This is a genomic window from Nostocoides veronense (genome assembly GCF_039531185.1).
Classification (GTDB): domain Bacteria; phylum Actinomycetota; class Actinomycetes; order Actinomycetales; family Dermatophilaceae; genus Nostocoides_A; species Nostocoides_A veronense.
Window position 1 is genome coordinate 154833 of sequence record NZ_BAAAPO010000042.1, and the last position, 53793, is coordinate 208625.

Annotated in this window: 60 protein-coding genes and 2 tRNA genes (1 of these 62 cut by a window edge); 17 read left to right on the top strand and 45 right to left on the bottom strand. The window is 68.1% G+C overall.

Going from position 1 to position 53793, the window contains the following annotated elements:
- Window positions 1–28 precede the first annotated feature (28 nt).
- Entirely contained in the window at window positions 29–1024 is a 996-nt protein-coding gene (gene thiL, locus ABD225_RS13715; protein ID WP_344086451.1) for a thiamine-phosphate kinase, read from the bottom strand.
- Between the two features lie 95 nt (window positions 1025–1119).
- On the opposite strand from thiL, the gene ABD225_RS13720 reads away from it, so the two are divergent.
- Both ABD225_RS13720 and ABD225_RS13725 read left to right on the top strand, forming a co-directional pair.
- Entirely contained in the window at window positions 1120–1353 is a 234-nt protein-coding gene (locus ABD225_RS13720) for an Lrp/AsnC family transcriptional regulator (RefSeq protein WP_344086454.1), read from the top strand.
- Between the two features lie 62 nt (window positions 1354–1415).
- Window positions 1416–1787 (top strand): DUF3515 family protein, encoded by a 372-nt coding sequence (locus ABD225_RS13725; protein WP_344086457.1) that lies wholly within the window; start codon window positions 1416–1418, stop codon window positions 1785–1787.
- Between the two features lie 6 nt (window positions 1788–1793).
- Here ABD225_RS13725 and ABD225_RS13730 read toward each other — a convergent pair whose 3' ends face one another.
- Window positions 1794–2924 (bottom strand): D-alanine--D-alanine ligase family protein, encoded by a 1131-nt coding sequence (locus ABD225_RS13730; RefSeq protein WP_344086460.1) that lies wholly within the window; start codon window positions 2922–2924, stop codon window positions 1794–1796.
- A gap of 73 nt (window positions 2925–2997) precedes the next feature.
- Between ABD225_RS13730 and ABD225_RS13735 the strand changes: the two genes are divergently transcribed.
- On the top strand, window positions 2998–4077 hold the full coding sequence (locus ABD225_RS13735; RefSeq protein WP_344086463.1) for a trans-sulfuration enzyme family protein: 1080 nt from the start codon (window positions 2998–3000) through the stop codon (window positions 4075–4077).
- Window positions 4078–4081: 4 nt separating this feature from the next.
- Here ABD225_RS13735 and ABD225_RS13740 read toward each other — a convergent pair whose 3' ends face one another.
- Complete coding sequence (locus ABD225_RS13740; RefSeq protein ID WP_344086466.1) at window positions 4082–4840, bottom strand: lysophospholipid acyltransferase family protein; 759 nt, start codon at window positions 4838–4840, stop codon at window positions 4082–4084.
- 67 nt (window positions 4841–4907) lie between these two features.
- Between ABD225_RS13740 and cofC the strand changes: the two genes are divergently transcribed.
- Window positions 4908–5528: a 2-phospho-L-lactate guanylyltransferase gene (gene cofC, locus ABD225_RS13745; RefSeq protein ID WP_344086469.1), complete on the top strand. Its 621-nt coding sequence runs from the start codon at window positions 4908–4910 to the stop codon at window positions 5526–5528.
- A gap of 5 nt (window positions 5529–5533) precedes the next feature.
- Window positions 5534–5755 (top strand): hypothetical protein, encoded by a 222-nt coding sequence (locus ABD225_RS13750; protein ID WP_344086472.1) that lies wholly within the window; start codon window positions 5534–5536, stop codon window positions 5753–5755.
- Between the two features lie 79 nt (window positions 5756–5834).
- Here the strand turns inward: ABD225_RS13750 and ABD225_RS13755 are convergent, their stop codons facing one another.
- From ABD225_RS13755 to leuC, 3 genes are all read right to left on the bottom strand, one after another.
- On the bottom strand, window positions 5835–6407 hold the full coding sequence (locus tag ABD225_RS13755) for an HU family DNA-binding protein (protein ID WP_344086475.1): 573 nt from the start codon (window positions 6405–6407) through the stop codon (window positions 5835–5837).
- A gap of 168 nt (window positions 6408–6575) precedes the next feature.
- Complete coding sequence (leuD, locus tag ABD225_RS13760) at window positions 6576–7169, bottom strand: 3-isopropylmalate dehydratase small subunit (protein ID WP_344086478.1); 594 nt, start codon at window positions 7167–7169, stop codon at window positions 6576–6578.
- 15 nt (window positions 7170–7184) lie between these two features.
- The gene (gene leuC / locus ABD225_RS13765; protein ID WP_344086481.1) at window positions 7185–8579 is read right to left on the bottom strand and encodes a 3-isopropylmalate dehydratase large subunit; all 1395 of its coding nucleotides are present in this window, start codon (window positions 8577–8579) and stop codon (window positions 7185–7187) included.
- A gap of 129 nt (window positions 8580–8708) precedes the next feature.
- On the opposite strand from leuC, the gene ABD225_RS13770 reads away from it, so the two are divergent.
- A complete protein-coding gene (locus ABD225_RS13770) occupies window positions 8709–9461 on the top strand; it encodes an IclR family transcriptional regulator (RefSeq protein ID WP_344086484.1) in 753 nt (250 codons plus the stop codon).
- A gap of 58 nt (window positions 9462–9519) precedes the next feature.
- Here ABD225_RS13770 and ABD225_RS13775 read toward each other — a convergent pair.
- The 6 genes from ABD225_RS13775 to ABD225_RS13800 all read right to left on the bottom strand — a co-directional run bounded on the left by ABD225_RS13775 (window position 9520) and on the right by ABD225_RS13800 (window position 13655).
- A tRNA-Glu gene (locus ABD225_RS13775) sits at window positions 9520–9592 on the bottom strand.
- A 69-nt stretch (window positions 9593–9661) separates the two neighbouring features.
- Window positions 9662–9733: transfer RNA gene (locus tag ABD225_RS13780), tRNA-Gln, on the bottom strand.
- Window positions 9734–9842: 109 nt separating this feature from the next.
- A complete protein-coding gene (locus tag ABD225_RS13785) occupies window positions 9843–10391 on the bottom strand; it encodes a Uma2 family endonuclease (protein ID WP_344086487.1) in 549 nt (182 codons plus the stop codon).
- A 92-nt stretch (window positions 10392–10483) separates the two neighbouring features.
- On the bottom strand, window positions 10484–12001 hold the full coding sequence (gene gltX, locus ABD225_RS13790; RefSeq protein ID WP_344086490.1) for a glutamate--tRNA ligase: 1518 nt from the start codon (window positions 11999–12001) through the stop codon (window positions 10484–10486).
- A gap of 24 nt (window positions 12002–12025) precedes the next feature.
- The gene (locus ABD225_RS13795; protein WP_344086493.1) at window positions 12026–12796 is read right to left on the bottom strand and encodes a fumarylacetoacetate hydrolase family protein; all 771 of its coding nucleotides are present in this window, start codon (window positions 12794–12796) and stop codon (window positions 12026–12028) included.
- A gap of 34 nt (window positions 12797–12830) precedes the next feature.
- Window positions 12831–13655, bottom strand: a complete 825-nt coding sequence (locus ABD225_RS13800) for a GDSL-type esterase/lipase family protein (RefSeq protein ID WP_344086496.1) — start codon at window positions 13653–13655, stop codon at window positions 12831–12833.
- 76 nt (window positions 13656–13731) lie between these two features.
- On the opposite strand from ABD225_RS13800, the gene ABD225_RS13805 reads away from it, so the two are divergent.
- Window positions 13732–14625 (top strand): 3-methyladenine DNA glycosylase, encoded by an 894-nt coding sequence (locus tag ABD225_RS13805; protein ID WP_344086500.1) that lies wholly within the window; start codon window positions 13732–13734, stop codon window positions 14623–14625.
- Window positions 14626–14679: 54 nt separating this feature from the next.
- Here the strand turns inward: ABD225_RS13805 and ABD225_RS13810 are convergent, their stop codons facing one another.
- The 5 genes from ABD225_RS13810 to ABD225_RS13830 all read right to left on the bottom strand — a co-directional run bounded on the left by ABD225_RS13810 (window position 14680) and on the right by ABD225_RS13830 (window position 20357).
- Window positions 14680–15849 carry an RtcB family protein gene (locus ABD225_RS13810; protein ID WP_344086503.1) on the bottom strand — a complete coding sequence of 390 codons (1170 nt, stop codon included), beginning with the start codon at window positions 15847–15849 and terminating at the stop codon, window positions 14680–14682.
- Between the two features lie 124 nt (window positions 15850–15973).
- Window positions 15974–17566, bottom strand: coding sequence for a citramalate synthase (cimA, locus tag ABD225_RS13815; protein ID WP_344086506.1), 1593 nt, complete (start codon window positions 17564–17566; stop codon window positions 15974–15976).
- Between the two features lie 215 nt (window positions 17567–17781).
- Entirely contained in the window at window positions 17782–18879 is a 1098-nt protein-coding gene (locus tag ABD225_RS13820; RefSeq protein ID WP_344086509.1) for a branched-chain amino acid aminotransferase, read from the bottom strand.
- Window positions 18880–18983: 104 nt separating this feature from the next.
- Window positions 18984–19118, bottom strand: coding sequence for a hypothetical protein (locus ABD225_RS13825; protein WP_344086512.1), 135 nt, complete (start codon window positions 19116–19118; stop codon window positions 18984–18986).
- Between the two features lie 189 nt (window positions 19119–19307).
- On the bottom strand, window positions 19308–20357 hold the full coding sequence (locus ABD225_RS13830; protein ID WP_344086515.1) for a 3-isopropylmalate dehydrogenase: 1050 nt from the start codon (window positions 20355–20357) through the stop codon (window positions 19308–19310).
- A gap of 177 nt (window positions 20358–20534) precedes the next feature.
- Between ABD225_RS13830 and ABD225_RS13835 the strand changes: the two genes are divergently transcribed.
- The 3 genes from ABD225_RS13835 to ABD225_RS13845 all read left to right on the top strand — a co-directional run bounded on the left by ABD225_RS13835 (window position 20535) and on the right by ABD225_RS13845 (window position 22574).
- Window positions 20535–20891, top strand: a complete 357-nt coding sequence (locus ABD225_RS13835) for a GntR family transcriptional regulator (protein WP_344086518.1) — start codon at window positions 20535–20537, stop codon at window positions 20889–20891.
- On the top strand, window positions 20888–21778 hold the full coding sequence (locus tag ABD225_RS13840; protein WP_344086521.1) for an ABC transporter ATP-binding protein: 891 nt from the start codon (window positions 20888–20890) through the stop codon (window positions 21776–21778). The genes ABD225_RS13835 and ABD225_RS13840 overlap by 4 nt, the downstream gene beginning before the upstream one ends.
- Before the next feature lie 79 nt (window positions 21779–21857).
- On the top strand, window positions 21858–22574 hold the full coding sequence (locus ABD225_RS13845; protein ID WP_344086524.1) for a hypothetical protein: 717 nt from the start codon (window positions 21858–21860) through the stop codon (window positions 22572–22574).
- A 71-nt stretch (window positions 22575–22645) separates the two neighbouring features.
- Here the strand turns inward: ABD225_RS13845 and serA are convergent, their stop codons facing one another.
- Both serA and ABD225_RS13855 read right to left on the bottom strand, forming a co-directional pair.
- Window positions 22646–24235 carry a phosphoglycerate dehydrogenase gene (gene serA / locus ABD225_RS13850; RefSeq protein ID WP_344086527.1) on the bottom strand — a complete coding sequence of 530 codons (1590 nt, stop codon included), beginning with the start codon at window positions 24233–24235 and terminating at the stop codon, window positions 22646–22648.
- Window positions 24236–24408: 173 nt separating this feature from the next.
- Complete coding sequence (locus ABD225_RS13855) at window positions 24409–24933, bottom strand: DedA family protein (protein ID WP_344086530.1); 525 nt, start codon at window positions 24931–24933, stop codon at window positions 24409–24411.
- Between the two features lie 9 nt (window positions 24934–24942).
- Between ABD225_RS13855 and ABD225_RS13860 the strand changes: the two genes are divergently transcribed.
- Window positions 24943–25713, top strand: coding sequence for an SDR family oxidoreductase (locus ABD225_RS13860; protein ID WP_344086533.1), 771 nt, complete (start codon window positions 24943–24945; stop codon window positions 25711–25713).
- A gap of 118 nt (window positions 25714–25831) precedes the next feature.
- Here ABD225_RS13860 and ABD225_RS13865 read toward each other — a convergent pair whose 3' ends face one another.
- From ABD225_RS13865 to ABD225_RS13880, 4 genes are all read right to left on the bottom strand, one after another.
- The gene (locus ABD225_RS13865; protein ID WP_344086536.1) at window positions 25832–27331 is read right to left on the bottom strand and encodes an alkaline phosphatase family protein; all 1500 of its coding nucleotides are present in this window, start codon (window positions 27329–27331) and stop codon (window positions 25832–25834) included.
- Window positions 27332–27393: 62 nt separating this feature from the next.
- Window positions 27394–27777 carry a WhiB family transcriptional regulator gene (locus ABD225_RS13870; RefSeq protein WP_425564436.1) on the bottom strand — a complete coding sequence of 128 codons (384 nt, stop codon included), beginning with the start codon at window positions 27775–27777 and terminating at the stop codon, window positions 27394–27396.
- Between the two features lie 101 nt (window positions 27778–27878).
- Window positions 27879–28049, bottom strand: coding sequence for a hypothetical protein (locus ABD225_RS13875; RefSeq protein ID WP_344086539.1), 171 nt, complete (start codon window positions 28047–28049; stop codon window positions 27879–27881).
- A gap of 93 nt (window positions 28050–28142) precedes the next feature.
- Window positions 28143–30278, bottom strand: a complete 2136-nt coding sequence (locus ABD225_RS13880) for an ATP-dependent DNA helicase UvrD2 (RefSeq protein ID WP_344086541.1) — start codon at window positions 30276–30278, stop codon at window positions 28143–28145.
- 66 nt (window positions 30279–30344) lie between these two features.
- Here ABD225_RS13880 and ABD225_RS13885 point away from each other — a divergent pair, with 66 nt between their 5' ends.
- The gene (locus tag ABD225_RS13885) at window positions 30345–30602 is read left to right on the top strand and encodes a mycoredoxin (RefSeq protein WP_344086544.1); all 258 of its coding nucleotides are present in this window, start codon (window positions 30345–30347) and stop codon (window positions 30600–30602) included.
- Window positions 30603–30615: 13 nt separating this feature from the next.
- Here the strand turns inward: ABD225_RS13885 and ABD225_RS13890 are convergent, their stop codons facing one another.
- Window positions 30616–31470 (bottom strand): phosphotransferase enzyme family protein, encoded by an 855-nt coding sequence (locus tag ABD225_RS13890; protein ID WP_344086547.1) that lies wholly within the window; start codon window positions 31468–31470, stop codon window positions 30616–30618.
- Between the two features lie 162 nt (window positions 31471–31632).
- Between ABD225_RS13890 and ABD225_RS13895 the strand changes: the two genes are divergently transcribed.
- On the top strand, window positions 31633–31854 hold the full coding sequence (locus ABD225_RS13895; protein ID WP_344086550.1) for a hypothetical protein: 222 nt from the start codon (window positions 31633–31635) through the stop codon (window positions 31852–31854).
- Between the two features lie 14 nt (window positions 31855–31868).
- Here ABD225_RS13895 and nudC read toward each other — a convergent pair whose 3' ends face one another.
- From nudC to ABD225_RS13920, 5 genes are all read right to left on the bottom strand, one after another.
- Window positions 31869–32798: an NAD(+) diphosphatase gene (nudC, locus tag ABD225_RS13900; protein ID WP_344086553.1), complete on the bottom strand. Its 930-nt coding sequence runs from the start codon at window positions 32796–32798 to the stop codon at window positions 31869–31871.
- 148 nt (window positions 32799–32946) lie between these two features.
- On the bottom strand, window positions 32947–34725 hold the full coding sequence (locus ABD225_RS13905) for a 3-hydroxyacyl-CoA dehydrogenase family protein (RefSeq protein WP_344086556.1): 1779 nt from the start codon (window positions 34723–34725) through the stop codon (window positions 32947–32949).
- A gap of 86 nt (window positions 34726–34811) precedes the next feature.
- Window positions 34812–35021, bottom strand: a complete 210-nt coding sequence (locus ABD225_RS13910; protein WP_344086559.1) for a hypothetical protein — start codon at window positions 35019–35021, stop codon at window positions 34812–34814.
- A gap of 81 nt (window positions 35022–35102) precedes the next feature.
- Complete coding sequence (locus ABD225_RS13915; protein ID WP_344086562.1) at window positions 35103–35903, bottom strand: ABC transporter permease; 801 nt, start codon at window positions 35901–35903, stop codon at window positions 35103–35105.
- An 11-nt stretch (window positions 35904–35914) separates the two neighbouring features.
- Window positions 35915–36811 (bottom strand): ABC transporter ATP-binding protein, encoded by an 897-nt coding sequence (locus tag ABD225_RS13920; RefSeq protein WP_344086565.1) that lies wholly within the window; start codon window positions 36809–36811, stop codon window positions 35915–35917.
- Window positions 36812–36954: 143 nt separating this feature from the next.
- Here ABD225_RS13920 and ABD225_RS13925 point away from each other — a divergent pair, with 143 nt between their 5' ends.
- The 3 genes from ABD225_RS13925 to nucS are packed head-to-tail and all read left to right on the top strand — an operon-like array spanning window position 36955 to window position 39628.
- Window positions 36955–38259: a sensor histidine kinase gene (locus tag ABD225_RS13925; protein ID WP_344086568.1), complete on the top strand. Its 1305-nt coding sequence runs from the start codon at window positions 36955–36957 to the stop codon at window positions 38257–38259.
- Entirely contained in the window at window positions 38232–38921 is a 690-nt protein-coding gene (locus ABD225_RS13930; protein ID WP_344086571.1) for a response regulator, read from the top strand. The genes ABD225_RS13925 and ABD225_RS13930 overlap by 28 nt, the downstream gene beginning before the upstream one ends.
- A gap of 11 nt (window positions 38922–38932) precedes the next feature.
- The gene (gene nucS, locus ABD225_RS13935; protein WP_344086574.1) at window positions 38933–39628 is read left to right on the top strand and encodes an endonuclease NucS; all 696 of its coding nucleotides are present in this window, start codon (window positions 38933–38935) and stop codon (window positions 39626–39628) included.
- Here nucS and ABD225_RS13940 read toward each other — a convergent pair.
- From ABD225_RS13940 to ABD225_RS13950, 3 genes are all read right to left on the bottom strand, one after another.
- Window positions 39625–40230 (bottom strand): histidine phosphatase family protein, encoded by a 606-nt coding sequence (locus ABD225_RS13940; protein WP_344086577.1) that lies wholly within the window; start codon window positions 40228–40230, stop codon window positions 39625–39627. The genes nucS and ABD225_RS13940 overlap by 4 nt on opposite strands.
- 37 nt (window positions 40231–40267) lie before the next feature.
- Entirely contained in the window at window positions 40268–42301 is a 2034-nt protein-coding gene (locus tag ABD225_RS13945; protein ID WP_425564438.1) for a protein meaA, read from the bottom strand.
- A 116-nt stretch (window positions 42302–42417) separates the two neighbouring features.
- Window positions 42418–42765 (bottom strand): STAS domain-containing protein, encoded by a 348-nt coding sequence (locus ABD225_RS13950; RefSeq protein WP_344086580.1) that lies wholly within the window; start codon window positions 42763–42765, stop codon window positions 42418–42420.
- 144 nt (window positions 42766–42909) lie between these two features.
- Here ABD225_RS13950 and ABD225_RS13955 point away from each other — a divergent pair, with 144 nt between their 5' ends.
- Complete coding sequence (locus ABD225_RS13955; protein WP_344086583.1) at window positions 42910–43572, top strand: cob(I)yrinic acid a,c-diamide adenosyltransferase; 663 nt, start codon at window positions 42910–42912, stop codon at window positions 43570–43572.
- A 7-nt stretch (window positions 43573–43579) separates the two neighbouring features.
- Here the strand turns inward: ABD225_RS13955 and ABD225_RS13960 are convergent, their stop codons facing one another.
- The 13 genes from ABD225_RS13960 to ABD225_RS14020 all read right to left on the bottom strand — a co-directional run.
- The gene (locus ABD225_RS13960) at window positions 43580–44011 is read right to left on the bottom strand and encodes a DUF2550 family protein (protein ID WP_344086586.1); all 432 of its coding nucleotides are present in this window, start codon (window positions 44009–44011) and stop codon (window positions 43580–43582) included.
- 27 nt (window positions 44012–44038) lie between these two features.
- The gene (locus tag ABD225_RS13965) at window positions 44039–44308 is read right to left on the bottom strand and encodes a F0F1 ATP synthase subunit epsilon (protein ID WP_344086589.1); all 270 of its coding nucleotides are present in this window, start codon (window positions 44306–44308) and stop codon (window positions 44039–44041) included.
- Between the two features lie 391 nt (window positions 44309–44699).
- Window positions 44700–46157, bottom strand: coding sequence for a F0F1 ATP synthase subunit beta (atpD, locus tag ABD225_RS13970; RefSeq protein WP_344086592.1), 1458 nt, complete (start codon window positions 46155–46157; stop codon window positions 44700–44702).
- Between the two features lie 11 nt (window positions 46158–46168).
- A complete protein-coding gene (locus ABD225_RS13975; protein WP_344086595.1) occupies window positions 46169–47071 on the bottom strand; it encodes a F0F1 ATP synthase subunit gamma in 903 nt (300 codons plus the stop codon).
- Between the two features lie 39 nt (window positions 47072–47110).
- Window positions 47111–48745, bottom strand: a complete 1635-nt coding sequence (gene atpA, locus ABD225_RS13980; RefSeq protein ID WP_344086598.1) for a F0F1 ATP synthase subunit alpha — start codon at window positions 48743–48745, stop codon at window positions 47111–47113.
- 99 nt (window positions 48746–48844) lie between these two features.
- Window positions 48845–49654: a F0F1 ATP synthase subunit delta gene (locus tag ABD225_RS13985; RefSeq protein ID WP_344086601.1), complete on the bottom strand. Its 810-nt coding sequence runs from the start codon at window positions 49652–49654 to the stop codon at window positions 48845–48847.
- Window positions 49654–50256: a F0F1 ATP synthase subunit B gene (locus tag ABD225_RS13990; protein ID WP_425564440.1), complete on the bottom strand. Its 603-nt coding sequence runs from the start codon at window positions 50254–50256 to the stop codon at window positions 49654–49656. The genes ABD225_RS13985 and ABD225_RS13990 overlap by 1 nt, the downstream gene beginning before the upstream one ends.
- A 53-nt stretch (window positions 50257–50309) precedes the next feature.
- Entirely contained in the window at window positions 50310–50516 is a 207-nt protein-coding gene (atpE, locus tag ABD225_RS13995; protein WP_344086604.1) for an ATP synthase F0 subunit C, read from the bottom strand.
- Between the two features lie 124 nt (window positions 50517–50640).
- Window positions 50641–51456, bottom strand: coding sequence for a F0F1 ATP synthase subunit A (atpB, locus tag ABD225_RS14000; RefSeq protein WP_344086607.1), 816 nt, complete (start codon window positions 51454–51456; stop codon window positions 50641–50643).
- 87 nt (window positions 51457–51543) lie between these two features.
- Complete coding sequence (locus tag ABD225_RS14005; RefSeq protein ID WP_344086610.1) at window positions 51544–51786, bottom strand: AtpZ/AtpI family protein; 243 nt, start codon at window positions 51784–51786, stop codon at window positions 51544–51546.
- Window positions 51783–52265 carry a Cg1360 family ATP-synthase-associated protein gene (locus ABD225_RS14010; RefSeq protein ID WP_344086613.1) on the bottom strand — a complete coding sequence of 161 codons (483 nt, stop codon included), beginning with the start codon at window positions 52263–52265 and terminating at the stop codon, window positions 51783–51785. The genes ABD225_RS14005 and ABD225_RS14010 overlap by 4 nt, the downstream gene beginning before the upstream one ends.
- Window positions 52266–52306: 41 nt before the next feature.
- Window positions 52307–53428, bottom strand: coding sequence for an MraY family glycosyltransferase (locus tag ABD225_RS14015; RefSeq protein WP_344086615.1), 1122 nt, complete (start codon window positions 53426–53428; stop codon window positions 52307–52309).
- Window positions 53429–53440: 12 nt separating this feature from the next.
- Window positions 53441–53793 carry the 3' portion of a serine hydroxymethyltransferase gene (locus ABD225_RS14020; protein WP_344086617.1) on the bottom strand. The gene runs 916 nt beyond the window's last position, so 353 of the gene's 1269 nt are visible here — the last part of the coding sequence; its start codon lies off the right edge, out of view; the stop codon is at window positions 53441–53443.

A 53793-nucleotide genomic window follows, 5' to 3' on the forward strand; every position in this document is an offset into this window, starting at 1 on the left:
CTCCGGCCGCCGTCATGTGCGCCCGCCCTCAGCGAGCCGGGTGGAAGTGATCCCAACCGGCCTCCGCCAGCGGCCGCTCGTCGAGGAAGACCTGCGGGTTCGCGCCGTCCGGCACCGTCTCGACCCGCCCGAGGACCCGCCAGTATGCCGGCACGCTCGCCGCATTGGGAAAGGTCGCCAACAGGCTGTGCTCCTCCCCGCCATTGAGGACGCAGGCCCGCGCCAGGTCCCGCGGGAGATAGGTCTCCGCCCAGTTCAAATCGGGCGCCAAGGCCGAACCGTCGATACGCAACACCACCCCGCTGGCTCGGGCAAGTCGCGCCGCATCCCGCGAGAGCCCGTCCGAGACGTCCAGCATCGCGCTCGCCCCCGCCGCGGCGGCGATCGGGCCCTGCCCCAGCGGTGAACTCGGCCGCAGATGGTGCGCGACACCAGCCGCCGGAAGCTCACCACCCACCGGGCCCCCCGCAGACGCGCCCTCCAGCAAGGCCAAACCGACCCCCGAGCGGCCTAGCGGCCCGGTCACGGCGAGCACGTGCCCCGGTCGCGCCCCCGAGCGCAGCACCGGATCACCCGGCAACTCGCCGAAGGCGGCGATGGTCACCATCGCGACGCCCGCGGGCGCGGATGAGAGGTCCCCGCCGGCGACGCTCACGGCATACCTCCTGCACTGCTCCCCCAACCCGCGGGCGAAGCGCAGCACCCAGTCCACGGGCGTCTGCGGGTCCAGGACCAGGGTGCACAGGATCGACGTCGGCACCGCGCCCATCGCCGCGACATCGGCGAGATTGGCGATCAGCACCTTGGCGGCGACATCCTCAGGGCTCGACCAGTCATCGCGCCAGTCCCGCCCCCGCACCATCGTGTCGGTCGTCGCGACGATCGCCCCAGCAGACTCGAGGATCGCCGCATCATCGCCGGGCCCGAGGCGGTCGCGGCGCGGGCCGGCGAGAAGGGGGAGCACCTCGGCGAGCAACTCATCCTCGGTGAGATCGGCCACGACACCCCGGGGAGACGACGACACGTCGTGCAGGGTAGCGTTCAGGCGAGATCCCAGTTGGGATTGCACCCATCGCATCGCATCCGGTGCGCGCTCGACCCGCCCGAAGGGGGACCAACGTGGTTCAGGCCTACATCCTCATCCAGACCGAGGTCGGCAAGTCCGCCTCGGTGACAGAGGCCGTTTCCGGCATCTCCGGCGTCACGCTCGCCGAGGATGTGACCGGCCCCTATGACTGCATCGCGCGCGTCGAGGCCCCCACGGTCGACGACCTCGGCAAGCTCGTCATCGCCCGGATTCAGGAAGTTCCCGGCATCACCCGGACGCTGACCTGCACCGTCGTCCACGTCTGATCGCGGCCGCGGGCCTGCTGGTCCTCGGTGGCGCGCTCGTCGGTTGCTCGAGCGCCGTCGAGGTGACGATCCCGCAGGCCTCCGGCGCCTCGTCGGTATGCCGTGAGCTCGCCTGGCCCGCCGCGCTCGGTGATCTCGCGGCCCGCGCGACCGATCCCTCGGATCCGGCGGTTGCCGCGTGGGGCGACCCGCCGGTGATCGCCCGCTGCGGCCTCGCGCCCCTCGAGCCGACGACCCTGGAATGCCTTGCGGTCAATGGGGTCGACTGGGTGGTGCGCCCACTGGATGACGGCGCGGCCTTCGCGACCTATGGCACCGATCCGGCGATCGAGGTGCTGGTGCCGTCCGCATACGCCCCGGAACCGATGCTGCTGACCGACTTCACGACGGTCGCCAAGAGCCTGCCGCGCACTGAGCGCCGCTGCATCGGCTGAGCGCCGTCAGCGCAGCCCCACCGGACGCTCCATCGCGAGCGCGATCAGTTCGTCGATGAGTTCCGGATAGCTCATCCCGCTGGCTTCCCACATCCGCGGATACATCGAACTCGGGGTGAAGCCCGGCATGGTGTTGATCTCGTTGATCAGCACATCCCCGGAGTGCGTATAGAAGCAGTCCACCCGTGCCAGCCCCTCGCATCCGAGCGCGAGAAAGGCTTGCGAGGCCAGTGCTTGAATGCGCTCCTGGATCTCGCCCGGCACTTCGGCGGGGCAATTCAACTCCACCGCATCGCCGTCGAGATACTTCGCCTCGAAGTCGTAGAACGCATGCCCATGGCCGGGCCGCACGACGATCTCACCGACCGAAGAGGTGCGCGGCAGAGCGCCGTCCCGCCCTTGCAACACAGCGCATTCGATCTCACGGCCGTCGATGCCCGCCTCGACGACGACCTTCAGGTCGTGCCGGCGCGCCTCCTCGATCGCCGCGTCGAGGTCATCCAGCGAATCGACCTTGGTGATGCCCATCGACGAACCGGCCCGGGCCGGCTTGACGAAGAGCGGCAGGCCGAGGCTGGCGCAGGCATCCCGGGCAGTCGCCGGGTCGTGCCGCCACTGCGCGTCGGTGATCACCGTATGCGGACCGATCGGCAGCCCCGCCCCCGCGAAAACGACCTTCATGAAGTGCTTGTCCATCCCCGCCGCCGACGCGAGCACCCCCGACCCGACATACCTCAGATCGGCGAGCTCCAGCAGCCCCTGCACGGTGCCGTCCTCGCCATATGGCCCATGCAGCAGCGGGAAAACCACATCGACCTCGCCGAGCTCGCGCGGCACCTGCCCGGCGTCGAGGGTGCGCAGGCCGCGGTCGCGGGTGCTCGTCGGCACCACGACCCCGGTCGCGGACTCGGGCACGGCAGGGGTATGCCCGCGGGTCAGCTCCAATACGGACGGATCGTCTTCCAGCAGAACCCATTTGCCATCCGGCGCGATACCGATCGGCAGCACGTCGTAGCGCTCCCGGTCGATGGCCCGCATCACGCCAGCCGCCGTGGCGCAGGACACGGCGTGCTCGGAGGAGCGCCCCCCGAAGAGCAGGGCGACGCGCAGTTTGCTGGATTCAGGCGAGGTGCTCATTGCTCCCGAGGTTACCTGCGGGCGCGTGGACGAGGCCCGAACCACGCCCCACGGACGTCGTATTGTCGCGGGTATGCCGCACCCCACCTCCCTGCGCCCCGCAAGCACCGTCGTCGCCGCCGGTCGTCCGCCGCGCGGCCCGGGAGCGGGAGTGGTTGTCCCGCCGCACTTCACCTCGACCTATGAGGTTGGTGCGCCGGTTGTCTATGCGCGCCAAGGCAATCCGACGTGGACGGCCTTCGAGGAGATCATCGGCGAACTCGAGGGCGGCCGGGCGCTGGCCTTCGCGTCCGGCATGGCGGCGGCCGATGCTGTGCTCTCCCTGGTGCCCCATGGCGCGGTGGTCGTCGCGGCCTCCGGGGTCTACAACGGCGTCGACGCAGTGCTGCGCGAGGGGGAGGCGAGCGGGCGCTGGAGCGTCCGGTGGGCCGATATCACCGATCCCGACGCGGTCGGCTTTGCAGTCGATGGGGCGGACCTGCTGTGGCTGGAGTCCCCGACCAATCCGCTGCTCGATGTCGCGGATCTCGGCGCGGCGTGTGCCGCTGCTCGGGCGGCTGGTGCGGTCAGCGTCGTCGACAACACCTTCGCCACCCCTTTGTTGCAGCAGCCGCTCTCGCTCGGGGCGGACATCGTCATGCACTCGGCGACGAAATACCTCTCGGGCCATTCCGATCTGCTGATGGGCGTCCTCGTGGTGGGAGCCGCCGATGAGGATCGGTATGCCGCTCTGCATCGCCGCCGGACCCTGGGGGGCGGCATCCCCGGACCCATGGAGGTCTTTCTCGCCACCCGCGGAATCCGCACTCTCGCAGTCCGTTTCGAGCGTGCCTGCGCCACCGCGGGAGAACTCGTCGCGCGTCTGCGCGCCGACGCGCGCGTCGAGAAGGTCCGCTATCCCGGCTTCGGGGCGATGGTCTCGATCGAGATCCGCGGTGGGGCCGCCGCCGCGGATGCCGTATGCCGTGCGGCCCACCTGATCAGCCACTCCACCTCGCTCGGCGGCGTGGAGTCGCAGTGGGAGCGCCGCCGGGCGATCCCCCTCGAGCCGGCGACTACGCCGGACAATCTGGTGCGTCTAAGTGTCGGCATCGAGGATGTCGAGGACCTCTGGGCCGATATCGACCAGGCGCTTGCCGCCGCCGGCGTGTGAGCTATCAGGAGGCTTTCGGCAGGTCTTTCGGGTGGCCGAACTCGCTCTGCCCGTGGTGGGCCGGGTCGTAGCGTTCGACCGGCGCGACCTCGCCGCGGATGGTCTCCAATTGGGACGTCAGCGCCGCCATGATCCGCCGCGTTGCCTCGGCGACGGCGGCCCGCTGGTCGGGCACGTCATACAGATCCGTCAGGTCCACCGGCGCTCCCGCCGTGATGCGCATTGTCTTGCGCGGCAAGAGCTTCGGCAGCTTCGCATAGGGCGCGAGCAACTCCTGGGGCCCCCACATGGCCACGGGGATGACGGGGCTGCGGGTCTCCAGCGCGATCCGCGCGGCTCCCGTCTTGCCGCGCATCGGCCAGATGTCGGGGTCACGCGTGAGAGAACCCTCGGGGTAGACACCGACTGGCCGTCCGGCGCGCACCGCCGCCACCGCCGCGCGATAGGCATCGGAGGCCTGGGACGTGCCGCGATAAACAGGGATCTGCTGGGCCTTGGTCACGATCCAGCCGATCACCGGGACGCGGAAGACGCTCTCCTTGCCGAGGAAGAAGATCGGTCGCCCACTGTCATACATGAAGTGCCCGAAGGTCAGCGGGTCGATATGCGAGAGGTGATTGGGGACGGCGACGAAGCCGCCGGTCGCCGGAATGTTCTCCATCCCACGCCAGTCCTGCTTGGTCAGCAGCCGCAGCAGCGGCCGGACCACTGACACGACGAATCGATACGCCAGGGGCAGGGATCGCTGGTCTGCGGTGCGCATACATCGCCTCGTCGGTGGGGGGGGTCGGTCGGGTGCAGCCTACGGCCGGCGTGACACGATCGGGGGCATGTCCGATGCGGCGCGCGGGTGGCGCGTGGTCGTCCCGGTCAAGGGCGCGCCCTTAGGCAAGTCCCGGCTCGCGGTCGCGTCGCGGGACCGGTTGGCCCGCGCCTTCGCGCTGGACAGCATCGACGCCGTCCTTGAGGCGATCGGCCCGGCCGGTCTCGTTGTGGTGACCGGCGATGAACAGGTAGGCCCATATGCCGAGGCGGCCGGCGCCCTCGTCCTCCCCGACCCGGGGACTGGCCTGAACGATGCGATTCGCGCTGGCCTCGCGGCGGATTCGCCGCCGCCGATGCGGGCGGCCCTGCTCGGCGATCTGCCGGCCCTCACCGCAGCGGATCTCCTCTCCGCTTTGGAGGTATGCGGTGGCCTCCCCCGCGCTGTCGTTCCGGACCACCAGGGTTTCGGGACAGTCCTGCTGACCGCGGTGGGCGCCGATCTCGCGCCGTCTTTCGGCGACGGCTCGGCGGCACGACACGAAGCGGCCGGGCATACCCGGCTCGATCTCGACCTGCCGCGACTGCGCACCGATGTCGACGTGCGCGACGACCTGGCGACGGTCCTCGCGCTGGGGTGCGGACGGCATACGGCGGCCGTGCTCGCCGACGCGACGGCGCTACTGTGAAGCCCATGCAGGGCAGCATCTTTCGCTATGTCGAGACGGACGCCTCCGGGGAGGTGATCCTCGACGGCGGCCGGGTGTTGCCGTTCACCGCTGACGCACTCGTGGGCAGCGGGTTGCTTGGGCTGCGGATCGGCCAGCGGGTCAGCCTGGCGCTCGGCGATGGGGAGCCCGCCAGCGTCGAGCGGCTGTGGATCGTCGGGATCGGCGAGGGCCAGGCCATCCACTGATTCCCAGAACGACTGGGAGAGCGCATGATTCAGGCCCGACGCGCGAGCTGCGCGACGGGCCTGAATCGATGAGCGGGGACTACTTCGCGGACTTGCGGGCCGTCGACTTCTTGGCGGTCGCGGCCTTGGTCGTGCTGGACTTCTTGGCGGCCGACTTCGCTGGCGCAGCCTTGGTCGTGGCGGCCTTCGCGGTCTTGCTGGCGGCCTTGGCCGGCGCCGACTTCGCGGCTGCCTTGGTGGTCGCGGCCTTGGTCGTCGCCTTCTTGGCGGCCGACTTCGCCGGCGCTGCCTTGGCGGTCTTCTTTGCCGCCGGAGCCGCGGCGGCGGTCGCGGCAGCGCTATTGGCGCGCGCGAGCGGGGCGCCCTTGGGCATCGACTTCGGGGCGGCGACATAGCCCTTGAACTTTGCGCTCGCGGTGAAGCGCGGGACGGCCGTCTTGCGGATGCGGACCGTTTCGCCGGTGCGTGGGTTGCGGCCGGTGCGCGCGGCGCGGGCGGCCTTCTCGAAGGTGCCGAAGCCGGTCAGAGCGACCTTGCCACCCTTGGACACCTCGGTGACGATCGCCTCGAGGATGGTTTCGACGGCCTCCGTGGCAGCCTTGCGACTGCCCAGCTTGCTTTCGATCGCCGCAACGAGATCTGCCTTGTTCACGTGGGAACCTTCTTCATCATGTCGATGCCGGAGGGGCCGGCGACCCTGCGAACCGGCAACTACGACAACCCGGTTCGCTCTCGACGGTAGGACCCCGAACCCCGTTAGTCCAGAAAGATGACGCGATGAGTTTCGCCGTGTCGCAACGACTTCGAGCGTTTTGCTCGCTTAGGCGTTGATGACCAGGGGCTTGAAAGTCGGCCGATTCTGTTCGTACTCAGTGATATTCGCTTCGTGACGCATTGTCAGACCGATGTCGTCGAGGCCTTCGAGCAGCCGCCAACGCGTGTATTCGTCAACCTCGAAAGGCGCGACGATCTCCCCAGCGGTGATCGTCCGCGAGCCCAGATCGACGGTGATCTCGGCACCCGGGCTGTTCTCGAGGTACTTCCAGATCAGCTCGATGTCGTCCTGCGATGCCACCGCGGTGAGCAATCCTTGTTTGCCGGAGTTGCCCCGGAAGATGTCGGCGAAGCGGCTCGAAATCACCACGCGGAAGCCATAATTCATCAGCGCCCACACCGCGTGCTCGCGCGACGAGCCGGTGCCGAAATCCGGACCGGCCACGAGGACCGAACCCTCGGCATATGGCCCCTGATTGAGGATGAAGCTCTCGTCCTTGCGCCAGGCCGCGAAGAGGCCGTCCTCGAAGCCCGTGCGCGTGACGCGCTTGAGGTATTCGGCGGGGATGATCTGGTCGGTGTCGACATTGCTGCGGCGCAGCGGAACCCCGATGCCGGTGTGGGAAGTGAAGGCCTGCATGGTTGTTGCCTTTCGTCAGTCCAGGTCGGCGGGCGAGGAGAGGGTGCCGCGGATGGCCGTCGCGGCCGCCACGAGCGGGCTGACCAAGTGGGTGCGTCCGCCCTTGCCCTGCCGACCTTCGAAATTGCGATTGGAGGTCGAGGCCGAGCGCTCACCGGGAGCCAACTGATCGGGATTCATGCCGAGGCACATCGAGCAGCCGGGCAGTCGCCATTCGGCGCCCGCGGCGCGGAAAACCTCGTCCAGACCTTCGGATTCGGCCTGCAGCCGCACCCGGGCCGAGCCGGGGACGACGAGCATACGCACGCTGTCGGCAACCTTGCGGCCCTTGACGATCGCGGCCGCCGCGCGCAGGTCCTCGATGCGACCATTGGTGCACGAGCCGACGAAGACGGTGTCAACGGCGATCTCTCGCAACGGAGTTCCTGCGGTGAGGCCCATGTATGCCAGTGCCGCCTCCGCCGCGCGCGCCTCGTTCTCGTCGGGAATCAGCGCCGGGTCCGGGACGCTCGCGTTCAGCGGCGCGCCCTGGCCGGGATTAGTGCCCCAGGTGACGAACGGGGTCAGGCTGTTGGCGTCGATCTCGACAACCTCATCGAAGGTGGCGTCATCGTCGGTGCGCAAGGTCGACCAATAGGCGACAGCGGCATCCCAGTCCGCGCCGGTGGGCGCATGGTCGCGGCCCTGGAGGTAGTCGAAGGTGATCTGGTCCGGCGCGATCAGACCAGCACGCGCGCCCGCCTCGATCGACATATTGCAGACCGTCATTCGGGCTTCCATGGAGAGCGCTTCGATGGCCGCGCCGCGGTATTCCAAGACATAACCCTGGCCACCGCCGGTCCCGATCTTGGCGACGACCGCGAGGATGATGTCCTTGGCGGTGACGCCCTCGGCGAGATGCCCCTCGACATTGATCGCCATCGTCTTGAAGGGCTTCAGCGGCAAGGTCTGGGTGGCGAGCACGTGCTCGACCTCGCTGGTGCCGATGCCGAAGGCGAGCGCCCCGAAGGCCCCGTGGGTGGAGGTATGGCTGTCCCCGCAGACGATCGTCATACCCGGCTGCGTCAGGCCCAATTGCGGGCCGACGACGTGCACGATTCCTTGCTCGGCGTCACCCATCGGATAGATCGTCACGCCGAACTCTGCGCAATTGGTGCGCAGCGTTTCGACCTGCGTCAGGCTGACCGGATCGGTGATCGGTCCGGGCGTCGTCGGGACGTTGTGGTCCTCCGTCGCAAGGGTCAGGTCGGGGCGACGCACCGGCCGGCCGGCGAGGCGCAGGCCGTCGAAGGCCTGCGGCGAGGTGACCTCGTGAATCAGGTGCAGGTCGATGTAGAGGATGTCCGGCTCGCCCTCGACGCTGCGCACCACATGGTCCGCCCAGATCTTCTCCGCGACTGTCCGGCCCATGCCGCCTGCCCTTCTTTCCCTCACGCCGCCCCGGCACTCGGGACGGCTTAACGCACTTCCTCGGAAGGTTTCCACGCGTAACCGGCCCTGGAACTTGCGTCTCAGGCAATGAGACGGCAATATCAAGACATGGACAACTCGAGTGGGGTCGGCGTTCTGGACAAGGCCGCCATCGTCTTGGGGGCTTTGGAATCCGGCCCCGCCACCTTGGCACAGCTCGTGACAGCGACCGGACTGGCGCGCCCGACAGCTCATCGCCTCGCGGTCGCCCTGGAGCACCACCGTCTGGTCTCGCGCGATCTGCAGGGCCGCTTCGTCCTTGGTCCGCGCCTCGGTGAGCTTGCCGCCTCCGCCGGTGAGGACCGGCTGTTGGCCGCCGCCGGCCCGGTGCTCGGCGCCTTGCGCGATCACACCAATGAGTCCGCGCAGCTCTTCCGGCGCCAGGGCGATCATCGCGTCTGCGTCTCCGCGGCCGAGCGCCCCGTGGGCCTGCGCGACTCCATACCCGTCGGCGCGACCTTGTCGATGCTCGCCGGCTCCGCGGCCCAGGTGCTGCTCGCCTGGGAGGAACCCGACCGGCTGCACCGCGGCCTGCATGGCGCGGCCTTCAATGCCACCACGCTCTCTGGGGTCCGCCGGCGCGGCTGGGCCCAGAGCGTCGGCGAACGCGAGCCCGGCGTCGCGTCGGTCTCCGCCCCGGTCCGCTCCCCCTCCGGCCGCGTCATCGCCGCGGTGTCCATCTCCGGCCCCATCGAGCGGCTCTCGCGCCAACCGGGGCGCCTGCACGCCGCGACCGTCATCGCCGGGGCGAACAAGCTGACCGAGGTGCTGGCCCGCCACGCGGCCGCCCAAGACGCCGCCGCCCGCGCCCAGGCCCACTGAAGCCGCTGCGCAGGGCATGCGAAAGGCCCCCTGCGGATGCAGGGGGCCTTTCATTACGTAGCCCCGACGGGGTTCGAACCCGCGCTACCGCCTTGAGAGGGCGGCGTGCTAGACCGCTACACAACGGGGCCGTGGAAGTAGTAACGATACTGGAGAAGTATCGCGACTACCGAATCCTGCAGCCGAGGCGGCTGCGGGAGCTGGGGTACCAGGACTCGAACCTAGAATGAGTGAACCAGAATCACTAGTGTTGCCAATTACACTATACCCCAAGGGGTATCCCCGCCCCTTCGTGCCAAGGCACGCGCGGGCGGTGAACCGAGGAACAATGCTACCGGCTCCCCTCGCCCGCCCAAAATCGGTTAGTCCGGCCGCGACGGCTCACGCCAGCAAATCGGCAGGGCGGAAGCCCACCACCAGTGGTGCCGTGACGGTGAACTCCTCGTCCCCGAGGGCGCGCACCGGGTCCGCATACTCACCGTCGACCAAGCGCCATGCCGTCATACTCGGCGCCTCCGGGTCGATCACCCAGTAGTGCTCGCAGCCGGCGGTCTCGTATGCCGCCCGCTTGGTTAGCAGGTCGAAACGACGGGTGCTGGACGAGAGAATCTCGATGGCCAGCAGCGGCGCGCACGGCAGATCCTTGTCCGTGAAGCGTGCCCGCTCGGCGAGCAGGAGGTCTGGCTGAAGGATCGTGGCGCCGTCCAGGGCGACATCCACCGGGGCCGCCAACAGATCGAGTCCGGCGGGCACGGCGGGGAGCAAGAGGGCGATCAGGCGCATTTGCACACGCTGATGCCTCGGCGATGGGGCGGGGGTCACGATCAGGGACCCGTCCAATAACTCGTGTCGGCGCCCATCATCGGGCAACCGATCGAGATCCGCGCGCGTGAACGCCCGGCCGGCCGACATGATCGTCACAGCACTCATCGTCCCTCACTCTCGCCGTGGCCGCCATGCCCTAAAGTCTGGTGGCCTTCCGAAGTGTGTCGACTTCGTTATCCACAGGACGGGTCGGCTTATTACAGACTCTCCCGGAGCGCGTGGAGGCGGGCCAGGGTCGAGGTCTTGCCGAGGATTTCCATCGACTCAAAGAGCGGCGGCGAGATGCGGGCGCCGGAGACGGCGACGCGCAGGGGGCCGAAGGCGAAGCGAGCCTTCTTGCCCAGACCGTCGACGAGCGTGGTGCGCAGCGTCTCCTCGAGCCGAGTGGCATTCCAATCGGTCCCGCCGACCAGCGAGGCGAGGTGGTCGTCAATATCGGACAGCGCCTCGATCGCCGCGTCCAGCACCTGCGCCGCATCCTCGCCGAGCGAAGCGCGCGCGTCGTCCTCGATGAGCAACTGGTCATCGGCGACGAAGAAGGGCAGCGCCAACGGAACGGCCTCCTTCAGCAGCGCGATCCGCGTTTGGATCAGCGCCGCGACATCCTTCAGCCGGCCGAGTTCGCCGAGGCTGGGGGCGCCGGACAGCACGCCCTCGCGCTCGAGATAGGGCAATAGCCGGGAGGTGAAATCGTTCAGCTCCAGGTCGCGGATGTAGACGCCATTGAGCCACTCGAGCTTTTTCAGATCGAAGATCGGACCGACCGGATTGATCTTCGACCAAGCGAACTCCCGCGAGAAGTCGGCGAAGGTGAACTTCTCGACGTCATTGCCCTCCGCGTCCTGAGCCGGCGGATAGGCAAGCAGCGCAAGGAAATTCACGAGCGCCTCGGGGAGGTAGCCCTCCTCGACGAACCACGTCAGCCGGGCCGCGGGATTCTTGCGCTTGGAGATCTTGGACTTGTCCGCATTGCGCAGCAGCGGCATATGCGCGAACTTCGGCGCGTCCACGCCCAGCCACTTGTAGAGCAACAGGTGCTTGGGCGTTGAGGAGATCCACTCCTCACCGCGCACGACATGCGTCACTTCCATCTCGTGGTCGTCGACGACAACGGCCAGGTGGTATGTCGGGAAGCCGTCGGCCTTGAGGATCACCTGATCGTCGGGTCGCGGCGCGCTGACTCGGCCGCGGATGAGGTCGTCGAAGTCCAGATCGACGTCATCCGGGATGAACATGCGCACGACCGGGTTCTCGCTGAACCCCGGCAGTTCGCGGCGCTCCTTCTCACTCTTGCCATGGCAGAGCCGGTCATAGCCGGTCGGCAACTTGTTCTTCTGCTGCTCCTCCCGCATCGCCGTCAGGCGCTCGGGGCTGCACCAGCAGTGATAGGCGTGCCCGGACTTCAGCAGCTTCTTGACATAGGGCGCATAGGTCTCGAGTCGCTCGGACTGCCGATATGGCCCGACCGGCCCGCCGATGTCGGGCCCTTCATCCCAGTTCAGGCCCAGCCAGTGCAGGGTGTCGAAGACCTGCTTCTCGCTGTCGGCGCGGAAGCGGGCCCGGTCGGTGTCCTCGATCCGCAGCAGGAACTGGCCGCCCTGCTGGCGCGCGAAGGCCAGATTGAAGAGCGACATATATGCCGTGCCGACGTGGGGATCACCGGTCGGCGAGGGGGCCACACGCAGGCGCACCGGACCGAGTTTGTACTTGCTCATAGTGACCCGATTCTAGGTTGGCGCTTAGCGGCGCACGAACGGATTGGCGAGCGTTCCGATGCCCTCGATCTCCACCTCGACCCGGCTGCCATGATCCACCGGCCCAACACCGGCGGGCGTGCCCGTCAAGATGACATCGCCGGGCAGCAGGGTGAAGGCCGCGGACAAGAATTCGATCAGCGTCGGCACATCGAAGACCAGATCGGCGGTGGAGGCCTCCTGAACGACCACACCATCGCGGCGCGTCACCAGCTGCAGGTCGGAGGGATCGAGATCCGTGGCGATCGCGGGGCCGAGCGGGGTGAAGGTGTCCATGCCCTTGGCCCGAGCCCACTGGCCGTCGCCGCGTTGCAGATCGCGGGCCGAGACGTCATTGGCGCAGGTGAACCCGAAGACCACCTCGCGCCACCGGGACTTCGGGACGTCCTTGGCGATGCGGCCGATGACGACCGCCAACTCGCCTTCGTAGTGCACCTCCTGCGTGAACGAGGGCAGGACCACCGGATCATCGGGCCCGATCACCGAGGTATTCGGCACGAGGAAGACCAGCGGTGACGAGGGGACCTCACCGCCCATCTCTTTCGCGTGATCGGCATAGTTGCGCCCGATCCCCAGGATCTTGCTGCGCGGGATCACCGGCGCGAGCAAGCGCACCTCATCGATCGCGAAGCGTTCGCCGGTGAACTGCACCCCGGCATAGATCGGATCGCCCATGATCTGCGCGACGGTGCTGCCGTCCGCCTCGAGCACGCCATATGCCGGGTCCTCCCCAGCGCTGAACCGCACAATCCGCATGGACCCCAACCCTACGCGGGCCGACCCGGCCCCCTCAGAGGCGACCGGCGACGGTGGCGGCAAGGACGGCATACCCCGCGTCATTCGCGTGGATGTCGGCCTTGGTGCACATCCAGGTCCAGGCACAGATGGTCGCGACATTGGTGGGGACCGAGGTGCCCGGCGCCGGCGACCAGTCAGTGCTGTGGAAGGCGGCTGCCACATCCGCGATGAGCGCGCCATTGGCTGCCGCGGCGCCCGCGATGACGCCATTGAGCATGGTCTGCAGGGTCGCGGAGAGTTGCGCGACCTGGATGCCAGACGGGCCGGTGAGCCAGGCCGCGAGGAAGGGGTTGTAGTAGTTGAGGACGACGATCTGCGCGTTAGGAGCGGCCGACCGCAGCTTGCCGAGAATCATTGGCAGGTCAGTCGCCACGGTGTTCAGGCCGTTCTGCACGCACGGCAGGTCGATGGCCAGGCCACGCACGCACCGCTGCACGTCATTGGCGCCGATGTCGATCGTCACCACGCGCGTGAACTGCCCGTGCGCGTGCAGGAAGTCGAGGGCCTGGTCGAACTGGCTGCCCGCCTCATAAGCGCAGCGGCCGCCGCTGACCATCGTCGCGACCGTCTCTCCAGAACACGCGAGGTTGACCAGCTTGGTCTTCGGCGATTGCGCGCGGACGGCATCAAGAACGCCACCGACATACCCACCGGTTTTGTCGTCACCCATCCCCGGCTGGTAGCCCGCGGCGAGCGAATCGCCCAGCGCCAGGTAGTAGCCGGTGGCCTTCTCGACGCCGCGCGGCGAGGGATCGGCGTGGGCGGCGGCGGGCAGGATCGCGAGGGCAGCGATGGTGGCCAGGACGGTGCGCTTCATCGCGAACCTCTATCTGATCGAGCGGGCTGAGCGTCTGGCAGCGTAACCCCGCAGCCTGCGAGATTACGGTTGGGCAGTGGACGCAATTCGGATTCCCCGCGCGGAATGGCGAGGCCGCGAGGCCGCGCATGCCGCGCGCGCCGACCGTCTCACCGCGGCCCACCTGGCGCGCCACGGCGCCAAGCATCCGGTCGAGGACTTCCTCTTCCGCTACTACAACTTCCCGCCGGGCAAGTTGCGCCGGTGGCACCCCGGTCCGGGGGTGATTCTCGACGATGCAGGGGGTATGCCGCGCGCCGCCTGGTCGGGCTATCTCACCCTCGCCGACGGCGGCGTCCTGCTCGACCATGCGGCTCTCGCAGCGAAGCGCGCGACAACGATCGCTTTCGTCCGCTCGCTGCTGGCGGCGACCCTTTCCCGGCCGGCGTTCACCGGCTGCTTCGGACTGCACGAGTGGGCGATGGTCTTTCGCTTGCCGGCGGGCGAGGTTCGCCATGAGGACTACCCGCTGCGCCTGTCCCCCACCGAGACCGATCGTGTCGTGGAGTCACATCCCTTGCGCTGCAGCCACTTTGACGCCTTCCGCTTCTTCACCCCGGATGCGGTGCCGCGCAACGCAACTCAACCCACGCGAGAGGGTCAGGTCATGCAGGAGCAACCCGGCTGCCTGCACGCGGGGATGGATGTTTACAAGTGGGCACACAAGCTCACCCCGCTGGTGCCGGGCGACGTCCTCCTCGATGCCTTCGAATTGGCGCGCGACATCCGCGTCCTCGACATGCAGGCCTCGCCCTACGACCTGGTCGACCTCGGCTACGCCCCCATCAAGATCGAGACCCCAGAGGGCAAGAGCGAGTATGCCGCCGCGCAACGCGCCTTCTCCGTGCGCTCCAACGATCTGCGCCGCCGCCTCCTCGCGGTCCTCGACGCCGTGACTGACGAAGTGACAGACGCCGTGACCGGCGAGTAGGTCTGAGCTTTGGCACCACATACAGTGCCAAAGCTCAGACCTTCTCCGTCGAGCTCAGTCGCCCTTGACGTTCACCAGCTGCCGGAGCGTATGCCGGATCTGCACCAGGTCGGCGGCGTCGGCCATCACCTGGTCGATGTCCTTGTATGCCGCCGGGATCTCGTCGATGAAGGCTGCGGTGTCGCGGAACTCGATGCCGGCCATCGACTCCCGCAACTGCTCCTGGGTGAAGGTCCGCCGCGCCGCGGACCGCGAGTGCACCCGGCCGGCGCCATGTGGCGCCGAGTTCAGCGCGAGCGGATTGCCCAGTCCCGCAACGACATACGACGCCGTCCCCATGGACCCGGGGATCAGCCCAGCCTCACCGACCCGAGCCGAGATGGCGCCCTTCCGGGAGAGCCAGACCTGCTTGCCGAAGTGCTTCTCCTGCTCGGTGTAGTTGTGGTGGCAGTTGATTTCCTCCAGCCGCTCCACCGGCACCCCGACCCAGTCCTGAACGCACGCGTGCAGCCGATCCATCATCTCTTCCCGGTTCAGCAACGCGTAGGTTTGCGCCCACCGCATCTGCCGGATGTAGGCCCAGAACTCGTCCGTCCCCTCCACGAGGTAGGCAAGATCCCTGTCCGGCAACGGAATCCACCACTGCTGGCACAGCTTCTGCGCGACGCCGATGTGGTGCTGAGCGATCTTGTTGCCGACGCCCCGCGACCCGCTGTGCAGGAAGAGCCAGACCGTGCCGGTCTCGTCCCGGGTGATCTCGATGAAGTGATTGCCCGAACCGAGGGTGCCCAGTTGCAGATCCCAGGCCCCGAGGTATGCCGCGGGGTCGAACCCCGCGTCCTCCGCGAGGGTCCGCAGCTTGTCCAGCCGAGCGATCGTGTGCTCCCGGCTGATCCGCTGGTTGCGCGCGCCAGCCGACAGCGGGATCGCCTTCTCGATGGCGACCCGGACGCTCGCCCGATCGGCGGGCAGGTCGGACTCCTGCAGGCCGGTGCGGACGGCGATCATGCCGCAGCCGATGTCGACGCCGACGGCGGCCGGCATGATCGCGCCGAGCGTGGGAATGACCGACCCGACCGTGGCGCCCTTGCCCAGGTGGGCGTCGGGCATCAGCGCGAGATGCGGGTGAATGAAGGGCATCGTCGACGCGGTCTTGGCCTGCGCGGCCGTGGCGTCGTCGAGGATGCTCGCCCAGTTGAACAACCTGGGAGCGAGCTTGTGCATTGGCGTGAACTTTCTCGTGCGCACCCGTGAGCGGGTGACCCGACGGGCGCCGGGCCTCGTCACGATAGCGACGAACAGCCTTGCCCTGCCGGTGATTTTCCGCCGTGCAAGGGCAGTCGACGCGTTAGCGGGGGGCGACGCCCGCCCGGATCAGGCCATAGGTCACCGACTCCAAGAGGGCATCCCAACTCGCCTCGAGGATGTTGGCGGCAACACCGATCGTGGACCAGGTCGTCGAGCCATCGGAGGTCTCGATGAGCACGCGCGTAATGGCGTCGGTGCCATGCTCGGTGTCGAGGATGCGCACCTTGTAGTCGACCAATTCCAGGTCGGCGAGTTCGGGATAGGCCGACGCGAGTGCCTGCCGCAGGGCGTGGTCGAGCGCATTGACCGGGCCATTGCCCTCGCCGGTCTGCACGACCCGCTTGCCCGCCGCGCTCACCTTCACCGTCGCCTCCGATAGCGCGTCCTGCTCGCCGCGGCTGTCGGTGATGACCCGCCAGGACTCGACGTCGAAGAAGTCGGGCAGCTTGCCATCGAGCTCCCGCCGCAGCAGCAACTCGAAGCTCGCGTCAGCCGCATCGAAGGTGTAGCCGCGCAACTCCAGGTCCTTGACGGTGGCCAACACCCGCGCCACCTTGGCCTTGTCCTCCTCTGAACCGGAGTCCAGGTCGAAGCCCAACTCGCGGCTCTTCAACTCGATCGAGGCGCGACCAGCCATGTCCGACACCAGCATTCGCATGTCATTGCCGACCGCCTTGGGATCGGTGTGCTGATACAGATCGGGGTCGACCTTGATCGCACTGGCGTGCAGGCCGGCCTTGTGGGCGAAGGCGCTGGAGCCGGTATAGGGCTGGCGACTGTAGGGCGCGACATTGGTGATCTCGCTGATCGCATGCGAGATTCGGGTCGCCTCGGCGAGGCGGTGCGGCTCGATGAGGTCGCGCTTCTGCTTGATTTGCAGGTTGGCGACGATGGTGACGAGATTGGCGTTGCCGGTGCGCTCGCCATACCCATTGATCGTCCCCTGCACGTGCGTGGCGCCCGCGTCGATCGCGGCCATCGAGTTTGCGACGGCGCAGCCGGTGTCGTTGTGGCAGTGGATGCCAATCCGCGCGCCGGTCGCGCCGACGACATCGCCGACCATGTCCGCGATTTCGTTGGGCAGCATTCCGCCATTGGTGTCGCATAGGGCGACCACCTCGGCGCCGGACTCGGCCGCGGCGCGCACCGCTTCCAGGGCGTATGCCCGATCGGTCCGGTAGCCGTCGAAGAAGTGCTCCGCGTCCACGAAGACGCGGCGGCCTTCGCCGCGAAGGAAGGTCACCGTGTCGCGGATCATCTCGAGGTTCTCCGCGAGGGTCGTCCGCAGCGCCCGCTCCACGTGCCCGCCATGACTCTTGGCCACCAGCGTCACGACGGATGCCCCAGAGTCGAGCAGGGCCCGCACCAACGGGTCCGAATCGGCCCGACCGCCCGCCCGACGCGTCGCGCCGAAGGCGGCCAGCGTCGCATTGCGCAGCGTCAGCTCGCTCTGCGCGCGCCGGAAGAATTCCGTGTCCTTGGGGTTCGCGCCCGGCCACCCGCCCTCAATGAAGCCGACCCCCAGTTCGTCCAGGTGCAGGGCAATCGCCAGCTTGTCCGTCACCGAGAGGTTGAGCCCCTCTTGCTGCGCGCCGTCGCGCAGCGTGGTGTCGTAGACGTGCAGGTCGCTCATGTGCTTCACCTTGTCTGAACGTGGTCGGTCAATCGGCCTGGCGGGCAACAAAAAACCCCCCAGGGCTGGGAGGTCGGCGCAACGAGAGGTCTCGTTGCGCTAGTGGATAATCATGCTCGCGAAGGTCACATGCTCACTCTACACATCCCCCCGCGCCAGCCAAGGCCGTCCGTATGCCGACCACTCGCCCCGCGCTCCCAGTCGGGGAGGGCTCGTTAGGCCAGTTGCGTCAGCCAGCCGTGGGTGTCTTCGACCCGGCCATACTGAATGTCGAGCAGGCGGCTGCGGATCGCATTGGTGATCTCGCCGCCCGCGGCACCGGCGGTCGAGGGCGTGCTGCCGCCCTCCCAGCGCAGCTCCCCGACCGGCGTGACCACCGCCGCGGTGCCGCAGGCGAAGATCTCGACAATCTCGCCGGACGCAACGCCGTCCTTCCACTGCTCGATCTCGATCCGCTGCTCCTGGGGGTCGAGGCCGAGTTCCTTGCCGAGATCGAGGATCGAGCTGCGGGTGACGCCCTCAAGGATCGAGCCCGTGAGCTCAGGAGTGAGCAGGCGGTTGTCCTTGGTGACAAAGAAGAGGTTCATGCCGCCCAGTTCCTCGATGAAGGTCTGGGTCGCAGCGTCGAGGAAGACGGCCTGGTCGCAGCCGTGCTCGATCCCCTCCAACTGCCCGGCGAGCGAGGAGGCGTAGTTGCCACCGCACTTCGCGGCCCCCGTGCCGCCGGCACCCGCGCGGGCATAGTGCTGGGAGATCCACAAGGTCACCGGCTTCAAGCCGCCGGAGAAGTAGGCGCCGGCCGGGGAGGCGATGACCGAGAAGGTCACCTCGTTGGCGGGCCGCACGCCGAGGAAAGCCTCGCTGGCATACATGAAGGGTCGTAGGTAGAGGCTCTTTTCGCTGCCGTCCGGCGCCTCCGGCACCCAGGCCTGGTCGGCCGCGACGAGGGCACGCAGTGAAGCGATGAAGTCCTCTTTCGGCAGCACGGGTAGCGCGAGCCGGGCGGCGCTGCGCGCCATCCGCTGGGCGTTGGCCTCGGGCCGGAAGGACCAGATCGAGCCGTCGGCGTGCCGGTAGGCCTTCAGGCCCTCGAAGATCTCCTGGGCATAGTGCAGCACCGCCGCGCTCGGCATCAGGCTAATCGGCCCGTATGCCGTGACCCGCCCGTCATGCCAGCCCGCGTCCTTGGTCCACGTCGCGACCGCCATGTGGTCGGTGAAGTGCTTGCCGAAGCCCGGGTCCTCCAAGATTGCGGTGCGGTCGGCCTCGCTGCGGGGGGAGGGGTTGGCGGTGAGTTCGAACGAGAGCGCCATCGCGAGTGCGCCTGCCTTCCTTGGCCGTTGCCGGGAGTCGGGTATTGCCGACCGGGTCTGCTGCCCAGGGTAGTCACGCTTCCGCGCCAGCCCCGCATCGCGGGTCAGTGCACGAGCGGGCGCAGCGCCTCGGCGGCCATCGTCACGACGCCGGGGAGGTGCCCATTGCCGATCATGTTGAGCACGATGCCGGGGACGGCGCTCAACTCGCCGAGGAACTCGGCGGCACCTATGTGCACTGCAATGTCGCCGACAAGGCCGAGGTGGACAACCTCTTCAAGGTCGCCTTCCCGCGAGGAGGCGTTCGTCCTCGCTCAGGTGAGGCAGATCCGACATACCCAACCCCAATCACAATGGTGCGAAGTTGGACCGATGTTAGCGACGCACCCCTGCTTTGAGAAGGTGTGCAATGCAAACGTGACTGCGTGTCAGACGCGGGCGGCGATCGCGTCCCCGATCGCGCTCGTCGAGCGCGCGGCAGTCCCGCGCTCGGCCAGGTCGGCGGCGACCGCCGCCTCGACGCGCGCACTGTGCTCCGTGAGGCCGAGGTGGTCGAGCATCATGGCCACCGAGAGGATCGTCGCCGTCGGGTCAGCCTTGCCCTGACCCGAGATATCCGGCGCCGAACCGTGGACCGGCTCGAACATGCTCGGCGCGGTGCGCTCGGGGTTGATATTGCCGCTGGCCGCAAGCCCGATGCCACCGGCGATCGCCGCCGCGATGTCGGTGATGATGTCGCCAAAGAGGTTGTCGGTGACGATGACATCGAAGCGGCCCGGGTCGGTCGCGAGGAAGATCGTTGCGGCGTCGACATGCTGGTAGCCGATCTCGACGTCCGGGAATTCCGCGCCGACCTCGTCGACGGTGCGACGCCACAGGTGTCCGGCGTTGACGAGGACGTTGTGCTTGTGGACCAACGTCAGGTGCTTGCGGGGCCGCGCCTGGGCCCGGGCGAAGGCGTCGCGCACCACGCGCTCGACACCGAATCGGGTGTTGACGCTGACCTCGGTCGCGATCTCGTTCGGGGTGCCCACTCGCACGGCGCCACCATTGCCGACATAGGGCCCCTCGGTGCCCTCGCGGACAACGACGAAGTCGATGCCCTGCGGCGCGACCCGCTCAACCGCCAGCGGGCTGGCAACCCCCGGATAGAGCCGAGCAGGGCGCAAGTTGACATAGTGGTCGAGGGCGAACCGCAGCGGCAGCAGCACCCCGCGTTCCAGGACGCCACTGGGCACGCTCGGGTCGCCGATGGCGCCCAGCAGGATCGCGTCGTGACCGCGCAGCTCGCCAATCACGCTGTCCGGCAAGGTTTCTCCGGTCGCGTGCCACCGGCGCGCGCCAAGGTCGTAGTCGGTGGCCGCGGCCTTGACGCCCACGGCGTCAAGGACCTTTAACCCTTCGGCAACAACCTCGGGACCGATGCCGTCCCCCCCGATGACGGCGAGCGAAAAGGACGTGGATGCAGAGCTGGCCATACCCGCGAGCCTAGGCGCGCGTCTTGTGATGCGGACCGCTCGTCCCAGATCGCGGAACCTTCGGCAAACGGCGGCGCGCTGCCGGTCTCGGACCTGGGAAGTGGCAGCGCCACCCTCCAATTGACAACCGCCGCGTTCTTTGGTTCATTAGTCATGTAACTAACCAAGGAGGCAGGTGTGATCGACGGCCCACGACCGATCTTCGTCGAACTTGCCGACGCCATAGCGGACGACATCCTCGTCGGGACCTACCCACCCGACGCGCAAGTCCCCTCGACCAACGAACTGGCCGCGCACCACCGCATCAATCCGGCCACGGCCGGCAAAGCGCTCAACCGCCTCGTCGACGAAGGCCTGCTCGTCAAGCGCCGCGGCTTGGGCATGTTCGTGGCGGACAACGCCCCCGAGTTGCTCCGCAAGCGACGTCTCGACGACTTCGAGGCCCAGTTCATCGTGCCTCTACGGACCGAGGCGCAACGCCTTGGCATCTCCGACGCAGAACTCCACAAGCTTCTCGACAAGGACCACTCATGACCGGCGGCATTTCCCTCATCGGGCTGACCAAGGCCTACGGCGACCACACCGTGCTCGACGACCTCCACCTCACCTTCGAGTCAGGCAAGATTCATGGCCTGCTCGGCGCGAATGGCACCGGTAAGACCACCTTGATGTCACTCATGAGCCGCCACACCTTCCCCACCAGCGGCAGGGTCCTACTCGATGGTCGCGACTTCGGCGAGGACCCCGGACAGGCCCAGCGCCTCTGCTTCATCCGCGAGAACCAGCTCTACAACGACGCCTTCAAGGTGCGCGACGTGCTGCGGATCGCGCCCGACTTCTACCCAGACTGGGACGCGGCCACGACCGCCCGCTTGGTTGACCGCTTTCGACTCCCACCGGCCACGGTCGTCAAAAAGCTATCTCGCGGCCAACGATCGGCCCTGGCCATCGTGCTGGCGCTCGGCTCGCGGGCCGACTTCACCTTCTTGGACGAGCCCTACTTGGGGCTGGATCCCGGTGCGCGAGAGACCTTTTATGAGGAGCTCATCCGCTCCTATGGCGCCCAGCCGCGCACGATCATCATGTCGACCCATCTTGTCGATGAGGCCGCGCCCCTGCTTGAGGAGGTCGTTGTGCTCAACCAGGGTCGGGTCGCCCTGCAGGCCCCGCTCGAGGAAGCCGAGGCCCTGGCTCTGACCCTCTCTGGTCCCACGACATCCCTCGACCGCTGGCTGCAGGAGCATCCCGACCATCCGAGCCTCACCCGTCGCACCCTCGGGCCGACAGCCACCGTCACGACACTGGGCCCGCTGTCCGACGCCGAAAGCGCGAGTGCGAGCCAGGCCCAGCTGCGCGTGACCTCCACGTCCCTGCAGGGTCTCGTCGCCGCCCTGGGCAATAGCAACCACGAGGTGGCCTGATATGACCACCACCTCGACCCTCACCTCGACACCTCAGCGCTCGACCACCCCTGCGAGCCCCTCGACAAGGACATCCGCGATGACCCAAGCTCTGCGTCCACTCAAGCTCTATCTGGCCAACCGCTACTACGTCCTCGGCGTGCCCCTCTTCATTTACGCAGTCGTCGTGGTCCTCAGCATCGCGGTGGTCGCGATCATCGGCTCGATGACTGGATTCCCGCTCTCCGAGGAGATCCGCGAGGGGACTCGCAACAACGCTGGCGTCCTCTTCTCGGCACCCTGCTTCCTCGTCTCCGTCGGCGTCTTCGCGGCCACCCGCAACTTCGCTCTCGCCCTCGCCCTCGGCGCAACCCGCCGCAGCTTCTGGGCCGGGACCACCCTGGGCTTCGCCCTGACCTCGCTAATGACCGCGACCGCCGCTTCGGTCGGGCTCGGTCTCGAACGCCTCACTGGCCACTGGTTCATCGGCGCGCATGTCTTCGATGTCCACGTCTTCGGCGATGGCGACCTCGCGGTCCTCTTCGTTGGCGTGTTCGTCATGGCGATCGCCTGCCTGGCCGCGGGTGCCCTTTTCGGCACCCTCTTTCGCGCCTACGGCACGGTCCGCACTGTCTTGTGGGGTGCGGCCATGGGCGTTGTCGCGTTGGGCTTGCTCACCCTTGCCGCAGTCAACGATGAGCGCGTTCTCGCGTGGCAGGACGCGTGGGGCGAGTGGCTCTCAGTCAGCGTGATTGCTGCCGTGGCCGCCGCCTTCCTGGCTGGTTCCTACGCCGCCGTGCGCCGGGCCACCATCTGATCGCATCCACACCACAGGCCGGGGTATGCCGGGAGGTCACCTCCTGGCATACCCCGCCTTGTGGAGTCGGCTCAGTCGACGAGCGCGACGACCTCGGCGAGGGTCGCGTTGACCTCGGCGGCGATGGCCGCTAGGACATCCGCGGGAATGGCCGAGTCGAGGGTCAGGACGACGAGGGCCTTGCCGCCCTCCTCGTTGCGAGAGACCTGCATGCCGGCGATATTGACGCCGGCATCGCCGAGGAGGCGACCGAAGGCACCGATGACACCGGGCCGGTCGACATACGACAGGAACGCCATGTGTGTGCTGATCGGCACCTCGAGGTCGAAACCATTGACGCCGGTGACCTTTTGGACCATCTTCGGACCGGTCAGGGTGCCGGCGATGGAGACGACCGAGCCATCGGCGAGGGTGCCGCGCAGGGTGGTGACATTGCGGAAGTCCTCGGCGACCGGGTTGGTGACGAGGCGCGCTTCGCAGCCGCGCTCGGCCGCCATGAGGGGCGCATTGACGTAGGTGACCGGCTCTTCGGTGATATCGGTGAAGAGGCCCTTGAGCGCCGAGAGCTTCCAGATGCTCACATCGAATTCGGTGATCTCGCCCCGGACATCGATGTCGAGTTGGACCGGCACCGAGCCGGCGACCGCGGTGAAGATGCGGCCGAGCTTCTCGACCAGATCGATACCCGGGCGGATCTCCTCGGCGATGACGCCACCCGCGACATTGACGGCATCGGGGACGATATCGCCGGCGAGGGCCAGGCGCACCGATTTGGCGACCGAAATGCCAGCCTTCTCCTGGGCTTCCTCTGTCGACGCGCCAAGGTGCGGGGTCACGACGACCGACTCGTGGTCGAAGAGGGGGGAAACCGTGGTCGGCTCGGACGCGAAGACATCCAGCCCGGCGCCGCCGATGTGGCCGGAGGCGATCGCGTCGGCGAGGGCAGCCTCGTCGACGATGCCGCCGCGGGCCGCGTTGACGATGATGACCCCCTTCTTCGCCTTGGCCAGCGCGTCCTTGCCGATCAGTCCGAGCGTCTCGGCGGTCTTCGGCAGGTGGATCGAGATGAAGTCCGCCTCGGCCAGCAGTTCGTCGAGAGTCACGAGGCGGGCCCCGAGCTGGCCGGCCTTCTGGGCCGAGACATAGGGGTCGTAGGCGAGGATCTCCATACCAAAGCCCTTGAGGCGCTCGGCGACCAGCTGGCCGATGCGCCCGAAGCCGACAATGCCGACCTTCTTGTCGAGCAGTTCGACGCCGCCATACTGACTGCGCTTCCACGCCCCGCCCTTCAGCGCCTGATTGGCGGGCGCGATGTTTCGCGCGGCCGCCAGCATCAGGCCGACCGCGAGCTCGGCAGCGCTGGTGATATTCGAGGTCGGCGCATTGACGACCATCACCCCGGCCTTTGTGGCCGCCGGAACGTCCACATTGTCCAGGCCGACCCCGGCGCGCGCGATGACCTTCAGTCCCTTGGCCGCGGCGATCGCCTCGCCGTCCATCTTTGTCGCGGAGCGGATCAACACGGCGGAGGCGCCGGGCAGCGCGGACAGCAGCTGGGAGCGGTCGGCGCCGTCGCAATGACGGACCTCAAAGTCGGGACCCAGGGCATCCAGGGTGGCGGGCGAGAGTTCCTCGGCGATGAGCACGACCGGCTTGGTCATGAGCACTGTTCCTTCGTGGGACGGGACGGCCCCACCGGCGCACTGGCGCGAAAACGGATCGGGGCCCGGACGGCACAACCTTGTGCTGAACGTCAGCTTAGTTCGGGCTTGCCGGCGCGCTGTTGCCGTTCACCAGGTGACACGACCGGCGGGTATGCCGGTGTCTTGGCTGGTCACGAGCCCGTTTCGGAATCGTCGAGTCGCGTGCGCACCACCGTCGTGACCAAGAGCACAGCGGCGCCGGCAACCACCGCGCCGACCAGCGACCACCAGGGCAGGGCCCCGCGGATCGCTTCGAGGATGGCGAAGCCGGCGGTCGTATACAGGCCGGCCCACAGCAGGGACCCGACGATCGCCGCCGGCGTGTAGCGGCGCAACGGCATCCGCAGCCCACCCGCAGCGGCATTGAGCAGGGTCTGCACACCGACGGTGAGGAAGGACAGAGTGACCAGCGGGGCACCGAAGCGCGCCATGGCGGTCTCCGCCCGCCGCAGGGCCGGCCCGTCCAGACGGCGCGCCATCCGACCGGGAGCCGGGCGCCTCGACCCGGAGCGGCCCGCGCCGGCTCGCAGGCCACGGCCCACGGCATAGGTCACATGGGAGCGGACCATGGCGCCGCCGAAGAAGAAGAGGTAGACGGCCCAGAACGGCCACGATTCCACCAACTCCCGCACCCGCTCGACGATAGCCCGTGCCACGATCGGGGTATGCGGATCGTCGTGACAGGTGGGGCTGGCAATCTTGGACGCGAGGTCATGGCTGCGTTAGGACGCGCCGGGCACGAGGCCGTCAGCGCGAGCCGGCGCAGCGGCGTCGACCTGCGCACCGGGGTTGGGCTTGCCGAGGTGTTGAGGGGTGCTGACGCCGTGGTGCACACGGCAGATACGTTGCGGCCGTGGGAGTTTCGCGCGGTGACGCTGGGCGGGACGCGACGCCTCGGTGAGGCGGTCGCGGCGATGGAGCGCCCGGCGCACCTGGTCTATATCTCCATCGTCGGGGTCGACCACCACCCCTATGCCTACTACCGGATGAAATATGCCGCCGAGATGGCTCTTCGGGACCTGCCCATCCCCGTCACCGTGCTGCGCGCCACCCAATTCCACTCCCTCGCCGCAGCGCTCGCGGGTATGCGGATCGGGCCCCTCAGTCTCGGCGTGCGAGGAATGCAGATCCAGCCCGTCGACATCGCTATCGTCGGTCAGCGGTTGGCCGAGCTCGCGACGAGCCCGGCACCGACCGGCTTCACCCGCGCCACCGATCTCGCCGGCCCGGACCGCTTCGCAGCGCGCGAGATCGCGGAACTGGTGGCACGGCATACGGGCAAGTCGGTGCCCCGACGCGTGGACGTGCCCGCGGTCGGGGGCACGATGCGAGCCTTCGCTGAGGGCGTCGTCCTGCCTGGCCCCGAGGCCGACCTCGGCGGGGAGCGCTTCGTGGAGTGGTTGGATCATCAGCCGCGAATCCTCCCGCGCCGCTGACTCCCCCATTCGGTTGTGACTCGACCGTTCGGTCGTGAGTCCCCCATCCGGCGGTGGGAGTGACGCCGAAACGGACGAGTTGTGACGAAATGGTCGAATCAGGTGCCGGCGTTCTACGTCACAGGAGGTAGACCAGGCCCGGTCCCTCGTCCCGCAGCGGCACGCCGGTGGCGGCCAGCGCCTCGGCCCACGACCCACGCACCAGCGGATCGGTGCCCTCGAAACCGTGGTCGGCGGTCAGCAGAATCGTCACCTCATCGCCCACGCCGAGGCCGTCGAGATGGTCGAGGAAGGCGACCAGGCGGGCATCGGACTGCCGCAGCGCGGCGCGCGCGATCTCGGAGCGTGGGCCGCCCCCGTGGTGCCCCGCATCGGTGACGACATTGGCCCACCAGGTCAGGCGAGGCGCGGTGCCCGGGGAGGCGAAGAGTTGCCGAATCTGTTGCAGGCCAAGGTCATCAACCCGCGTCCCCCACCGAAAATAGCCGTCCGCAAGATGCGCCGGGTCGCCCAGGAAGGGAGAAGTGGCCGCGTCCGGCAGTTGGTCGCCGAGCCCACCCGCGCCACGCGAGCTGCCGCTGGCGCGGATGAGTTGCATCGTCGAAAAGTCGGCGCCGCGGTCGATCGCCTCATCAATGCTCGCCGTCCGAGGAGCCCCGGTCGGGGCGAGGTGGTCGGCCACCATCTCGAAGACAGTGCGCGCGTCATCGCGCAGCCATTCGCTGCTGCGATGCCAAGTCGACTCGTCATTGGGCACGACGCGCTCGCCCGTCGCGCGGTCGAAATAGACATTGCCCATCACCCCGTGCCGCCCGGGCCCAACGCCGGTGAGGATCGAGGTGTGGTTGGTCAGCGTGATGCTCGGGAACTGCGCGACGGCGCCCCCACGCAAGGCGCTCCCCCGCTCGATCAGCCGCGCGACGCCGGGCAGCTCGCCCGTCTCGGCGAGATGCAGCAGATCGCCGCAATGCGCTCCGTCCCACAGGATTCCGACGACCGGCCCGGCCTCACCGGGGACGACGAAGTCGTACAGCACGTGGCCGTCGAGCGCCCGGCCGGCCCGGTCGCGCAGGTCGGATTCCGGGACCCCGGCCAGCCACGCCAAGGTCGGGCCCACGTCGATCAGGCGGGCCCAGGCATCGGCATATCCCCGGCGCGCAGCGCGGGCACCGCTAACGATCAGCGGCGCGCGGGACTGTATGACGTCGAGCGAACCGTGCTCTCCGACATGGCCTTTGGCCTCGGGGAAGTAGTGCTTCGGGCTGTGCACGATCGCGAGGTCCGGGCTGCGGTCCGGGTGGGCGAAGAAGCTCAAAAGCCGTTCTGCCGCAAGCGGATAGGCATTGCGGGTCGATGGTGAGGGCGACGGATCGGCCAGCTCCGCGGCATACGGCAGGAAGGCCATCGGATCCTCGCTGGCGATGGGATCGACCCCGTTCAGGACCGTATGCCGCCCGCCCGGCTCGAGCCGCACCCGGCCGAGATGGCTCGCGGCATACGCCACCTGCGTGCCATCAGGATCTGGCGCCGCCCACACCACGAGATCAACGATCGGCGCCAGATCGGCGGTCAGCAGGGCAGCGACGACGCGCTCGTGATCGCGGTGGAGGGCACGCACGGCCCGACCCTAATGCGGCTGCCCCGCCCGGATGGACCGGACGGGGCAGCGAGAGGTGAACGTCAGGCGGCGTGGGAGTCCTTCCGCGGCCGGCCACGGGGCCGCTTGCGGGCGACAACGGTGCCATCGACGAAGTACTGCCCACCCCAGACACCGGCGGCTTCGCGCCGCGCGAGCGCCCCGTCGAGGCAGGCCTCGATCATCGGGCAGCTGACGCAGAGCGCCTTGGCGAACTCGACGCCATCGGGCGTGTCCGCGAACCAGAGTTCGGGGTCGTTCGACTGACACGGAATCTCACCCGTGGTGAGGGTGGCCGTGGAGCCATAGTCGAGCAGCGCGGTGAGCTGCATGGGGTGGGTCACCTCCTTGTTCGGCCGCCCGGTGGGGCGGTCAGTTGGTGCGCCGGGTGTGGCGCGGGTTGTCGTGGGCTTCTCGTCGGTCTGCATCGGCGTGGGTGCTGTGGTGGGGTCTGGTCGGGCGGGCTGGGGAAATGACAAAGGCCGCGGATCCTGTTCGGATCCGCGGCCTGGAGGTGTGCTGCCACTTGTCAGTGAGTGGCTGCTCCAGGCGGAGATCCAGTGGTGCCCTGGGCGGTGGCGACGAAGACGGCGGAGGCGGCGGAGATGCGCTCGCGACCATAGGCATCGCCGGTGCCGTGCGGGAGGGCAGCCGTCATGGCCAGATCGGTCCAGGTGGGGTTCACGATGCTCGTGCTCATGGTGGCTGCCTCCTTCGAGAAGCTCGGGGTGTGCTGACGCCGGTTGGCGTCCCCTGCGAGGGTAGACGCCAAAGGCGCCTGCTGTCATGTGAATTAACGGATCAGATCGGATTTCGTGATCTGGGCGGCGGCTTGGGCCGGGTCGGCGCCCCCGAGGACGGCGAGCACGGACGCGCCATAAAGGGTCAATTTCCGTTGTCCCACACCAGGAATCAGCGTGAGGGCGGCCGCATCGGCGGGCTTGGTTTCCGCGATCGCCGTGAGCGTGGCGTCGGTGAAGACGACATAGGCGGGCCAGCTCGCCGTCTTGGCCACGGCCGATCGCCAGGTCTTCAGCGCCTCGAAGGTCGCCTCGTCATAGGTCGCCGGGCAGGTTGCGCAGCGCCCCGTCGTCCGCTCGGCCGCGGAGGCGAGCACCTCGCCGCAGGTGCGGCAGCGGGCGGGCAAGCGGTCCTTCTTCACCTTGCTCGGCTTGCTCGGCTTGCCGCCGTTCCCCGCGCTGGGGGCGCTCGCGCCCTCCACTAGACCTCCGAGGAAGCGCGACGGGCGGCGCGAGGCCCGGCCGCCCGCGACCTTGGACCGGGCCCAGGTGAGGTGCAGGGCGCGGCGAGCGCGCGTCATACCGACATACAGCAGGCGGCGTTCCTCGTCGATCTCGGCATTGGTCTCGGCCATGACGATCGGGAGCAGCCCGTCGCTCACGCCGGCGAGCACGACGACATCCCATTCCAGGCCCTTGGCCGCGTGCAGCGACGCCAAGGTGACGCCTTCGACGGCCGGCGCGTGCTGCGCAGCGGCCCGCTCGTCGAGCTCGCGCAGGAAGTCGGGGAGGGTCGCGGCCGGCATACCCGCGACGAACTGGTCGGCGAGGACGGCGATCGCTTCGAGGGATTCCCAGCGTTCGCGGGCAGCGCCTCCGCCGACGGGCGCGAGGGCGGCCCAGCCGGCGCCGCCGAGGATCGTGCGCACGAGCTCTGGCAGCTCGGTGCTACCGTCATCGGAGCGTGCGCCGCCGCGCAGCAGGACGATCGCTTCGCGCACCTCGCGACGCTGGAAGAAGCGCTCCCCGCCCCGGACGAGATAGGGGATGTCCTTGTGGGACAACGCGCTTTCAAAGGCTTCGCTTTGCCCATTGGTGCGAAACAGAATGGCGATCTCGCGCGGCGAGGTGCCGGCGGCGATGGCCTTGGCGATCAAGGCGGCGACGCCGGCGGCTTCCGCGGGGTCGTCGTCGTATGCGGTGAGCACCGGCTCCGGACCCGCCTCCCGCTGGGCGAGCAACTCGACCCCGCCCCAACGACGAGAGCCGCTCGGGCCGCGCGCGAGGCCGTTGGCGAGGGCGACGATCTGCGGGCTGGAGCGATAGTTGCGGACCAACTCGTGGGTGACCGCGCCGGGATGGTGGGACGGGAACGTGCGCAAATGGTCGGCGCTCGCGCCAGTGAAGGAGTAGATCGTCTGAGCCGGGTCGCCGACCACACACAGGTCGTGGCGATCGCCGAGCCAGGCGAGCAGCAGCGCTTGCTGGAGCGCGTTGACATCCTGATATTCGTCGACGACGAAATGGCGATATTGCTCATGCACCGCCTGCGCCATGCGCGCGTCCTTGCGGATCATCCCGAGGGTCACCAGCAGGACGTCCTCGAAGTCGATGACGCCGCGCTCGTCCTTGACCTCTTCATAGGCGCTCATCAGCCGGGCCATCGCCGTGACGTCCATGCCGGGCGGGGTGCGGCGGGCGCGGGTGGCCGCGCGGGCATAAGTCTCGGCGGTGAGCATGCCGACCTTGGCCCATTCGATCTCGGCGGCGGCATCGCGCAACTCGTCCCGGGTCAGGCGCAGACGCAACCGGCCGCTGGCCTCGGCCACCGCGGCCGCCTTGGAGGCCATCACCTCGGGAGCGCCACCGCCAACGACCTTGGGCCAGAAATAGTGGACTTGGCGCAGGGCCGCGGCGTGGAAAGTCCGGGCTTGGACGCCGGCCACCCCGAGATCGCGCAGCCGGGTGCGCATCTCACCGGCCGCGCGCGCGGTGAAAGTCAGGGCCAGCACCTGGGGGGCGTTGAGTTGTCCGGACCGGACGCCATACGCGATGCGGTGGGTGATGGCGCGGGTCTTGCCGGTGCCGGCGCCGGCGATCACCCGCATCGGGCCCAGTGGCGCGGCGGCCACTTCGCGTTGCTCGGGATCGAGCGCCGCGAGGATCGCGTCCGGATCGGGATGGGCCATGATGGGAAGGTAGTTGGCCGCACTGACGTTGTCCCAATCACCATTCACTCTTAGAGGAGTTCCCCCATGCCCGTCCAGGCACCCCCTGCCGGCAGCGTCACGATGTTCTCGACGACCTGGTGCGGCTATTGCAAGCGGCTGAAGTCTCAGATGGATCGGGCCGGCCTTGCGTATGCCGAGGTCAACATCGAAGAGGACCCCGACGCGCTGGTCTTCGTGATGGAGGCCAATAACGGCAACCAGACGGTGCCCACGCTGCTCTTCCCGGATGGCTCCACCGCCACCAATCCCTCACTGATCGAGGTCAAGAAGCGCCTCGCCTAAAGGCTTGGTTGGCTCAGTCGGGCGCGGCGGCCAAGGCGTCGTCGATCATCCGGTGGCCTTGCGCCTCAAAGGACTCATCGCCAACTTGGTATGCCCAGGCGGCGGTGCCGATGGCCTCGCTGAGGCACAGGCGATGCCAGGCGTGCGGCTCTCGTGGATCGGGGCCATAGCCCTCGAAGAAGGCCGCCTCCAGGCGAGGATCGCGTCGAAAGTCCTGCGCGGCAAGTCGGGCTAGGTCACTCATCGCCGGGCGCAAGTCCGCTCGCCCGAAGTCGATGACACTCACGAGGCCGTCGTGGATCAGCCAGTTGCGCGGCTGCCAATCCCCATGGGTCGGGACCAAGGCCGCCGGTTCCGGGACCCAGCGATCGAGTTCAGCGCGCAGACGCTCCTCGGTGTCCGGTGGTATGCGGTGTGGCCCGTCGAGCCAGCGCCGAGCGTGGTCCCGGAGCCGATGTGCATAGTCCGGATCGACGGGACCGCCCTGGGCATGGAGGCGACGCAGCAAATCGCCGGCCTGGACGTAGGTCTCGGTCGCGTCGGCGGCGGGATCGCCGAGCACGAGCCGCCCCGGGAGGTATTCGGTCACGAGGATCTTCTCGGCGAGGTCCGCATGGCGTAGTAGTGGGGCGCGGCCGATCGAGGTCCAGGGCGCCAGGTGGGCACGATGGGCTGCCAGTTCCCGAGCGATGTGGTGATCCGCCGGCCCGCCGGCCTTGACGATGAGTCGTTCGCCCGCCTGCGTGACCTCGAGCACCGTCGTCCCCACCAGTCCCCAGGAGTGATCGGCCTCGACCTGCAGGCCTGGCAGCCACTGGGTCAGCAGGTCACGCTGGGCGGCCGACAGCGAGTCCAGAGCGAGGGTCATGAAGTTCACGCTAACTGTTCCTCGGAAACTGCCAGCGTGCCCTCAGACCGCACTCAGCCTCGAGGGCCACGATGACTGTGCCCTTCGCCGGGGCGCGTGGACGTGGGAGCCTCCGTCGCCGCCCCGGCGGGCGGTCCAACCACTGCATGGCAGGAGAGCCTGATGATCGTGCGGTCCAAGCGGGCAGCTGCCATCGCCGCCGGCGTCGCCACCCTCAGTCTCTCCGGCGGGATTACCGTGACAACGAACTCCGCTGCTGCCTGGGCGAACACCCCCGTCGTCACGGCGCCGAGCACAAAGGCCGTCGACGCTAGTGCCACGGACCAGGACCCTGACGAGACCGGCTCGGGTTCCGATGAGGGGATCGGCGCGCGCGTTCGGTGACCTTCGCCGTCCTATCAGCTGTCCAGCCACCGCAGGATCAAGCGCCGGGAGATCGACAGCGACGTTCCTCCCCCGGCCCACTCACCGGATGCGAGCTTGGCGCGGTATTCCGCCCGGGTCACCCAATGCGCCTCCGCAATCTCAGTGCCGTCGAGCCGCAGCGTCGAGTCGTCGGCGCGCGCCTCGAAGCCGAGCATGAGCGAGGCGGGGAACGGCCACGGCTGATCGCCCAGATACCGAACGTCACGGCATACAACCCCCACTTCCTCGTGAACCTCACGAGCCACCGCCATCGCCAGTGACTCGCCGGGTTCCACGAAACCAGCGAGCACTGACAACCGCCCCTGCGGCCACGCGGGATGCCGGGCGAGCAGCAACCGGTCGTCCGGATCGAGGACCGCGACGATGATCGCGGGGTCGGTCCGCGGGAAATGCTCGCTGCCATCGGCCGGGCAGCGACGCGTCCAGCCCGCGTTGGCGAGTTCGGTGGGCACGCCGCAGCGTGGGCAATGTGTATGTGCCGCATGCCAATTCGCGAGAGCCACCGCCGTCGCGAAGGCTTCACTGTCCACGGGGTTCAGATCGGCGCCGTGCCCGCGCAAGGTGAGCCAGCCGTCCTGCGCCTCCTCTGGCGGGAGCAGCAGCGCCACATGAGGCCGGTCAGCGGACACACCGAGGAAGATCGCGTCATAGGCCGAATCCCCCGCCTCGGGTGCCCGCCAGGCAAGGCCTGGACCCACACTCTCCGGCGGGTCCGCGGGACCTGGCCGGGCGGCATACCCCGGGGCACGGCCGTCGGCGAGCGGCAGGACCAGGGTGTCGGCATCCGCCAGCAGGGCCTCGATTAAGCCGGGCTCGCCGCGCCGCTCGGCCGCGCGATCCAGGCCAACGCTTGTCAGCGGGATGTCCCGCAGCAACGACGCGTCATCGATCACGCGGTCCATCCTGGCCCATCCGAGCCGGCGTGCCGCGGCTGGTTTGGGAGAGAACCCTGACGTCTGGGAGACAAGCTTCCCTCCCATATGTCAGTGTTCCGGCATTGGGCGGGAAAGTTGTGACGTCTGGGACGGGCTCGGTAGGGCTTGGGGCGGGCTATTCGTAGGTGCGGAAGCCGCGCTTGGTCTTGCGGCCGAGGTAGCCCGCCTGGACGAGGTGCTCCAGGAGCGGGGCGGGGGCAAAACCGGGCTCGCGGAACTCCAGGTAGAGCTCGCGCTGGATCGCCAGCGAGACATCGAGGCCGACAACGTCGAGCAACTCAAAAGGCCCCATCGGCAGTCCACACCCGGTCTTCATCGCCGTGTCGATGTCATCAGCGGTGGCGTAATTGGCCTGCAGCATCTTGATGGCGTCATTGAGATAGGGGAAGAGCAGGGCGTTGACGATGAAACCACTGCGGTCCCCGCAGGTCACGGCCACCTTGCCGACCGAGCCGCACAGCGCCTGCACGGTCGCGATCACATCGGCGCCGGTGGCGACGGTATGCACGACCTCGACGAGCTTCATGATCTGCGCCGGATTGAAGAAGTGCATGCCGATGACATCACCGGGTCGCGAGGTGACCTTCGCGCAGTCGATGATCGGCAGGCTCGAGGTCGTCGTCGCGAGGATCGCGCCCGGCTTGCAGATCTCGTCCAGCTCGCGGAAGAGCTGCTGCTTGACCTCCAGATCCTCGGCGATCGCCTCGACGACGAGGTCGACATCGCCCAGCGCCGAGCGCTCGGTCGCCCCCGTGATCCGGCCGTTGATGGCGTCCGCGTCCTCCTGGGTCAGGCGACCCCGATCGATCATCTTGGCCTGAGACCTCGCGATCGCCGCGAGCACCCCATCGACCTTGTCCTGGCCGCGCGCGACGAAAGTGACGGCATAGCCGGCCTTGGCAAAGACCTCGATGATGCCGGTCGCCATCGTCCCCGACCCAACAACGCCGACGGATTCGATGGTGCGCAGGGCCACCCCGGCCGGCGGCTCGCCGCTCGGGGTTTGCGCGTCGGCCACAACCTCGGGGGAGCTTGGGGCGGCATAGGTATAGAAACCGCGCCCGCTCTTGCGGCCGGTGAGCCCGGCGCTGACCATCTGCTTGATGATCGGGCTCGGGGCGTGCAGGCGGTCGCGGCCCTGCTTATACATCGTGTCGAGGATCTCGTATGCCGTGTCGAGACCGATGAGGTCGAGCAGCGCGAGCGGACCCATGGGGTAGCCGCAGCCGAATCGCATTGCGGCATCGAGATCTTCGCGCGATGCGTACTTGCTTTCATACATCGACACGGCGTGGTTGAGGTAGCCGAAGAGCAGCGCATTGGCGATGAAGCCGGCCTTGTCGCCCACGACAACCGGCTGCTTGCCGAGGCGGTCCGCGAGCGCCTTGACGTCCGCGAAGACATCATCGGCGGTGATGACCGTCTTGATGACCTCGACGAACTGCATGACCTGGGCCGGGTTGAAGAAGTGCATGCCGACCACCCGCTTGGGGTCTTTGGTCGCCACCGCGATCTCGGTGACCGGCAGGGAGGAGGTGTTCGTCGCCAAGATGGCGTCATCGGCGACGATGTCGTCGAGCGCGGTTAGGATCGCCTTCTTGAGCTCGATGCGCTCCGGCACGGCCTCAACAACGAGCTGACAGTCGGCGCAGTCACTCATCTCGGTCGTGAAGCGGATGCGGGCTTGCAGCGCGTCGGCGTCCTCCTGCGCGAGCTTCCCCCGGCTCACCGCGCGACCGGTGCTCTTGGTGACGAAACCCTGGCCGCGCTCCAGTGCATCGGGGTCGACTTCGACGGCGACGACCTCAATTCCGTTGCGGGCGAAGACTTCCGCGATCCCCGCACCCATGGTCCCGAGACCGACGACACCGACTTTGGTGAACTCACGCGACATACCGGCGAGTCTGTCATTGGAGGTATGCCGCGGCCATGCCATGGCGACGTGAGTCCCGCCACCCCTCCTCGCCCCCGGGACGCGGCCTATTCGCGCGACGCCAGCCGGGCCCGGCGGCGCGCCGCCAGCTCCCCCGTGGCCGGATCGACGGCATCGGGCCGCGGCGAGCGACCGAAGACGAAGGACTTGCCCCCGACCTGCCAGATCGGGCGGTCGGCGGACTCGTCATACAGCTGAGCATGTGGCATCCCCGCGGCGATCTCGCCGATATCGCTCACCCTCGCCCCGCGCCCCATAGCCATCGAGTATGCCGGGCGGACAGACGTCGGGGCCGGCTCGCCCCCTGCAGCGAGCCGGCTCCGAGGCTTCGGTCGTGGCTACTTCACCTCGCGGGTCAGCACCCGCCAGGAGCCGATGGCCAGGGGTATGCCGATCCACACGGCCGACGCGGTCCCCAGATGCGCCCAATCCGCGCCGGTCATGGAGCCGGACATCAGCGGGTCGATGGTGCGGTTGAGGTCCAGCCAGGTGGCGGCCGTCTGCAGCTTGGGGAAGGCCCCGACGATCGACCAAATGGTCGGCAGCAGGATCGAGGCAACGATCGCGACGGGCGTGTTCAACACGGCGAAGCCGAACCCGAGGCCCTGGATGATGAAGATCGTCATCGCGACGACGAAGCCGAGCACGACCCGCCAGGACATCGACCAGTCGCCCGGCGTGTCGCGCAGCGCGATGGTGAGCAGATGCCCGAGCGCAGCGGCCGCAAAGGATGCGGCCACGACGAGCAGGCCCAGCAGAACGCCCGCCACGACCTTGGCGAGCAGAACCCGGCTGCGGCGCGGCTCCAAGGTGAAGGTCACCAGCCCCGTGCGCTGACTCCACTCGGCGGTCGCCGCCATGATGCCGACGATCGGCAGCAGCACGATGAGCGGGAAGGAGGTCACGCCGACGAAGACGCTGAAGGTGCTCTCGTCGGGGGTGCCCCAGATGACCATCGCGGCGACGATCAAGGCGGAGACCGCCGACATGACGATGAGCATCCACCGGCCCGCGCGGGTGTCGACCATTTTGCGCAATTCCACGCGCGCGAGCCGCGTGAAGGGGATGCCGCGCACGTCCGTGATCGCGGGGCGTCCGTGGGTCAGATGCGAGGTCGCGGGGTCAAGTACGGCAGTCATATTGGGTCCTTTCAGGCGGCCGCGGCATCGCGGGCGTCGGCGGCGGTCAGGCTAAGGAAGAGCTGCTCAAGCCCCTCGGAGCCGGTCGTATGCAGTTCGGTCAGGACGATCCCCGCGTCCAAGGCGATCCTCCCGACGGCCTCGGGTGTGGCCTTGACCAGCAGGCCGGTTCGGTCGCCGGTGAGCTCGAGGCCGGCCCGTCGCACGGCGTCGGCGAGGCGCTCGTTGTCCAGCGACCCGACACGGGTGCCTTGCGCGCCGAGCAGCTCCTCCTTGCGTCCTTGGGCGACGATCTTGCCGCGCCCGATCATGACCAATTCGTCGGCGATGATCTGCACTTCATGCAGCAGGTGACTGGACAGCAGCACCGTGCCGCCCTGGTCCGCATACGCCCGGAGCAACTGGCGCATCCAGTGAATCCCTTGCGGGTCAAGGCCATTGGCCGGCTCGTCGAGGATGAGGACTTGCGGGTCACCCATCAGCGCGCCGGCCAGGCCGAGGCGCTGGCGCATGCCGAGGGAGTAGTTGCGCACCCGTCGCTTGGCTTCGTCGGGGGTCAGCCCGACGAGCTCGAGGGACTGCTCGACGCGCGCCTTGGGCGCATCGATCGTCATGCCGATTAGGTGCAGCACCTCCTTCCCGGTGCGGCCGGGGTGCTGCGCGGCGGCATCAAGCATGACGCCGACGTGGCGCGCCGGATTCGGCAGCTGGCGATAGTCGCGGCCCAGGATCATCGAGCGACCACTGGTCGGCGGCGTGAGTCCCGTCATCATCCGCATCGCGGTCGACTTGCCCGCGCCATTGGGGCCCAGGAAGCCGACGACCGATCCGGGCGTGACCTCGAAGCTGATGTCGTCGACGGCGGTAAAGCTGCCATAGCGCTTGGTGAGGTTCTCCACGGTGATCATGACCTCAACTCTGGCCCGCACGCCTAGGCCCGCACATCGGTACAACGACTCATTCCACCCCCGACTTTGGTCTATCTCCCGGGTGCCGGGTAGGGACCTGAGTCGCTGCGGCGCCCGGCGTCGCGCCGCCTACCCTTGGAGGTATGCCGCCCGCCCGCGACCCTGCCCAGCCGCCGGTCCGGCTGCCGGGCAAGCTATGGCGCATCGCCTTTGTCGTCGTGCTGGGACTGCTCGCGTGGACAACCGTCGTGACGACCTTGGCGCCCAATGTGCCCGAGTGGCGCTCGGTGTGGCTGTTTCTTGCTGATCCTGTGCTCGGGGTCATCGCTGGCGTGCTGACGATCTGGCGTCGTCGCCGCCCCTTGCTCATCGCCTTCGTCGTCACCCTGCTCGGTGTCATCTCGACCTCCGCTGGCGGGGCAGTTCTCCTCGTCCTCGCCTCCGTTGCCGCCCGCCGCCGGTGGCGCGAGCTGGCCTGGCTCGCCCCGCTGAATGTCGCCAGCGGCGTGGCCGTCGAGCGGCTCTATCCCAGCGATCCAACGACTAGCACGCCGCTGCTGGTCATGCTCATCCTCATCGTGCTTCTGGTCGCGGTCATCGTCGCGGTGGGGTATGCCGTCGGCGGCCGTCGCGAGTTGCACCGGGAGCGCGCCGAGGCGGCGGAATTGGATGCCCAGCGGCGGGCCGCGCAGGCCGCCGCCGGCGAGCGGACGCGCATCGCGCGCGAGATGCATGACGTTCTGGCACACCGCATTTCACTCGTGGCGATGCACGCCGGCGCCCTGAACTATCGCACTGATCTGCCAGCCGATCAGGTGCGCAGCGCGCTGGCGACGATCGAATCCAATGCCCATCAGGCGCTCGCCGATCTGCGCGAGGTGCTCGGCGTCCTGCGCGAACCGCGGCCCGATTCGCAGGCCGGTGCGGACGCCCCCGAACCGCCGCAACCCGAGATCACCGACCTGCCGGCCCTGATCGGCGAGGCGAGCAGCCTCGGCAGCCGGGTCACCCTGAGCGATGAGACCGTGGGGAAGGTGCCCACGGGGGCCGGGCGGGCGGCATACCGCGTGGTCCAGGAGGCCCTGACGAATGCCCGCAAACACGCGCCGGGCACGGCTGTGACGGTGCGGCTGGCCGGACGGCCGGCCGCGGGGCTGACGATCGACGTGCGAAATCCCCGTCCAGTGCGGCCCTTGCCGAAGGCCCTACCGGCATCCGGACTCGGGCTGTTGGGTCTCGCCGAGCGCGTCTCGCTCGCCGGTGGGCGTCTGCGTCACGGCTCGGACACCGACGGTGGGTATGTCGTGAGCGCCTGGCTCCCCTGGCCCGCCGAGGCCACCGCCGACTTCACCCCGGAAGTCTGCGCTGACCCCCTGCTTAAAAGCACGGACGAGCGCAGACTTTCGGCATCGGGAGAAAAATGGGTCAACGATCGGGGCGGGGCGTGAGTGGGGAGATCCGGGTGGTGCTTGTCGACGACGACCCGATGGTGCGCACCGGGTTAGGGCTGATCCTCGGGGGCGACCCCGGCATCGCAATCGTTGCCGAGGCGGTCGATGGGGAGGACGCGGTGCGGGTCGTCGCCGAGCACCGGCCCGATGTCGTCCTGATGGACATTCGGATGCCGCGCCGTGACGGCCTGAGCGCGACGGAGGCGATCCTCGCGATGCCCGATCCGCCGCGGATTCTGGTGTTGACGACCTTCGACGCCGATGACCTGGTGCTCAAGGCGCTGCGCGCGGGCGCCGCGGGTTTCCTGCTCAAGGACACCCCGCCTGCGCGCCTGGTGGAAGCGGTCCGTGCAGTCGCCGACGGCCAGCCGATGCTCTCCCCCAGCGTGACGGCGCAACTGATCGCGGCCGTCGCCCAGCCGGAGCTGGGTGCGGCGCAATCGGCTCGCGCCGCCGCCGAGGGCAAGCTCGCCACGCTGACAGACCGCGAGGTGGAGGTCGCGCAGGCGATCGGCCGGGGATTGTCCAATCAGGAGATCGCCGGCGAGCTGTATATGTCGGTCGCGACGGTCAAGGCGCACGTCGGGCGGCTGTTCACCAAGCTCGGCGTCGACAACCGCGTCCAGATCGCGATCCTGGTCCACGACGCGCAGAAGTAGGCTCTCCCCTTGTGCGAGTCGTCATAGCCCAATGCAGCGTGGATTATGTCGGGCGACTGACGGCCCACCTGCCGCTCGCGACGCGACTGCTCATGGTCAAGGCCGACGGCTCGGTGCTCATCCACAGCGATGGTGGTTCCTACAAGCCGCTGAACTGGATGTCGCCGCCGTGCTCGATGGCCGAGACCGCGCCCGATGAGACCGAGGCCGCCGAGGGGGTGGGCCTGGTGTGGGTGGTGCGGCATACCAAGTCCGATGACCACCTGCGGATCAGACTGTATGAGGTGCTGTCGGACTCCTCGTTCGACCTCGGCGTCGATCCTGGACTAGTCAAGGATGGCGTCGAGGCTCACCTGCAGGCGCTGCTCGCCGAGCACATCCACACCCTCGGCGATGGCTATCAGCTGGTCCGGCGCGAATACATGACCGCCATCGGGCCGGTCGACATCCTCGCGAAGGACGCCTCCGGCGTGACCGTGGCCGTGGAGATCAAGCGGCGCGGCGAGATCGACGGCGTCGAGCAACTCACTCGCTATCTGGAACTGATGAACCGCGACCCACACCTGGCCCCGGTGACGGGAGTCTTTGCGGCACAACAGATCAAGCCGCAAGCCCGCACCCTTGCCGAGGACCGCGGCATCCGCTGCGTGGTGCTCGACTATGACGACCTCAAAGGCATCGACGCCTCCGAGCACCGCTTGTTTTAGCGGGTGGCGCCCGGCCAGGGGCCGAGGGTCCAACCGTCGTCGCCGGCTTGGACCTCGACGTGCGCGCAGTTCGCGAGCGGAGGCGGCGGGCTGGGGACGGCGCCGAGTGCCAGCCGCGGCAAGCCCAGCGACATCGCGCCACCGTGACTGATCACCAGCACCGTCTCGCCGCGATGCAGGTCGGCGATGCTCGACAGCGCCTCCCCGAAGCGCGCCAGCACCTCCTCGCCCGACTCGCCCCCGGGGATCCGGGGGGATAGGTCGTCGGCCAGCCAGGCGGCATACGTCGTGGTGAGTCGGTCATCGTCGAAGCGCGCGCCCGCGAGGTCGGCGACACGGAACTCCTGCAAGCCGTCCTGCTGACGGATCGGCACGCCGAGCGCCTGGGCGACGATCATCCCGGTCTCGACGGCACGCCCGAGGGGACTGGTATAGACCAGCGCGATCCGCCGGTCCCGGAGCGCCTCGGCCAAGGCCGCCGCCTGCACGCGACCGAGATCGGTGAGCACGCCGCCCTCGTCCGAGAGAGTGTCGGCGCCCACGGTGTATGCCGCGTCGCCGTGGCGCGCGACGATCAGCGTTGCGGGGCAGAACAGGCTCACCGGCCCACCATAGGCCGCCGCACGCCAGCCGAACCGGTCAGGCGACGGGCGCCGAAATGCGGCTCTCGCGGATGATGTCGACGAAGCGCGCCATGATCTCGTTGAGCCCGAAGTCCTTCGGCGTGAAGACCGCGGCCACCCCGAGCTCGCGCAGCGCCGCGGCGTCGGCCTCGGGGATGATTCCGCCGACGACCACGGGTATGTCGCCCGCCTCCGCCTCGGCCAGCCCGCGCAGGATCTCGGGCACCAGTTCCATGTGCGAACCGGAGAGGATCGAGACGCCCACGAGATGGACATCCTCGGCGACGGCGGCCGCGACGATCTGCTCCGGGGTCAGCCGGATGCCCTGATAGATCACCTCGAAGCCGGCATCCCGGGCGCGCACCGCAATCTGCTCGGCCCCATTGCTGTGGCCGTCGAGGCCGGGCTTGCCGACGAGCAGCCGCAACTTCTCGCCAAGCTCGGACTCCAGATCGCGCACCCGCGCACGCACGGCGAGCAACTCCTCACCGGAATCGGCCACCCCAACCGAGCCGGAAACCCCTGTGGGAGCGCGGAATTCGCCGAAGACCTCGCGCAGCGCGCCGGCCCACTCCCCCGTCGTGACCTCGGCGCGCACGCACTCCAGGCTCGCCGGCATCAGGCTCCCGGACCCCGCCGCTGCCTCCTTCAGGGCAGCCAGCGCGGCCACCGCCCGATCCCGCTTGGCCGGGTCGGCGTCGCGGGCGGCCCGCCAGGCCCGCACCGCCTCGGCCGCCGCCGCCTCGACCCCGGCGTCCACGGTCTGGATCGCCGTTCCAAGGTCGGCCGTCAGCGGATTCGGCTCGGTCGTCTCGAATTTGTTGACGCCGACGATGATGTCCTCGCCGGCCTCGATCCGGCCGCGCCGCCGCGCGTGCGAGGCGACCAGGGCGGACTTCATATAGCCGGACTCGACCGCCGCGACGGCCCCGCCGAGGTCGGCGATCCGGGCCATCTCGGCCTTCGCCCCGGCGACCAACTCGGCCACCTTGGACTCGACCACCGGCGATCCGGCGAAGAGATCGTCGTACTCCAGCAGGTCCGACTCGTAGGCGAGCACCTGCTGAATGCGCAGCGACCATTGCTGGTCCCACGGGCGCGGCAGGCCGAGCGCCTCATTCCACGCGGGCAGCTGCACGGCCCGCGCCCGGGCACCCTTCGACAGGGTCACAGCCAGCATTTCCAAGACGATGCGCTGGACGTTGTTCTCTGGCTGCGCCTCGGTCAGCCCGAGCGAATTGACCTGCACGCCATAGCGGAAGCGGCGCTGCTTGGGGTCGGCCACGGCATACCGCTCGCTCGTCAGCTCCTCCCACAGCGCAACAAACGCGCGCATCTTGCACATCTCCTCGACGAACCGGACACCGGCGTTGACGAAGAAGGAGATCCGCGCGACGACCTCCCCGAACTCCTCGGGTGGCACGACGCCAGAGTCACGCACCTGATCGAGCACAGCGATGGCCGTTGACATGGCATAGGCGATCTCCTGCACCGGCGTCGCGCCGGCCTCCTGCAGGTGATAGCTGCAGACGTTGGTCGGATTCCACTTCGGGATCGCGCGCACCGTATAGGTCACGACATCCGTCAGCAGGCGCATCGAGGGCCCCGGCGGGAAGACATAGGTGCCGCGGGAGAGGTACTCCTTGATGATGTCGTTCTGCGTCGTCCCGGCCAGGGCGCGCACGGCGGTGGCCGGGTCCAAGCCGGCGGCGATCGCCTGCTCCTCGGCGACGACCTGGTAGAGCGCGAGCAGCCACATCGCCGTGGCATTGATCGTCATCGAGGTATTCATGGCGGTCAGCGGGATGCCGTCGAAAAGCGCGCGCATGTCGCCGATATGGCTGATGGGCACCCCGACCTTGCCGACCTCGCCGCGCGCGAGCGGGTGGTCGGGGTCGTAGCCGGTCTGCGTCGGCAGATCGAAGGCGACGGACAGGCCGGTCTGGCCCTTGTCTAGGTTGCGTCGATACAAAGCATTGGAGGCCGCGGCACTGGAGTGCCCGGCATACGTCCGCATCACCCAGGGGCGGTCACGTTCGGGGCTCGACATGCTCGCGAACCTACCCGCGCGCCTGCGCGCGCGACAGCGGCCAGCGCGGTGAGGGTCACCACACGAGCGTGGCGGGCGGTGCGAGTTCGCTCACGTCCGCCAGGCAGCCGGTGGTGTCAGCGGTATGCGGGCCGCGCCGCGCCATACTGCCGCGACAGCGCAAGGCGGCGCAGCAGCCGTTCGGAGTGCGGGGACAGGGCGATCAGCCGCATCTCGCGACCGAGGCGCCGGCCACGGCGCCGACATTCGAGCAGCAGGCCGAGACCGGTGGAGTCGCGCACTTCGGCGCGAGCGAGATCGAGCAGGAGTGCGCCCTCGCCGTCGTCGATGATCGCGTGCAGGTCGGCCCGCAGATCGGCGGCGGTGTGGACATCGATCGATCCGACGATCGTCACCAGCATGCCATCGTCGTGCGGCGCGAGGTGCACGCTGACCGTGCGCTCGCGCAGTGCTGCTGTTCCCATAACTGATCCCCTGACTTTCCGCTCTTGCTGTTATATACGCAGTAGGCGGTCGTTCGGTTGGGTGACACGCGTCACAGCAAGGGATGTGACCATGTTGTGACCGCCCCAACACTGGCCGTTCGCGACATGCGGCAGGCTGGAGGGATGGTCAACCTCACCCGCATCTATACGCGCACCGGCGACGACGGCAGCACCGCGCTCGGCGATTTCAGCCGAACCCGCAAGACCGATCCGCGGCTGGCGGCCTATGCCGATGTCAACGAGGCGAACGCCGCCATCGGGATCGCGCTCGCGGCCGGGGACCTGCGTGCCGATGTGCGCGAGACGCTACTGCGGGTGCAGAACGACCTTTTCGATGTCGGGGCCGATTTGTGCACGCCGGTGCGACCGGCCTACGACTACCCGCCGCTGCGCGTGCAAGCCGGCTGGGTCGAGGAGCTGGAGACGGACTGCGATCGCTACAACGAGGAGCTGACGAAGCTGCGCTCGTTCATCCTGCCGGGCGGGTCGGCCGGATCGGCATACCTGCACCTCGCGTGCACGATCGTGCGCCGCGCCGAGCGCGCCATCTGGGCCGCGATCGAGACGTATGCCGTCGAGCCCGCCCCCGCCCCGGAACCGGGGGGCGTCAATCCCGAGTGCGCGACCTATGTCAACCGGCTCTCCGACCTGCTCTTCATCCTGGCCCGGGTGGCGAATCTCGACGCGGGAGGCGATGTGCTGTGGCAGCCAGGTGGCGGCCGAGCCGAGGCTCCGGCTCGGCGGCGTCGAGGGGTCGCCGACACCGATCCGGGCGACGACGACTGAGATCTCGTTACGCGTGCATACGGTCGCCGAGCCCGGGCGGCTGCGACTCCATCCAGGCGCGGATCGCCGTCAGACCCGCTGGTGCCATGGCAATCTCAAAGGGCGCGTCGCCGGAGGTGGCCGTCGCGGTGAGGGATTCCCCGAGGATGGGTACGACGTCGCTCGGGGGCCTCGGTGCCTCGAGCACGAGGTCCACACGTTCCCAGGTCCGCGCCGGCCGCAGCGACGGCCCCATCATGGTGAACCAGTCGAGTTGTTTGGATCCGAAACGCAGCAACCCCAGCCGCCACGCGGGCTCGGCTGGGGTTCGGACGGCGCACAGCATCAGGGGTTTGTCGCCCGCGATGAACCGGCGACGCAACCAGACAAAGGCGACGGCAAGCAGGGCGATCAGCAGGAGCAGGCCAAGGACCAGTTCAATGGTCTCCAGCAGCTCCACGGCCGTGTCTCCTCGCGGCGCTCGCGCTCAGGCTGAGAAGCCGTCGCCTTCGACCGATTCGGAGACGATCGTGACCTTGTCATGGTCGACCGACAGGAAACCGCCGTCGATCTTGGCGGTGCGCACGCCCTCGCCGGAGTGGATGCGCACATCGCCCTCGGCCAGGACCACAAGCGTCGGGGTGTGACCGGGAAGGATGCCCATGTCTCCGTCGATGGAGCGCGCGGAGACCATGCTCGCCTCGCCCGACCAAACCTGCCGGTCCGCGGCGACCAGATCGACCTGCAGTGCAGCCACAGCACGCATCCTTCATGTCTCGACCAATGGGTGTTCCGGAAGTCTACCGGAGTCCACCTGCCCCAGCCGACCATCCTGGACGCACGCCTAATCCCGGTGCCCGGGCCAGCTCGCCGACGTGGTCGCCACCCAAACCATGCCCGAGGTCGTCAGTTTCGGCCCAGATCGTCACCTCAACTTGACGACTCCAGCCCAACATGACGACCTCAGCGCGAGATCGTCACTTTGGCCCCCCCGCCGCGCCAGGTAGCCGCCACGTGGACGGCTCGGCGACGATGAGCAAAGAAGAACTCCTCGGACGGCAGACTTCTCGACGATCGACAAGCACAGGGTCCCTCCAGCGAAGCGGAGGGACCCTGTGCGAGTCGATGAGGAGAGAAGGCCAGAGAACTCAGAGGTTTTTCTGGATCTCCGCCCACTGGCGCTCGACGTCGTCGAGGCCACCGCACATGAAGAAGGCCTGCTCACCGACATGGTCGTAGTCGCCGTCGGCGATCTTGGTGAAGGCCTCGATGGTGTCGGACAGCGGAACCGTGGAGCCCTCAATGCCGGTGAACTGCTTGGCGACGTAGGTGTTCTGGGACAAGAAGCGCTGGATGCGGCGAGCGCGGTTGACGAGGATCTTGTCCTCTTCGGAAAGCTCGTCGATGCCGAGGATCGCGATGATGTCCTGGAGTTCCTTGTTGCGCTGCAGGATCTGCTTGACCCGGACTGCGGTGTTGTAGTGCGCCTCGGTGATGTAGCGGCGGTCGAGGATTCGCGACGTCGAGGTCAGCGGGTCCACGGCCGGGTAAATACCGAGCGAGGCAATCTCACGGGAAAGCTCGGTCGTCGCGTCGAGGTGGGCGAAGGTCGTCGCCGGGGCCGGGTCGGTGTAGTCATCGGCCGGCACATAGATCGCCTGCATGGAGGTGATCGAGTGACCACGCGTGGAGGTGATGCGCTCCTGGAGCACACCCATCTCGTCGGCGAGGGTGGGCTGGTAACCCACGGCGGACGGCATACGGCCGAGCAGGGTGGAGACCTCGGAACCGGCCTGGGTGAAGCGGAAGATGTTGTCGATGAACAACAGCACGTCCTGCTTCTGGACGTCGCGGAAGTACTCCGCCATCGTCAGCGCCGACAGGGCGACGCGCAGACGCGTGCCCGGCGGCTCATCCATCTGGCCGAAGACCAAGGCGGTCTGGCCGAGAACGCCAGCCTCGTCCATTTCGACCATGAGGTCGTTGCCCTCACGGGTGCGCTCACCGACACCGGCGAAGACCGACACACCACCGTGGTCGCGCGCCACGCGGGCGATCATTTCCTGGATCAGAACGGTCTTGCCGACACCGGCACCACCGAACAGGCCGATCTTGCCACCCTGGACATAGGGCGTGAGCAGGTCGATGACCTTAATGCCGGTCTCGAACATCTGGGTCTTGGACTCCAGCTGGTCGAAGGAGGGCGCCTGGCGGTGGATGCCCCAGCGCTCCTGGACATCGAGGGTCTCGCCCGGCTGCAGGTTGAGGCAGACACCGGTGGTGTTGAAGACCTTGCCGAGCGTGACATCGCCGACGGGAACCGAGATGGGGCCGCCGGTGTCGTGCACGGCCGTGCCGCGGACCAGGCCGTCGGTCGGCTGCAGGGAGATGGCGCGGACCATGTTGTCGCCGATGTGCTGGGCGACCTCAAGGTTGAGGGCCTTGCGCTCACCGCCGAGTTCGACCTCGGTGGTGAGCAGGTTGTACTGGTCCGGCATCCCGTCGACGGGGAACTCCACGTCGACGACCGGGCCGATGATGCGGGAGATCCGGCCAACGGAACCCTGCTGGGTGCCCTGGGCCGACTCGGTGACAGTGGCAGTCATTTCTGGTTTCCTCACTTGCTCTCGGCCAGGGCGCTGGCACCGCCGACGATTTCGCTGATCTCTTGGGTGATCTCGGCCTGACGGGCCTGGTTGGCCAATCGGGTGTAGGTGTTGATGAGGTTCTCGGCATTGTCCGTCGCCGACTTCATAGCCCGCTGGCGCGCCGCGAGCTCGGAGGCCGCGGCCCCGAGCATGCAGGTCCAGATCCGAGCCGTGACATAGCGCGGCAGCATCGCCTTGAGGACTTCCTCGGCGCTCGGTTCGAACTCATAGAGCGGCAGGATGTCGTTGCTCGCGGGCGCATCCTCGGGCGCGTCGACAACCTCGATCGGCAGCAGGCGCAGCACCCGCGGCTCCTGGTTGACCATCGAGTTGAAGCGCGTGTAGACGATGTGGATTTCGTCGAGCCCGCCCTCAGCGGTCGGCTTCAGGAAGTCCTCGACGATCCGCTCAGAGATCTCGCGGGCCCGCTCGACCTGCGGCTTCTCGGTATTGCCCGTCCACTCGGCCGCGTACTCGCGCCCACGGAATTTGTAGTAGGACACGGCCTTGCGGCCCACGAGGTATGCCGCGACCTCCTTGCCCTCCGCGCGCAGCTCACCGATCAGCCGCTCGCTCTCCTTGATCGCGCCCGACGCATACGCGCCGGCCAAGCCGCGGTCGCTGGTGAGGATGAGCACGCCGGCCCGCTGCGGATTCTCGACCTCGGTGGTCATCGGGTGCGGGTGGTTGCTGTAGGTGGCCAGCGCCGAGAGCGCCTTGGTCAGCGCATGGGTGTACGGCGCCGATTCCATCACCGCGGCGCGCGCCTTGACCACGCGCGAGGCAGCCATCAGCTCCATCGCGCGCGTGATCTTCTTCGTCGCGCTCACCGAGCGGATGCGCTGCCGGTAAACCCGGATCTGCGCTCCCATACCTTCGCCTCTCTCCTAGAAAGTCAGTCGGTCGTCAGCTCAGCGCCGGCGAACGATCTGCTCCTGCTCGATCTCGCCTTCGAGGGCGCCCGGGTCGGCCTCGTGCCCGACCGGCACATTGTGCGCACCGGAGGCATCGAACTGCTTCTTGTATGCCGTGACCGCGTCGCTCAGCGAGGACTCGGTGTCGTCCTCGAACTTCGTGGTCTCGCGGATGGTGTCGAGGATGCCCTTGTGCTCGCGGCGCAGGTAGTCCAAGAACTCGCCCTCGAAGCGGGCGACATCCTCGACGGCGATGTCGTCGAGCTTGCCCGTCGTGCCGAGCCAGATCGAGACGACCTGCTCCTCGACCGGGTAGGGGCTGGACTGCTTCTGCTTGAGCAACTCGACCAGGCGACCACCACGGGCCAACTGCGCCCGCGAGGCCGGGTCGAGGTCGGAGGCGAACATCGCGAAGGCTTCCAGCGCACGGAACTGGGCCAGGTCGAGCTTGAGGCGACCGGATACCTGCTTCATGGCCTTGATCTGCGCGGCGCCACCGACGCGGGAAACCGAAACACCCACATCGATCGCCGGGCGAACGTTGGAGTTGAAGAGGTCGGCCTGGAGGTAGATCTGGCCGTCGGTGATCGAGATGACATTGGTCGGGATGTATGCGGAGACGTCACCGGCCTTGGTTTCGATGATCGGCAGACCAGTCATGGAGCCAGCGCCGAGGTCGTCCGAGAGCTTGGCGCAACGCTCGAGGAGCCGGCTGTGCAGATAGAACACGTCACCGGGGTATGCCTCGCGGCCCGGCGGGCGGCGCAGCAGCAGCGAAACGGCGCGGTAGGCCTCGGCCTGCTTCGACAGGTCGTCGAAAACGATGAGGACGTGCTTGCCTTGGTACATCCAGTGCTGGCCGATGGCCGAGCCGGTGTAGGGCGCGAGGTACTTAAAGCCCGCGGAGTCGGAGGCCGGGGCCGCGACGATCGTGGTGTATTCCAGCGCGCCGGCGTCCTCGAGGGTGCCGCGCACGGAGGCGATGGTCGAACCCTTCTGGCCGATGGCGACATAGATGCAGCGCACCTGCTTGGTCGGGTCGCCGCTCTCCCAGAACTCCTTCTGGTTGATGATCGTGTCGACCGCGACCGTGGTCTTGCCGGTCTGGCGGTCACCAATGATCAACTGGCGCTGGCCACGGCCGATGGGGGTCATGGCGTCGACGGCCTTCAGGCCCGTCTGCAGCGGCTCGTGCACCGACTTGCGCTGCACGACGGTGGGCGCCTGGAGCTCGAGGGCGCGGCGCTCCTCGGACTGGATCTCGCCGAGGCCGTCGATCGGCTGGCCCAGCGGGTTGACGACGCGACCGAGGTAGGCATCGCCGACCGGCACCGAGAGGACCTCGCCGGTGCGCTTGACGGTTTGGCCTTCTTCGATCTTGGAGAAGTCACCGAGGATGACGACACCGATCTCGTGGACGTCGAGGTTCAGCGCGAGGCCGAGGGTGCCGTCCTCGAACTGGAGCAGCTCGTTGGTCATGGCCGAGGGCAGGCCCTCGACGTGGGCGATACCGTCACCGGCGTCGATGACGCGGCCGACCTCCTCCCGAGAGGCCTGGCCGGGCTGGTAGGACTGGACGTAGGCGTCCAGCGCGTCCCGGATCTCCTCCGGACGGATCGAAAGCTCCGTCATCTGTTCTCTCCTTATGAGGTCCACGTCGCCGTGGTGGCGGGTGCGGTATGTCGTATGTCGCTGTGCTGGTCGCGAGGAGGTCCCCCTCGCGGGGGTGGGTCAGCTGCCGAAGTGGCGGCGGGCCCCTTCGAGTTTGGTGGCGATGGTGCCGTCGATGACCTCGTCGCCGATCTGGACTCGCATCCCGCCGACCACAGAGGGATCGACGATCGGCTGGACCTGGACCGGACGGCCATACATCCGCTCCAAGGCGGTGGCTAGGCGCTCGCGCTCGGCGTCGCCGAGGGCGGTCGCCGAGGTGACGACCGCGGTGACCTGGCCGCGGCGCTCGGCGATCTGCTGGAGGTAGCCCTCCAGAGTCGCGGCGAGGCGCTTATCGCTGCGCTTGCCGACGGCCTGCTGGGCCAGGCGCACCGTCTCCGGCGCGGCCTTGCCCGTCAGCAACCGGCCGACGATCTGCGATTTGCCGCCCGGATTGCCCTGACGGTTGGTCAGCGCATCGCGCAGCTCCGGATTGGCCGCGACGATCCGCTCGAAGCGGAAGAGCTCGTCCTCGACCTGTCCCAACCGACCGGCCCGATCCGCGCTCTCGGCCAGACCGGCGACACCGAAATTCTCGATCGTGTCGGTGAGGTCTCGCTCATCAGCCCAGCGCTGGCCGGCGAGGACCGCCAGCACATGCGTGGCCTGATCGGAGACCTTGCCGCCGAAGAGTCGGCGCGCCAGCGCATCCTTGGCCTCCCCCTCGCGCGAGGGATCGGTCAGGGCTCGGCGCAGGGTCGCATTGCCCTCGACCGTCGCGCCGGCCGCGAAGAGCTGCTCGGCGAGGTCAGCGGCATCCACCGAGCCGATAACCTCCGCGAGCGCGGCCAGTCCTGCCTTGGCGGCAGCGCGCGAGCTGCCGCGCATCAGGAGTCGACCTTCTGCGCCGTGAGGTTGCCGGACTCGAGCTCAGCCAGGAATCGATCGACGATGCCGGTCTGACGGGCCTGGTCGTGCAGAGACTCCCCGACGATCTTGCTGGCCAGATCGGTCGAAAGCCGGCCGACCTCACCACGCAACTGCGTGGCGGCCTGCGAGCGCTCCGCCTCGATCTGCCGGTGCGCCGCCTCGGTGATCCGGGTGGCTTCGGCCTGCGCCTGGCCCCGCATCTCGGCGACGATCGCGCTGCCCTGGACGCGAGCGTCCTCGCGGATCTGGGTGGCCTCGGTGCGGGCCTCCTTCAGCTGCGCCTCGTACTGCGCCTTGGCCGCCTCGGCGGCCGCCTGGGCCTCCTCGGCCTGGGCCATGCCGCCCTCGATGGCGGCCGCGCGGGCGGCATACGCCTTCTCGAGGTTGGGGACGACCTTCTTGGCGATGACGAAGTAGAGGATGCCGAAGGCGATGAGGCCGAAGATCAGCTCACCGTAGAGGGGCAGGATAGGCATCCGGCCCGCGACCGGGTCGCCTCCGGGGGTGCCTTCCGTCTCCGCGACGAGGCCCACCAGTGGTGCAAGACCTGTCAAGTGCACGGCGTTCTCCTAGTGCTTGGCTGCGGACGTTTCGAGTTGATGGCCGCTGACGATCAGCGGAAGACGAACGCGAGAACCAGACCGAAGATGGCCAGCGCTTCAGCAAGGGCGAAGCCGAGGATGGCGATGCCCTGGAGCATGCCGCGGGCCTCGGGCTGACGGGCGACGCCATTGATGAAGGCGGCGAAGATCAGGCCGATACCGATACCCGGGCCGATGGCGGAGAGGCCGTAGCCCAGGATCGCGATGTTGCCTTCCATGAAAGGTCCTCTTTCATTTGTGTTATCCGACCGGCACCTCGCCGGCGGAAGTTTGTGGGGTGGTTTTGCTATTCAGTTGTCGTGCGCGGCGATCCAGCGAACCGGGGCCGAAAGGTGGTGCAGCTCAGTGCTCTTCGGAAATGGCGTCCGAGATGTAGGTCGCCGCGAGCAGCGTGAAGATGTAGGCCTGGAGGAACTGGATCAGCGCCTCGAAGGCGGTGAAGATCAGCGCCATGGCGAAGGAGCCGATCGAGGTGATCTTCAACCCGATGCCGCCATGCAGGAGCATGTACTCGCCGCCCATCACGAAGAGCAGCAGCAGCATGTGGCCAGCGAACATATTGCCGAAGAGTCGCAAGGCGAGCGTGAGCGGGCGGATGAGGAAGAACTGGGCGTATTCCAGCGGGATCATCAGCACATAGATCGGCTTGGGCAGACCCTTGGGGATCATCCCCGTGAGGTAGTGCCCGACGCCCTTCTTGCGCATGCCGGCGATGTGGTAGACGACGTAGACGACCAGGGTCAGCGCGATCGGGAAGGCGATGCGGCTCATCGTCGGATACTGAATCGGCGGGATGATGCCGAAGAGGTTGTTGACGAGGATGACCACGAAGAGGCTGAACAGCAGCGGAACGAAGCGCAGGAACTCTTTGGACCCGATGATGTCGCGGGCGAGGCCGTTGCGGACGAAGTCATAAGCCTGCTCGACGAGCCACTGCCCCTTACCGGGGACGATCGCGGCCTTCTTGGTCAACGCGATCAGGGCCCAGCTGATGAGGATGACCGACAGGCCGAAGACCGCCATCGGGCGGGTGAAGGTCCAGTCGCCGGAGCCGAAGATCGGCCAGTAGAACTCCTCCGGGGTGGGGGCGTGGAAGCCCTCGCCTTCACCGGACGCCATCGGCGCCACCAGGGAAGTTCCCAGCAGGTGCAGACTCACATGGTCTCCTTGGACGGCGTTCAGATTTACGGCAATCCCCCATCGGCACAGCACTGACCGAACGGTCAAACCGGGCAACGTGCGGAATCAGCCCCTACCGTACCGGACCCACACCGCGTATAGCGAAACGGCCATGCCGATCAGGACACCTGGCAAGACGATCCAGCTCGTGCCGAGCCAGCGATCCAACAGATAGGCGGGGATGCCGAAGGTCAGCGGCCCCGCCAGGACATAGGACAGGGCATCCCACATCGGGGGGTTCTGATTGCCTGGGTGCCCGGAATCCTTGCGCTGCAAGGGCGTCAGCGGCTCCTCGTCGCTCCCGCTCATGGGGTATGACGACCGGCCGGCTCATCCTGCGCCGCGCCACCCGCGGCGGCCTCGTCGGAGACGGGCGCCTCGTCATACACCGGGCGCCGTGAGCGCAGGAAGCCGAGCACCTGGAAGACCTGCCACACCAGAGCGCAGGCGAGCGCGGTCAGCCCGAAGGCCCGCCCGTCCAGCCAGTCGGCGCCCTGGAGCAGCAGGATGACCACCAACAGGAAGATCAGCTGCCCGAAAAAGACCGCGAGCGCGGTGGCCATGAAGAGCATCGGCGCGACATTTGCCGCGAGGCGCAGCATGACGACCATGCCGAGGCCGAAGAAGGCGATCGTGACGGCATACCCCAGGGCGGCGCCGAGCGCGGCCTTGCCGCCGCCGGCGAAGAAGGCGATGGCGATGGCGACCGGCCCAACGAGCAACGTCGGCACGAAGGCCGAGCGCGTCATGGCGCGGAAGGGATCGGGGCGGGTCGCGGCTGCGGTCACCGGCCCATTATCGGTCCCGGCGCGTGTCCACCCGCGCGCCCTCAGTGGCCGGGGAAGACTTTCGGCCGGTGGCCATGCGCGGAGAACCGGGGCAGCCAGACGGTCAAGGCGGCGGTGACGGCCAGGGCCAGCAGCACGAGCGTGGCGGCCAGGCGCGGGTCGAGGAAGACGAAGGACACACAGCCCATCGAGGCGACGGCCGCCCACAGCCACAGCAGCAGCACGGCCCGCCGGTGCCCGTGGCCGATCTGCAGCATTCGGTGATGCAAGTGCTGCGCGTCCGGACTCCAGGGGTGGCGGCCCGCGCGGGTGCGGCGGATGATCGCCAGGGCGACATCGAGCAATGGCAGCAGGATGATCGCGGTCGGCACGAGCAGCGGCAACAGGGCCGCGCCGACGACCGTCCCGGACACCTGGTCCGGCGGCACCCCACCCGTGGTGGCGATCATCGCGGCCGCGAGGAGCAGGCCCAGCAGCAGCGCCCCGCTATCGCCCATGAACAGGCGGGCGGGATAGAAGTTGTGTGGCAGAAAGCCGAGGCAGCAGCCGAGCAGCGCGGCCGAGATAAAGGTCGCGGAGCTGAAGACATTGGGCGGGTCGTAGCTGCGTGAGATTGAGTAGCTGTAGGCAAAGAAGCTGGTCGCCGCGATCGCGACGACGCCGGAGGCGAGGCCATCGAGGCCGTCGATGAAGTTGACGGCATTGGTGGAGACGAGCACGGTGAAGATCGTCAATCCGGCGAGCACCGGGCCTGGCAGGACGGTGGTGACACCCAGCACGGGCAGGCTGTAGAGCTGCAGGCCGAAGAAGGCCATGACGCCGGCGGCGACAATCTGGCCAGCGAGTTTGGTCAATGGGTCGAGCTCGTAGACGTCATCGATCGCCCCGACGAGGCAGATCAGACCGGCCCCGAGCAGGACGCCCCACAACTGCGGGGTATCGAAAACCTGCCTCAGGTAGGGCAATTTCGACGCGGTCAACGTCGCCGCGACAAAACCGACGAGGATCGCCACTCCCCCAAGGCGCGGGATCGGCACGGCGTGCACATCCCGGTCCCGCACCTGGGTGAAGGCTCCCACCTTGACCGCGAGCCGGTAGATCGCGGGGACGGCGAGATAGGTCGTCGCCATCGCGACGAGAAGAACGAAGAGATATTCGCGCACCCGGGCGCCGCGTCAGCGGGGGTATGCCGGGAAGCGCGTCACGAGATCGGTCACCTCCGCGCGCACCTCCCGCGTCACGGCGTGGTCGGGGTCCGCATCGCCTTGGGTGATGGCCGTCGCGATCAGCCGGGCGATCGTGCGCATCTCCTCGGTCCCCATGCCCTGCGTGGTGACGCACGGGGTGCCGACGCGGATGCCGGAGGCGACCGACGGCGGGGCCGGGTCGAAGGGGATGGCGTTCTTGTTCAGAACAATCCCCGCCGCGTCGGCGCGCGCCTCGGCGTCCTTGCCCGTCACGCCGACACCCTGGAGGTCGTGCAGCGACAGGTGCGTGTCAGTGCCGCCCGTGGTCGGGCGGATGCCGT

What these genes read in the sequence shown, in the direction of transcription:
- ABD225_RS13840 (WP_344086521.1), top strand. Translation starts at nt 20,888, where the DNA reads ATGACCGGCGGCATTTCCCTCATCGGGCTGACCAAGGCCTACGGCGAC.
- ABD225_RS14005 (WP_344086610.1), bottom strand. Translation starts at nt 51,786, where the DNA reads ATGAGCGGGAGCGACGAGGAGCCGCTGACGCCCTTGCAGCGCAAGGAT.
- atpA (WP_344086598.1), bottom strand. Translation starts at nt 48,745, where the DNA reads ATGACGGAGCTTTCGATCCGTCCGGAGGAGATCCGGGACGCGCTGGAC.
- serA (WP_344086527.1), bottom strand. Translation starts at nt 24,235, where the DNA reads ATGACCAAGCCGGTCGTGCTCATCGCCGAGGAACTCTCGCCCGCCACC.
- atpD (WP_344086592.1), bottom strand. Translation starts at nt 46,157, where the DNA reads ATGACTGCCACTGTCACCGAGTCGGCCCAGGGCACCCAGCAGGGTTCC.
- ABD225_RS13985 (WP_344086601.1), bottom strand. Translation starts at nt 49,654, where the DNA reads ATGCGCGGCAGCTCGCGCGCTGCCGCCAAGGCAGGACTGGCCGCGCTC.
- ABD225_RS13905 (WP_344086556.1), bottom strand. Translation starts at nt 34,725, where the DNA reads ATGTCGCGTGAGTTCACCAAAGTCGGTGTCGTCGGTCTCGGGACCATG.
- ABD225_RS13875 (WP_344086539.1), bottom strand. Translation starts at nt 28,049, where the DNA reads ATGAGCACGAGCATCGTGAACCCCACCTGGACCGATCTGGCCATGACG.
- gltX (WP_344086490.1), bottom strand. Translation starts at nt 12,001, where the DNA reads ATGAGCAAGTACAAACTCGGTCCGGTGCGCCTGCGTGTGGCCCCCTCG.
- ABD225_RS13925 (WP_344086568.1), top strand. Translation starts at nt 36,955, where the DNA reads ATGCCGCCCGCCCGCGACCCTGCCCAGCCGCCGGTCCGGCTGCCGGGC.
- ABD225_RS13950 (WP_344086580.1), bottom strand. Translation starts at nt 42,765, where the DNA reads ATGGGAACAGCAGCACTGCGCGAGCGCACGGTCAGCGTGCACCTCGCG.
- cimA (WP_344086506.1), bottom strand. Translation starts at nt 17,566, where the DNA reads ATGAGCGACCTGCACGTCTACGACACCACGCTGCGCGACGGCGCGCAG.
- ABD225_RS13910 (WP_344086559.1), bottom strand. Translation starts at nt 35,021, where the DNA reads ATGGGGCGCGGGGCGAGGGTGAGCGATATCGGCGAGATCGCCGCGGGG.
- leuC (WP_344086481.1), bottom strand. Translation starts at nt 8,579, where the DNA reads ATGGGCCGGACAGTCGCGGAGAAGATCTGGGCGGACCATGTGGTGCGC.
- ABD225_RS13870 (WP_425564436.1), bottom strand. Translation starts at nt 27,777, where the DNA reads ATGCAGACCGACGAGAAGCCCACGACAACCCGCGCCACACCCGGCGCA.
- ABD225_RS13920 (WP_344086565.1), bottom strand. Translation starts at nt 36,811, where the DNA reads ATGATCACCGTGGAGAACCTCACCAAGCGCTATGGCAGCTTTACCGCC.
- ABD225_RS13810 (WP_344086503.1), bottom strand. Translation starts at nt 15,849, where the DNA reads ATGCACAAGCTCGCTCCCAGGTTGTTCAACTGGGCGAGCATCCTCGAC.
- ABD225_RS13890 (WP_344086547.1), bottom strand. Translation starts at nt 31,470, where the DNA reads ATGACCCTCGCTCTGGACTCGCTGTCGGCCGCCCAGCGTGACCTGCTG.
- atpE (WP_344086604.1), bottom strand. Translation starts at nt 50,516, where the DNA reads ATGGAAGGCAACATCGCGATCCTGGGCTACGGCCTCTCCGCCATCGGC.
- ABD225_RS13785 (WP_344086487.1), bottom strand. Translation starts at nt 10,391, where the DNA reads ATGAGTGCTGTGACGATCATGTCGGCCGGCCGGGCGTTCACGCGCGCG.
- ABD225_RS13750 (WP_344086472.1), top strand. Translation starts at nt 5,534, where the DNA reads ATGCAGGGCAGCATCTTTCGCTATGTCGAGACGGACGCCTCCGGGGAG.
- ABD225_RS13735 (WP_344086463.1), top strand. Translation starts at nt 2,998, where the DNA reads ATGCCGCACCCCACCTCCCTGCGCCCCGCAAGCACCGTCGTCGCCGCC.
- ABD225_RS13795 (WP_344086493.1), bottom strand. Translation starts at nt 12,796, where the DNA reads ATGCGGATTGTGCGGTTCAGCGCTGGGGAGGACCCGGCATATGGCGTG.
- ABD225_RS13915 (WP_344086562.1), bottom strand. Translation starts at nt 35,903, where the DNA reads ATGACTGCCGTACTTGACCCCGCGACCTCGCATCTGACCCACGGACGC.
- ABD225_RS13845 (WP_344086524.1), top strand. Translation starts at nt 21,858, where the DNA reads ATGACCCAAGCTCTGCGTCCACTCAAGCTCTATCTGGCCAACCGCTAC.
- ABD225_RS13830 (WP_344086515.1), bottom strand. Translation starts at nt 20,357, where the DNA reads ATGGCCAGCTCTGCATCCACGTCCTTTTCGCTCGCCGTCATCGGGGGG.
- ABD225_RS13945 (WP_425564438.1), bottom strand. Translation starts at nt 42,301, where the DNA reads ATGTCGAGCCCCGAACGTGACCGCCCCTGGGTGATGCGGACGTATGCC.
- ABD225_RS13895 (WP_344086550.1), top strand. Translation starts at nt 31,633, where the DNA reads ATGATCGTGCGGTCCAAGCGGGCAGCTGCCATCGCCGCCGGCGTCGCC.
- ABD225_RS13740 (WP_344086466.1), bottom strand. Translation starts at nt 4,840, where the DNA reads ATGCGCACCGCAGACCAGCGATCCCTGCCCCTGGCGTATCGATTCGTC.
- ABD225_RS13885 (WP_344086544.1), top strand. Translation starts at nt 30,345, where the DNA reads ATGCCCGTCCAGGCACCCCCTGCCGGCAGCGTCACGATGTTCTCGACG.
- ABD225_RS13770 (WP_344086484.1), top strand. Translation starts at nt 8,709, where the DNA reads ATGGACAACTCGAGTGGGGTCGGCGTTCTGGACAAGGCCGCCATCGTC.
- leuD (WP_344086478.1), bottom strand. Translation starts at nt 7,169, where the DNA reads ATGCAGGCCTTCACTTCCCACACCGGCATCGGGGTTCCGCTGCGCCGC.
- ABD225_RS13880 (WP_344086541.1), bottom strand. Translation starts at nt 30,278, where the DNA reads ATGGCCCATCCCGATCCGGACGCGATCCTCGCGGCGCTCGATCCCGAG.
- ABD225_RS13860 (WP_344086533.1), top strand. Translation starts at nt 24,943, where the DNA reads ATGCGGATCGTCGTGACAGGTGGGGCTGGCAATCTTGGACGCGAGGTC.
- ABD225_RS13975 (WP_344086595.1), bottom strand. Translation starts at nt 47,071, where the DNA reads ATGGGAGCGCAGATCCGGGTTTACCGGCAGCGCATCCGCTCGGTGAGC.
- ABD225_RS13955 (WP_344086583.1), top strand. Translation starts at nt 42,910, where the DNA reads ATGGTCAACCTCACCCGCATCTATACGCGCACCGGCGACGACGGCAGC.
- ABD225_RS13800 (WP_344086496.1), bottom strand. Translation starts at nt 13,655, where the DNA reads ATGAAGCGCACCGTCCTGGCCACCATCGCTGCCCTCGCGATCCTGCCC.
- ABD225_RS13730 (WP_344086460.1), bottom strand. Translation starts at nt 2,924, where the DNA reads ATGAGCACCTCGCCTGAATCCAGCAAACTGCGCGTCGCCCTGCTCTTC.
- ABD225_RS13820 (WP_344086509.1), bottom strand. Translation starts at nt 18,879, where the DNA reads ATGGCGCTCTCGTTCGAACTCACCGCCAACCCCTCCCCCCGCAGCGAG.
- cofC (WP_344086469.1), top strand. Translation starts at nt 4,908, where the DNA reads ATGTCCGATGCGGCGCGCGGGTGGCGCGTGGTCGTCCCGGTCAAGGGC.
- ABD225_RS13930 (WP_344086571.1), top strand. Translation starts at nt 38,232, where the DNA reads ATGGGTCAACGATCGGGGCGGGGCGTGAGTGGGGAGATCCGGGTGGTG.
- nudC (WP_344086553.1), bottom strand. Translation starts at nt 32,798, where the DNA reads ATGGACCGCGTGATCGATGACGCGTCGTTGCTGCGGGACATCCCGCTG.